This is a genomic window from Streptomyces graminofaciens (assembly GCF_030294945.1).
In the GTDB taxonomy this organism is placed as follows: Bacteria; Actinomycetota; Actinomycetes; order Streptomycetales; family Streptomycetaceae; genus Streptomyces; species Streptomyces graminofaciens.
In genome coordinates this window covers 7338823-7389968 of record NZ_AP018448.1, presented here as the reverse complement: position 1 = coordinate 7389968, position 51146 = coordinate 7338823, and the positions used below count along the sequence as shown (strand labels likewise).

74 protein-coding genes and 2 pseudogenes (1 of these 76 running past the window's edge) are annotated in these 51146 nt (G+C 69.1%); 16 read left to right on the top strand and 60 right to left on the bottom strand.

Features of this window, described 5'->3' with window-relative positions:
- Positions 1–325: 325 nt before the first annotated feature.
- Entirely contained in the window at positions 326–568 is a 243-nt protein-coding gene (locus tag SGFS_RS32375) for a hypothetical protein (RefSeq protein WP_286255551.1), read from the bottom strand.
- Positions 569–684: 116 nt separating this feature from the next.
- A complete protein-coding gene (locus SGFS_RS32370; RefSeq protein ID WP_286255549.1) occupies positions 685–978 on the bottom strand; it encodes a hypothetical protein in 294 nt (97 codons plus the stop codon).
- A gap of 448 nt (positions 979–1426) precedes the next feature.
- Between SGFS_RS32370 and SGFS_RS32365 the strand changes: the two genes are divergently transcribed.
- Together SGFS_RS32365 and SGFS_RS32360 are read left to right on the top strand one after the other, a co-directional pair.
- Positions 1427–2656, top strand: a complete 1230-nt coding sequence (locus SGFS_RS32365; protein ID WP_286255548.1) for a pyridoxal phosphate-dependent aminotransferase — start codon at positions 1427–1429, stop codon at positions 2654–2656.
- Positions 2657–2744: 88 nt separating this feature from the next.
- Positions 2745–3971, top strand: a complete 1227-nt coding sequence (locus tag SGFS_RS32360; RefSeq protein WP_434028095.1) for a mannosyltransferase family protein — start codon at positions 2745–2747, stop codon at positions 3969–3971.
- A gap of 10 nt (positions 3972–3981) precedes the next feature.
- Here SGFS_RS32360 and SGFS_RS32355 read toward each other — a convergent pair whose 3' ends face one another.
- Entirely contained in the window at positions 3982–4512 is a 531-nt protein-coding gene (locus SGFS_RS32355) for a YbjN domain-containing protein (protein ID WP_286255546.1), read from the bottom strand.
- 151 nt (positions 4513–4663) lie between these two features.
- Positions 4664–7285, bottom strand: coding sequence for an ATP-dependent chaperone ClpB (gene clpB, locus SGFS_RS32350; RefSeq protein WP_286255544.1), 2622 nt, complete (start codon positions 7283–7285; stop codon positions 4664–4666).
- Between the two features lie 142 nt (positions 7286–7427).
- Here clpB and SGFS_RS32345 point away from each other — a divergent pair, with 142 nt between their 5' ends.
- Complete coding sequence (locus tag SGFS_RS32345; protein WP_286255542.1) at positions 7428–7841, top strand: pyridoxamine 5'-phosphate oxidase family protein; 414 nt, start codon at positions 7428–7430, stop codon at positions 7839–7841.
- A gap of 123 nt (positions 7842–7964) precedes the next feature.
- Here the strand turns inward: SGFS_RS32345 and SGFS_RS32340 are convergent, their stop codons facing one another.
- Together SGFS_RS32340 and SGFS_RS32335 are read right to left on the bottom strand one after the other, a co-directional pair.
- A complete protein-coding gene (locus tag SGFS_RS32340; RefSeq protein ID WP_286255539.1) occupies positions 7965–8303 on the bottom strand; it encodes a Rieske (2Fe-2S) protein in 339 nt (112 codons plus the stop codon).
- Complete coding sequence (locus SGFS_RS32335) at positions 8300–8497, bottom strand: hypothetical protein (protein WP_286255537.1); 198 nt, start codon at positions 8495–8497, stop codon at positions 8300–8302. The genes SGFS_RS32340 and SGFS_RS32335 overlap by 4 nt, the downstream gene beginning before the upstream one ends.
- 187 nt (positions 8498–8684) lie before the next feature.
- Here SGFS_RS32335 and SGFS_RS32330 point away from each other — a divergent pair, with 187 nt between their 5' ends.
- On the top strand, positions 8685–9698 hold the full coding sequence (locus tag SGFS_RS32330; RefSeq protein ID WP_286255535.1) for a helix-turn-helix transcriptional regulator: 1014 nt from the start codon (positions 8685–8687) through the stop codon (positions 9696–9698).
- A gap of 211 nt (positions 9699–9909) precedes the next feature.
- Here the strand turns inward: SGFS_RS32330 and SGFS_RS32325 are convergent, their stop codons facing one another.
- Positions 9910–11166: a helix-turn-helix transcriptional regulator gene (locus SGFS_RS32325; protein WP_286255534.1), complete on the bottom strand. Its 1257-nt coding sequence runs from the start codon at positions 11164–11166 to the stop codon at positions 9910–9912.
- 336 nt (positions 11167–11502) lie between these two features.
- Between SGFS_RS32325 and SGFS_RS32320 the strand changes: the two are divergent.
- Positions 11503–12465, top strand: a pseudogene (locus tag SGFS_RS32320) (circularly permuted type 2 ATP-grasp protein); the annotation flags it as partial.
- A gap of 1 nt (position 12466) precedes the next feature.
- Here SGFS_RS32320 and SGFS_RS32315 read toward each other — a convergent pair.
- Positions 12467–12685 carry a hypothetical protein gene (locus SGFS_RS32315; protein WP_286255533.1) on the bottom strand — a complete coding sequence of 73 codons (219 nt, stop codon included), beginning with the start codon at positions 12683–12685 and terminating at the stop codon, positions 12467–12469.
- A gap of 235 nt (positions 12686–12920) precedes the next feature.
- Here SGFS_RS32315 and SGFS_RS32310 point away from each other — a divergent pair, with 235 nt between their 5' ends.
- Positions 12921–13154: a helix-turn-helix domain-containing protein gene (locus SGFS_RS32310; RefSeq protein ID WP_286255532.1), complete on the top strand. Its 234-nt coding sequence runs from the start codon at positions 12921–12923 to the stop codon at positions 13152–13154.
- Between the two features lie 103 nt (positions 13155–13257).
- Here the strand turns inward: SGFS_RS32310 and SGFS_RS32305 are convergent, their stop codons facing one another.
- Positions 13258–13461: a hypothetical protein gene (locus tag SGFS_RS32305; RefSeq protein ID WP_286255528.1), complete on the bottom strand. Its 204-nt coding sequence runs from the start codon at positions 13459–13461 to the stop codon at positions 13258–13260.
- Positions 13458–13664, bottom strand: coding sequence for a hypothetical protein (locus SGFS_RS32300; protein WP_286255526.1), 207 nt, complete (start codon positions 13662–13664; stop codon positions 13458–13460). The genes SGFS_RS32305 and SGFS_RS32300 overlap by 4 nt, the downstream gene beginning before the upstream one ends.
- A gap of 105 nt (positions 13665–13769) precedes the next feature.
- On the opposite strand from SGFS_RS32300, the pseudogene SGFS_RS32295 reads away from it, so the two are divergent.
- Positions 13770–14003, top strand: a pseudogene (locus SGFS_RS32295) (helix-turn-helix domain-containing protein); the annotation flags it as partial.
- A gap of 159 nt (positions 14004–14162) precedes the next feature.
- Positions 14163–14816 (top strand): XRE family transcriptional regulator, encoded by a 654-nt coding sequence (locus SGFS_RS32290; protein ID WP_286260466.1) that lies wholly within the window; start codon positions 14163–14165, stop codon positions 14814–14816.
- On the opposite strand, the gene SGFS_RS32285 is transcribed toward SGFS_RS32290, so the two are convergent.
- Positions 14813–15055, bottom strand: coding sequence for a hypothetical protein (locus SGFS_RS32285; RefSeq protein ID WP_286255525.1), 243 nt, complete (start codon positions 15053–15055; stop codon positions 14813–14815). The genes SGFS_RS32290 and SGFS_RS32285 overlap by 4 nt on opposite strands.
- Positions 15056–15167: 112 nt before the next feature.
- Between SGFS_RS32285 and SGFS_RS32280 the strand changes: the two genes are divergently transcribed.
- Positions 15168–15356 (top strand): hypothetical protein, encoded by a 189-nt coding sequence (locus SGFS_RS32280; protein WP_286255523.1) that lies wholly within the window; start codon positions 15168–15170, stop codon positions 15354–15356.
- 756 nt (positions 15357–16112) lie between these two features.
- Here SGFS_RS32280 and SGFS_RS32275 read toward each other — a convergent pair.
- The 29 genes from SGFS_RS32275 to SGFS_RS32135 all read right to left on the bottom strand — a co-directional run bounded on the left by SGFS_RS32275 (position 16113) and on the right by SGFS_RS32135 (position 39816).
- Positions 16113–16409 (bottom strand): hypothetical protein, encoded by a 297-nt coding sequence (locus SGFS_RS32275; RefSeq protein ID WP_286255521.1) that lies wholly within the window; start codon positions 16407–16409, stop codon positions 16113–16115.
- A gap of 12 nt (positions 16410–16421) precedes the next feature.
- On the bottom strand, positions 16422–16778 hold the full coding sequence (locus SGFS_RS32270) for a hypothetical protein (protein WP_286255519.1): 357 nt from the start codon (positions 16776–16778) through the stop codon (positions 16422–16424).
- Positions 16779–16794: 16 nt separating this feature from the next.
- Positions 16795–17706, bottom strand: coding sequence for an N-acetylmuramoyl-L-alanine amidase (locus tag SGFS_RS32265; protein ID WP_286255518.1), 912 nt, complete (start codon positions 17704–17706; stop codon positions 16795–16797).
- 2 nt (positions 17707–17708) lie between these two features.
- The gene (locus SGFS_RS32260) at positions 17709–18239 is read right to left on the bottom strand and encodes a hypothetical protein (RefSeq protein ID WP_286255516.1); all 531 of its coding nucleotides are present in this window, start codon (positions 18237–18239) and stop codon (positions 17709–17711) included.
- Positions 18185–18442, bottom strand: coding sequence for a hypothetical protein (locus tag SGFS_RS32255; RefSeq protein ID WP_286255515.1), 258 nt, complete (start codon positions 18440–18442; stop codon positions 18185–18187). Before SGFS_RS32255 ends, SGFS_RS32260 begins: the two co-directional genes overlap by 55 nt.
- Before the next feature lie 12 nt (positions 18443–18454).
- Entirely contained in the window at positions 18455–18976 is a 522-nt protein-coding gene (locus SGFS_RS32250) for a hypothetical protein (RefSeq protein WP_286255514.1), read from the bottom strand.
- A gap of 10 nt (positions 18977–18986) precedes the next feature.
- Complete coding sequence (locus SGFS_RS32245; protein WP_286255513.1) at positions 18987–21860, bottom strand: hypothetical protein; 2874 nt, start codon at positions 21858–21860, stop codon at positions 18987–18989.
- 3 nt (positions 21861–21863) lie between these two features.
- A complete protein-coding gene (locus tag SGFS_RS32240) occupies positions 21864–22376 on the bottom strand; it encodes a hypothetical protein (protein ID WP_286255512.1) in 513 nt (170 codons plus the stop codon).
- 13 nt (positions 22377–22389) lie between these two features.
- The gene (locus SGFS_RS32235; protein WP_286255511.1) at positions 22390–25641 is read right to left on the bottom strand and encodes a hypothetical protein; all 3252 of its coding nucleotides are present in this window, start codon (positions 25639–25641) and stop codon (positions 22390–22392) included.
- A 120-nt stretch (positions 25642–25761) separates the two neighbouring features.
- Positions 25762–26175, bottom strand: a complete 414-nt coding sequence (locus SGFS_RS32230; protein ID WP_286255509.1) for a hypothetical protein — start codon at positions 26173–26175, stop codon at positions 25762–25764.
- Positions 26176–26179: 4 nt separating this feature from the next.
- Positions 26180–26512, bottom strand: coding sequence for a hypothetical protein (locus SGFS_RS32225; protein ID WP_286255508.1), 333 nt, complete (start codon positions 26510–26512; stop codon positions 26180–26182).
- Between the two features lie 501 nt (positions 26513–27013).
- Entirely contained in the window at positions 27014–27421 is a 408-nt protein-coding gene (locus tag SGFS_RS32220; protein ID WP_286255507.1) for a hypothetical protein, read from the bottom strand.
- Positions 27422–27442: 21 nt separating this feature from the next.
- Positions 27443–27811 (bottom strand): hypothetical protein, encoded by a 369-nt coding sequence (locus SGFS_RS32215; RefSeq protein ID WP_286255506.1) that lies wholly within the window; start codon positions 27809–27811, stop codon positions 27443–27445.
- Between the two features lie 3 nt (positions 27812–27814).
- Complete coding sequence (locus SGFS_RS32210) at positions 27815–28264, bottom strand: hypothetical protein (RefSeq protein WP_286255504.1); 450 nt, start codon at positions 28262–28264, stop codon at positions 27815–27817.
- Positions 28264–29007, bottom strand: coding sequence for a hypothetical protein (locus SGFS_RS32205; protein ID WP_286255503.1), 744 nt, complete (start codon positions 29005–29007; stop codon positions 28264–28266). The genes SGFS_RS32210 and SGFS_RS32205 overlap by 1 nt, the downstream gene beginning before the upstream one ends.
- Positions 29008–29466, bottom strand: a complete 459-nt coding sequence (locus SGFS_RS32200; protein ID WP_286255501.1) for a hypothetical protein — start codon at positions 29464–29466, stop codon at positions 29008–29010.
- Positions 29467–29471: 5 nt separating this feature from the next.
- Entirely contained in the window at positions 29472–29858 is a 387-nt protein-coding gene (locus SGFS_RS32195) for a hypothetical protein (protein ID WP_286255499.1), read from the bottom strand.
- A complete protein-coding gene (locus SGFS_RS32190) occupies positions 29855–30919 on the bottom strand; it encodes a hypothetical protein (protein ID WP_286255498.1) in 1065 nt (354 codons plus the stop codon). Before SGFS_RS32190 ends, SGFS_RS32195 begins: the two co-directional genes overlap by 4 nt.
- Positions 30920–30957: 38 nt before the next feature.
- On the bottom strand, positions 30958–31365 hold the full coding sequence (locus tag SGFS_RS32185; RefSeq protein WP_286255496.1) for a hypothetical protein: 408 nt from the start codon (positions 31363–31365) through the stop codon (positions 30958–30960).
- Positions 31366–31471: 106 nt separating this feature from the next.
- Positions 31472–31930 carry a hypothetical protein gene (locus tag SGFS_RS32180; RefSeq protein ID WP_286255495.1) on the bottom strand — a complete coding sequence of 153 codons (459 nt, stop codon included), beginning with the start codon at positions 31928–31930 and terminating at the stop codon, positions 31472–31474.
- A gap of 17 nt (positions 31931–31947) precedes the next feature.
- Entirely contained in the window at positions 31948–32448 is a 501-nt protein-coding gene (locus SGFS_RS32175; protein ID WP_286255494.1) for a hypothetical protein, read from the bottom strand.
- An 81-nt stretch (positions 32449–32529) separates the two neighbouring features.
- Positions 32530–33885 (bottom strand): phage major capsid protein, encoded by a 1356-nt coding sequence (locus SGFS_RS32170; RefSeq protein WP_286255493.1) that lies wholly within the window; start codon positions 33883–33885, stop codon positions 32530–32532.
- A gap of 9 nt (positions 33886–33894) precedes the next feature.
- The gene (locus tag SGFS_RS32165; protein ID WP_286255492.1) at positions 33895–34977 is read right to left on the bottom strand and encodes a head maturation protease, ClpP-related; all 1083 of its coding nucleotides are present in this window, start codon (positions 34975–34977) and stop codon (positions 33895–33897) included.
- On the bottom strand, positions 34974–35243 hold the full coding sequence (locus SGFS_RS32160) for a hypothetical protein (RefSeq protein WP_286255491.1): 270 nt from the start codon (positions 35241–35243) through the stop codon (positions 34974–34976). The genes SGFS_RS32165 and SGFS_RS32160 overlap by 4 nt, the downstream gene beginning before the upstream one ends.
- Complete coding sequence (locus SGFS_RS32155) at positions 35240–36937, bottom strand: phage portal protein (RefSeq protein ID WP_286255490.1); 1698 nt, start codon at positions 36935–36937, stop codon at positions 35240–35242. The genes SGFS_RS32160 and SGFS_RS32155 overlap by 4 nt, the downstream gene beginning before the upstream one ends.
- Before the next feature lie 189 nt (positions 36938–37126).
- Positions 37127–37330 (bottom strand): hypothetical protein, encoded by a 204-nt coding sequence (locus SGFS_RS32150; RefSeq protein ID WP_286255488.1) that lies wholly within the window; start codon positions 37328–37330, stop codon positions 37127–37129.
- Positions 37330–38829: a hypothetical protein gene (locus tag SGFS_RS32145; protein WP_286255487.1), complete on the bottom strand. Its 1500-nt coding sequence runs from the start codon at positions 38827–38829 to the stop codon at positions 37330–37332. The genes SGFS_RS32150 and SGFS_RS32145 overlap by 1 nt, the downstream gene beginning before the upstream one ends.
- Complete coding sequence (locus tag SGFS_RS32140) at positions 38810–39340, bottom strand: hypothetical protein (protein ID WP_286255486.1); 531 nt, start codon at positions 39338–39340, stop codon at positions 38810–38812. Before SGFS_RS32140 ends, SGFS_RS32145 begins: the two co-directional genes overlap by 20 nt.
- Before the next feature lie 131 nt (positions 39341–39471).
- Positions 39472–39816 (bottom strand): DUF6011 domain-containing protein, encoded by a 345-nt coding sequence (locus SGFS_RS32135; RefSeq protein ID WP_286255484.1) that lies wholly within the window; start codon positions 39814–39816, stop codon positions 39472–39474.
- 106 nt (positions 39817–39922) lie between these two features.
- Here SGFS_RS32135 and SGFS_RS32130 point away from each other — a divergent pair, with 106 nt between their 5' ends.
- Genes SGFS_RS32130 through SGFS_RS32120 form a run of 3 tightly spaced genes read left to right on the top strand, consistent with a single transcriptional unit; the run spans position 39923 to position 40595 of the window.
- Positions 39923–40111, top strand: coding sequence for a hypothetical protein (locus tag SGFS_RS32130; RefSeq protein ID WP_286255483.1), 189 nt, complete (start codon positions 39923–39925; stop codon positions 40109–40111).
- The gene (locus tag SGFS_RS32125; RefSeq protein WP_286255482.1) at positions 40108–40404 is read left to right on the top strand and encodes a hypothetical protein; all 297 of its coding nucleotides are present in this window, start codon (positions 40108–40110) and stop codon (positions 40402–40404) included. The genes SGFS_RS32130 and SGFS_RS32125 overlap by 4 nt, the downstream gene beginning before the upstream one ends.
- Positions 40401–40595 (top strand): hypothetical protein, encoded by a 195-nt coding sequence (locus SGFS_RS32120; RefSeq protein WP_286255481.1) that lies wholly within the window; start codon positions 40401–40403, stop codon positions 40593–40595. Before SGFS_RS32125 ends, SGFS_RS32120 begins: the two co-directional genes overlap by 4 nt.
- Positions 40596–40647: 52 nt before the next feature.
- Here the strand turns inward: SGFS_RS32120 and SGFS_RS32115 are convergent, their stop codons facing one another.
- The 11 genes from SGFS_RS32115 to SGFS_RS32065 form a co-directional block, all read right to left on the bottom strand.
- Entirely contained in the window at positions 40648–41211 is a 564-nt protein-coding gene (locus SGFS_RS32115) for a DUF4352 domain-containing protein (protein ID WP_286255479.1), read from the bottom strand.
- Between the two features lie 355 nt (positions 41212–41566).
- Entirely contained in the window at positions 41567–41713 is a 147-nt protein-coding gene (locus tag SGFS_RS32110) for a hypothetical protein (protein WP_286255477.1), read from the bottom strand.
- A gap of 90 nt (positions 41714–41803) precedes the next feature.
- Positions 41804–42052, bottom strand: a complete 249-nt coding sequence (locus SGFS_RS32105; RefSeq protein ID WP_286255476.1) for a hypothetical protein — start codon at positions 42050–42052, stop codon at positions 41804–41806.
- Between the two features lie 7 nt (positions 42053–42059).
- On the bottom strand, positions 42060–42707 hold the full coding sequence (locus tag SGFS_RS32100; RefSeq protein ID WP_286255474.1) for a hypothetical protein: 648 nt from the start codon (positions 42705–42707) through the stop codon (positions 42060–42062).
- A complete protein-coding gene (locus SGFS_RS32095; protein WP_286255472.1) occupies positions 42707–43111 on the bottom strand; it encodes a hypothetical protein in 405 nt (134 codons plus the stop codon). Before SGFS_RS32095 ends, SGFS_RS32100 begins: the two co-directional genes overlap by 1 nt.
- Before the next feature lie 11 nt (positions 43112–43122).
- Complete coding sequence (locus SGFS_RS32090; RefSeq protein WP_286255470.1) at positions 43123–43737, bottom strand: hypothetical protein; 615 nt, start codon at positions 43735–43737, stop codon at positions 43123–43125.
- Between the two features lie 41 nt (positions 43738–43778).
- The gene (locus SGFS_RS32085; protein ID WP_286255468.1) at positions 43779–44738 is read right to left on the bottom strand and encodes a hypothetical protein; all 960 of its coding nucleotides are present in this window, start codon (positions 44736–44738) and stop codon (positions 43779–43781) included.
- On the bottom strand, positions 44735–45127 hold the full coding sequence (locus SGFS_RS32080; protein WP_286255467.1) for a GIY-YIG nuclease family protein: 393 nt from the start codon (positions 45125–45127) through the stop codon (positions 44735–44737). Before SGFS_RS32080 ends, SGFS_RS32085 begins: the two co-directional genes overlap by 4 nt.
- A gap of 76 nt (positions 45128–45203) precedes the next feature.
- A complete protein-coding gene (locus SGFS_RS32075) occupies positions 45204–45380 on the bottom strand; it encodes a hypothetical protein (protein ID WP_286255465.1) in 177 nt (58 codons plus the stop codon).
- Between the two features lie 132 nt (positions 45381–45512).
- Positions 45513–45647 (bottom strand): hypothetical protein, encoded by a 135-nt coding sequence (locus tag SGFS_RS32070; protein ID WP_286255464.1) that lies wholly within the window; start codon positions 45645–45647, stop codon positions 45513–45515.
- Entirely contained in the window at positions 45644–45922 is a 279-nt protein-coding gene (locus SGFS_RS32065) for a hypothetical protein (RefSeq protein WP_286255462.1), read from the bottom strand. The genes SGFS_RS32070 and SGFS_RS32065 overlap by 4 nt, the downstream gene beginning before the upstream one ends.
- 188 nt (positions 45923–46110) lie before the next feature.
- Between SGFS_RS32065 and SGFS_RS32060 the strand changes: the two genes are divergently transcribed.
- From SGFS_RS32060 to SGFS_RS32045, 4 genes are read left to right on the top strand one after another with little or no spacing between them, the layout of a single operon-like run.
- On the top strand, positions 46111–46392 hold the full coding sequence (locus SGFS_RS32060) for a hypothetical protein (protein WP_286255461.1): 282 nt from the start codon (positions 46111–46113) through the stop codon (positions 46390–46392).
- Positions 46389–46640, top strand: a complete 252-nt coding sequence (locus SGFS_RS32055) for a hypothetical protein (protein WP_286255459.1) — start codon at positions 46389–46391, stop codon at positions 46638–46640. The genes SGFS_RS32060 and SGFS_RS32055 overlap by 4 nt, the downstream gene beginning before the upstream one ends.
- Positions 46640–46861, top strand: a complete 222-nt coding sequence (locus SGFS_RS32050; protein WP_286255457.1) for a hypothetical protein — start codon at positions 46640–46642, stop codon at positions 46859–46861. Before SGFS_RS32055 ends, SGFS_RS32050 begins: the two co-directional genes overlap by 1 nt.
- Positions 46854–47264 (top strand): DUF6221 family protein, encoded by a 411-nt coding sequence (locus tag SGFS_RS32045; RefSeq protein ID WP_286255456.1) that lies wholly within the window; start codon positions 46854–46856, stop codon positions 47262–47264. Before SGFS_RS32050 ends, SGFS_RS32045 begins: the two co-directional genes overlap by 8 nt.
- A 737-nt stretch (positions 47265–48001) precedes the next feature.
- Here the strand turns inward: SGFS_RS32045 and SGFS_RS32040 are convergent.
- The 9 genes from SGFS_RS32040 to SGFS_RS32000 all read right to left on the bottom strand — a co-directional run.
- Positions 48002–48616, bottom strand: a complete 615-nt coding sequence (locus SGFS_RS32040) for a hypothetical protein (protein ID WP_286255454.1) — start codon at positions 48614–48616, stop codon at positions 48002–48004.
- Positions 48613–48981: a hypothetical protein gene (locus tag SGFS_RS32035; protein WP_286255452.1), complete on the bottom strand. Its 369-nt coding sequence runs from the start codon at positions 48979–48981 to the stop codon at positions 48613–48615. Before SGFS_RS32035 ends, SGFS_RS32040 begins: the two co-directional genes overlap by 4 nt.
- Positions 48978–49139, bottom strand: coding sequence for a hypothetical protein (locus SGFS_RS32030; RefSeq protein WP_286255450.1), 162 nt, complete (start codon positions 49137–49139; stop codon positions 48978–48980). Before SGFS_RS32030 ends, SGFS_RS32035 begins: the two co-directional genes overlap by 4 nt.
- Positions 49136–49378 carry a hypothetical protein gene (locus tag SGFS_RS32025; protein WP_286255448.1) on the bottom strand — a complete coding sequence of 81 codons (243 nt, stop codon included), beginning with the start codon at positions 49376–49378 and terminating at the stop codon, positions 49136–49138. The genes SGFS_RS32030 and SGFS_RS32025 overlap by 4 nt, the downstream gene beginning before the upstream one ends.
- Before the next feature lie 37 nt (positions 49379–49415).
- Positions 49416–49751 carry a helix-turn-helix domain-containing protein gene (locus SGFS_RS32020; RefSeq protein WP_286255446.1) on the bottom strand — a complete coding sequence of 112 codons (336 nt, stop codon included), beginning with the start codon at positions 49749–49751 and terminating at the stop codon, positions 49416–49418.
- A 35-nt stretch (positions 49752–49786) separates the two neighbouring features.
- A complete protein-coding gene (locus tag SGFS_RS32015) occupies positions 49787–50047 on the bottom strand; it encodes a hypothetical protein (RefSeq protein WP_286255444.1) in 261 nt (86 codons plus the stop codon).
- Positions 50048–50137: 90 nt separating this feature from the next.
- Positions 50138–50389 (bottom strand): FDXHR family putative zinc-binding protein, encoded by a 252-nt coding sequence (locus SGFS_RS32010; protein ID WP_286255443.1) that lies wholly within the window; start codon positions 50387–50389, stop codon positions 50138–50140.
- Between the two features lie 258 nt (positions 50390–50647).
- A complete protein-coding gene (locus tag SGFS_RS32005) occupies positions 50648–50938 on the bottom strand; it encodes a hypothetical protein (protein WP_286255441.1) in 291 nt (96 codons plus the stop codon).
- A protein-coding gene (locus SGFS_RS32000; protein WP_286255440.1) for a hypothetical protein crosses the window boundary here: on the bottom strand, positions 50935–51146 show its end. It continues 481 nt past the right edge of the window; only the last 212 of its 693 coding nucleotides appear in the window; its start codon lies off the right edge, out of view; it ends in the stop codon at positions 50935–50937. The genes SGFS_RS32005 and SGFS_RS32000 overlap by 4 nt, the downstream gene beginning before the upstream one ends.

Sequence of the window (51146 nt, the reverse complement as noted above, 5' to 3'; positions counted from 1 at the left end):
GCCGCCGAGCACCCACCAACTGTCCGTGGTGACGTTGCCCGCCGCATCGACTCTGCTGACACGACGAACATGGCCGCTGCCGAAGCTGTGTCCGCTCGACACTCGACGGCCCCCCGCCATCCGCAGGGCGTTCGCGCGGGTCCGCCGGACGTCCCAGACGGCCACCGCCACTACGACGCAGACGATCGCCAGGATGATGCCGATCACCACGAATGCGTTCATGGCGTCGCCCCCCTTTCCTTCTGAATCTCTTTCCGATCTTTGGGAAGTCCCCCCGAAGCGACCCCTTATTGGGTGCCTCGTTCCACGAAACGCCAGGTCGGCGTCAGTCGCCGCCCCCGCCGCCCCCGCAGGACGACCCGCCGCCACAGCCCCAGCCGCTGTCGGACGAGGACCCGCCGTCGTCCGACGCCCACCAGCTGCTGCTCCGGCTCCGCCCGGAGCTGCGACGCGAACTCGGCGCGCCGTTCCAGCCCTGGCGGAAGTTGTGGACGAACGCCGCGACGGCGCTGCCGAACACGACGACCACCAAGACGACCACCAACATGCCGATGACGATGCTCTCCATGGCGTCACCACCTCTTTCCGAGTTACCTGGGTTTCCCCCGAAGCGGCCACCACGGACGCGCCTCACTCAATCGATCACGTACTCATGTGCCGCGCGGCCGGGCGGAGCAGCGCGGATCAGCTGCTTCCGCCGCCGCCTCCGCCGCTGTCGCCCGAGCCTCCGCCCGAGCTGTCGTACGACGAGGCGGCCCGCGACAGGTGGTCGAAGACGTCCGACCACCGGAGGCGCCCGGACCGGCGTCGGCCGGGCCTCCCCAGCCCCGGCGCCGGGCCGTTCGCCCTGGCCTCCCTGGCCTCCCTGGCCTCCCTGGCCTCCCTGGCCTGACGGACGCTCCAGACCGCCACCGCCACCACGGCCAGGACGCCCGCCAGGATGATCACGCACCCGATGATCATGCCGATCGTGCGCATGACATCGCCCCCTTCTCGTGGCCGAGGGGCCCGTGCTCAGCTGCCCCCGCCGCCGCATCCTCCGCCGCCGCCCCCGCAACCCGAGCTGCCGCCGCAACCCGAGCTGCCCGCGCAACCCGAACCGCCGCCGCCGCACGAGGAGGAGGAACCGGCCGATCCCGAGGATCCCGACGAGGACCCGCCCCCGTCGGCCCACCAGCTGCGCCTCCGGCGCCGCCGGTTGCCCGCCCCGTTCACGAGGACGGCGAACACCACGATCAGTGCGATACAGACGACTGCCAGGATGATGCCGAGCTCGAACATGGCGTCATCCTCCTTTCGGACGATCCCCCCGAGACGACCCCCCGTGGGCGCCTCGTCGTCTAGGACTCGCCTAGCGTGACGTGGGGATGCCCGGCTGTCCCACCACTCAAAGCAGAGTTGAGGAACTCCAGAGGTTCGGCGCAGGATGGCGGCCATGACCTCCACCGCAAGCGCCCCGGACAGCGGCCGCCCCCTGCTCAACCGCCGGCTCGCCGAGTTCGGGACGACGATCTTCGCCGAGATGTCGGCGCTCGCCGTGCGGACCGGCTCGATCAACCTCGGCCAGGGCTTCCCGGACACCGACGGCCCCGAGGAGATCCGCGAGGCCGCCGTACGGGCGCTGCGCGACGGGCGCGGCAACCAGTACCCGCCGGGCCCGGGCGTCCCCGAGCTGCGCACCGCGATCACCGCGCATCAGCAGCGGCGATACGGGCTGTCGTACGACCCGGACACAGAGGTTCTGGTGACGGCCGGGGCCACGGAGGCCATCGCCGCCGCCCTGCTCGCCCTCCTGGAGCCCGGCGACGAGGTCGTCGCGCTGGAGCCGTACTACGACTCGTACGCGGCCTGCATCGCCATGGCGGGCGGGACGCGCGTGCCCGTCACGCTACGGCCGTCCGAAGGACCCCGCGACGGAGTCGCGGGTCGACGTTTCCGGCTCGACCTCGACGAACTGCGGGCCGCCGTCACCGACCGCACCCGGCTGCTGCTGATCAACACCCCGCACAACCCGACCGGGACGGTCCTCACCCGTGCGGAGCTGACCGCGATCGCCGAGCTGGCCGTCGAGCGCGACCTGCTGGTGGTGACCGACGAGGTCTACGAACACCTCGTCTTCGACGACGCCGAGCATCTGCCGCTGGCCGGCTTCCCCGGGATGCGCGAGCGGACGCTCACCATCGGCTCGGCGGGCAAGACCTTCTCGTTCACCGGGTGGAAGGTCGGCTGGGTGACCGGCACACCGGGGCTGGTCTCGGCCGTACGGTCGGCGAAGCAGTTCCTGACGTACGTCAACTCGGGGCCGTTCCAGTACGCCGTCGCCGAGGCGCTCTCCCTGCCCGACAGCTACTTCGACGCCTTCCGCGCGGACATGCTGGTCAAGCGGGACGTGCTGGCGGCGGGGCTGCGGGACGCCGGGTTCGATGTGTTCACGACCGCCGGCACGTACTTCATCACCACCGACATCCGCCCCCTCGGCGAGAGCGACGGCTTCGCCTTCTGCCGTGCGCTGCCGGAGCGGGCCGGAGTCGTCGCCATCCCGAACGCCGTCTTCTACGACCACCGCGAGGCGGGCGCGCCCTTCGTCCGGTTCGCCTTCTGCAAGAAGGTCGAGGTGCTGGAGGAGGCCGCGAAGCGGCTGAAGGGGGCCTTCTAGGGCGTGGGGCACGTCCCAACGGCGGAATCCACGCCACCGGTGGCGTGTAAAGCTGGCAAATCGGATTAGTGGGTCAGATGGTTCGGGTGTGACCCAGCCCAGCACCACCGTCGCCCCCACCACCGCCGGCTCCGGCGCAGCCGGGGGCGTCCCCCACCAGAGCCCCCGGCGGCGGCCGACCCCCGCCGCCGTGGCCGCCCGGCTGCCCGCCGCCGTGTGGGCCCTCGCTCTGTTCCTCACCGCGCGGCTCACCGGCACCCTCGTGCTGGTCCTCACCGCCCGGGCCATGGGCAAGCGTCCGCTGGCTGTCCTCGGGCGCTCCTGGGACTCGAACTGGTACCTGCGGATCGCGGCGGAGGGATACGGGCACTCCAAGCAGTACCCGCACATCCTCGCCAGCGACCTGGCCTTCTTCCCCCTGTACCCGGGGCTGGTGCGGGCCGTCACCGAGATCGTGCCGCTGAGCGGGGGCGCGGCGGGGCTGCTGGTGTCCTGGACCGCCGCCGCGGTGGCCGCCTGCGGCATCTACGCCGTCGGGGCCCGGCTGCACGACCGCGCCACCGCCACCGCGCTGGTCCTGCTGTGGGGCCTGCTGCCGCACTCGGTGATCCTGTCCCTCGCCTACACCGAACCGGTGCTGACCGCCTGCGCGGCCTGGGCGCTGTACGCCGTGCTCACCGGGCGCTGGCTGTGGGCGGGCACCCTGGCGGCGCTCGCGGGCCTCGCCCGGCCGAACGGGATCGCGGTGGCGGCGGCGGTCCTCGCGGCGGCCGCGTACGAGGTGTGGCGGCGGCGCGGGCGCAAAGTTCCCCACAGCCTGTGGACGGGCGTCGCGCTCGCGCCGCTGGGCTGGGGCGGCTTCGTGCTGTGGGTCGGCGTCCGCCAGGGCGATCCCCTGCACGGCTACTTCACCGTGCAGCGGCGCTGGGGCTCACGCTTCGACTTCGGCGTGGGCGCCCTGGGCTTCGTACGGCATCTGCTGCTGCACCACGCCCGGTTCGCGTACGCCATGACGACGGTGATCGCGGCCGTGGCGCTGGTCCTCCTCGCCCTTCTGCTGCTGGACCGGGCCCCGCTGCCGCTGCTGGTCTACAGCGCCGTGCTGCTGCTGATCGCGCTCGGCGGCGACGGGTTCTTCGCGTCCAAGCCGCGCTTCCTGCTGCCCGCCTTCCCGCTGCTGCTGCCGCCGGCCGCCGCGCTGGCCGGAACGGCGAGAGCCCGGCCGTGGCACGCCGCCGTGGTGGTCGGCGCCCTGGCCGGGCTCTCGTACGTCTATGGGGCGTTTCTGGTCGTCGTCAACCGAACCCCCCTGTGACCTGCGAGGACTACTCGTCGTCTTCCTCAGGCTTCTCCTCCGAGTCGTCGACGTCCTCGGCCAGGCCGAGCTGCTCGACGAGCCACTTGTCGAACTCGATCGCGGCCCGCACCCAGCTGACCGTCGAGGAGACGAAGTGCTCCAGGCTGACGCCCGTGCCGATCAGCAGCTGGGCCTCGCCGATGAGGCGGACCGTGCCGTCGTCATGCGTGTGGGTGTAGACCTTCGGCCACAGCGTGCGGCGGTTCCAGTCGTCGATCGTCTCCAGCAGGGCCGGCTTCTCGTCGATCTGGTGCGGCCGGTCGAAGAACGTGCGCACCGAGAAGACCTGCTGGTCTCCTTCGCCGCGGAACATGAAGTACGTACGGAATTCCTCCCACGGCGCCGCGAGGTCACCCTCGTCGTCGACGACGTACTTCAGCTCCATCTGGTCCAGGAGCTGCTTCACGAGGTCCTGATCCGGGACGACGGGGCCGGCCGGCTGCTGCGGCTGCGGCTGCTGGCCCCCGAAGTTCGGAATCGAGGACGGGTCGATGCTCACCGTGATTTTCCCTTCGTACGGATTCCGCCATCCTCCCCCATGCGGGGCGGGGGGTGGCAACCCCTGCCCCGCGCGGTTCGTCGCCCTTGGCCGGATCCGCCGGGGGATTCAGCTCAGAGCGTGGCGGGGAACCATTCGGGTACCCCCTGCCTCAGAGTTCCTTCGCCAATGCGGGACCCGATTCCGGTTCCGTCGCGGGGCCCACGATCAGGCCCTCCCCGAAGGCGTCCACCCGTACGGTGTCGCCGTCCTTGACCTCTCCGGCCAGGATCTCCTTGGCCAGCCGGTCCCCGATCGCGGTCTGGACCAGTCGGCGGAGCGGCCGGGCGCCGTACGCCGGGTCGTTGCCCTCCTCCGCGAGCCACGCCAGGGCCGCCGGGGTGACCTCCAGGCTGAGCCGGCGCTCGGCGAGGCGCTTGGCGAGGCGGTCGATCTGGAGACCGGCGATCCGCTCCAGCTCTGCCTTGTTCAGGGCCGAGAAGACCACCAGGTCGTCGAGGCGGTTGAGGAACTCCGGCTTGAAGGAGGTCCTGACCACCTCCAGCACCTGCCGCCGCTTCTCCTCCTCGCCGGTCAGCGGGTCGACCAGGTACTGGCTGCCCAGGTTCGAGGTGAGGACCAGGATCGTGTTGCGGAAGTCGACCGTACGGCCCTGCCCGTCGGTGAGCCGGCCGTCGTCGAGGACCTGGAGGAGGATGTCGAAGACCTCGGGGTGCGCCTTCTCGACCTCGTCGAGCAGCACGACGCTGTACGGGCGGCGGCGGACGGCCTCGGTGAGCTGGCCGCCCTCCTCGTAGCCGACATAGCCGGGCGGGGCGCCGACGAGCCGGGCCACGCTGTGCTTCTCGCCGTACTCCGACATGTCGATGCGGACCATCGCCCGCTCGTCGTCGAAGAGGAAGTCGGCGAGCGCCTTGGCCAGCTCGGTCTTGCCGACGCCGGTCGGGCCGAGGAAGAGGAAGGAGCCGGTCGGGCGGTCCGGGTCGGCGATACCCGCGCGGGAGCGTCGTACGGCGTCGGAGACGGCCTGTACGGCCTCGCTCTGGCCGATGAGACGGCGGCCCAGCTCGTCCTCCATCCGGAGCAGCTTCCGCGTCTCGCCCTCCAGCAGGCGGCCGGCGGGGATGCCGGTCCAGGCGGCGACGACGTCCGCGATCTCGTCGGAGCCGACCTCCTCCTTGACCATGGTGCCCTTGGCGGCCTCGACCTCCGCCTCGGAGGCCTCCTCCAGGGCGCGCTCCAGGGTCGGGATCTCGCCGTAGAGCAGCTTGGAGGCGGTGTCGAAGTCGCCGTCGCGCTGGGCCCGTTCGGCCTGGCCGCGCAACTCGTCGAGCTTCTCCTTCAGTTCACCGACGCGGTTGAGGGACTGCTTCTCCTTCTCCCAGCGGGCGGTGAGGCCCCGCAGCTCCTCCTCCTTGTCGGCGAGGTCGCGGCGCAGCTTCTCCAGGCGCTCGCGGGAGGCGGCGTCGGTCTCCTTGTCGAGGGCCAGCTCCTCCATCTTCAACCGGTCGACGGAACGCTGGAGCTCGTCGATCTCCACCGGGGAGGAGTCGATCTCCATGCGCAGCCGGGAGGCCGACTCGTCGACGAGGTCGATGGCCTTGTCGGGCAGGAAGCGGGAGGTGATGTACCGGTCGGAGAGGGTGGCGGCGGCGACCAGCGCCGCGTCCGCGATCTGCACCTTGTGGTGGGCCTCGTAGCGTCCCTTGAGTCCGCGCAGGATCGCGATGGTGTCCTCGACGGTGGGCTCGGCGACCAGCACCTGCTGGAAGCGCCGCTCCAGCGCCGGGTCCTTCTCGATCCGCTCCCGGTACTCGTCGAGGGTCGTCGCGCCGACCATGCGCAGCTCACCGCGGGCGAGCATCGGCTTCAGCATGTTCCCGGCGTCCATGGCGGAGTCCCCGCCGGCGCCCGCGCCCACCACCGTGTGCAGCTCGTCGATGAAGGTGATGATCTGCCCGTCGGATTCCTTGATCTCCGCGAGCACGGTCTTCAGCCGCTCCTCGAACTCACCGCGGTACTTGGCCCCGGCGACCATCGCGCCGAGGTCGAGGGCGACGAGCCGCTTGTTCTTGAGCGACTCGGGCACATCGCCCTTCACGATCCGCTGGGCGAGCCCCTCGACGACGGCGGTCTTGCCGACGCCGGGCTCACCGATGAGCACGGGATTGTTCTTCGTACGGCGGCTGAGCACCTGCACGACCCGCCGGATCTCCTGGTCCCGCCCGATCACCGGGTCGAGCTTGCCTTCCCGCGCGGCGGCGGTGAAGTCGGTGCCGAACTTCTCCAGGGCCTTGTACGACCCCTCCGGATCGGGTGTGGTCACCCGGCGCCCTCCCCTGGCCTTCTGGAACGCCTCCTGCAACTTCCTGGCGTTCGCACCCTGCCGGGAGAGTACGTCCCCGACCTGGCCGCCCTTCTCCGCGATCCCGAGCAGGAGGTGCTCGGTGGAGACGTACTCGTCGCCCAGCTCCTTGGCCTTGGCCTGAGCCTCGGCGACCACGGCGAGCAGCTCGCGGCTGGGCTGGGGCGGCGACACGGTGGACCCGGTCACGCTGGGCAGACCCGAGAGGATGCGCTCCGCGCCGGAACGTACGGCCGCCTGGTCGGCGTCGACCGCGGCGAGCAGGTCCGTGATGTTCTCGTTGTCCTGACCCTGCAGCAGAGCCAGCAGCAAGTGGGCAGGTGTGAAGTCGGGATGCCCCTCGGACACGGCACGGCTACTGGCCGCGTTGATCGCGTCCCGGCTCCTGTTGGTCAGCTCGGCGTCCACGTTCGCGTTCTCCTCCTCGCATCAGTCAGTCGGCGGTCGGCCCGGCGTCGGCCTTCCTTCACACTGACTTGAGCAACGTGCATAAAGTTGAGTCTATTCCACTCAAGGCGGTGGATGGGGAGAACCGGTTAGGTTGCGAGTCATGGTGAAGCACTCTGTAGACCCCGGTGCCCCCGGCGAGTCGTTTCTCGGCTTCTGGCGGGAGCGGCACCTGTGCACCCTGACGACCCTCCGCCCGGACGGCACGCCCCATGTGGTGCCCGTCGGGGTGACGTACGACCCGGAGGCGGGTCTGGCGCGGATCATCACCAGGAAGACCAGCCGGAAGGTGCGGCACATCCTGGCGGCGGGCCCTGGCGGGGCCCCGGTAGCGGTGTGCCAGGTGGACGGCGGGCGCTGGGCCACGCTGGAGGGGCGCGCGCGTGTCCGTACGGAACCGGAGCGGATCGAGGACGCGGTGCTGCGGTACGCGGAGCGGTACGGCAGGATGCCCGGCCCGAACCCGGCCCGGGTCGTGATCGAGATCGAGCTGACGGCGGCGCTGGGGCACGGCTGACCGCCAGGAACGCCGGGCGGCGGAACAGGCCCGGAAATGGCAGCGGCGTCACCGTGTTCAGGTCACGGTGACGCCGCTGCTGGGGGGAAGCGCCTGAGCGATTAAAACGACGGGGGAATCGCGTCAGGCACTGCGGGGGGTGGCTGTGATGGCGCTCGCGGCGGCCGGGGCCTCCGGCTCGGCGAGCTGGTTGTCGCGCTGATCGAGGTTGACGAAGACCATTCCGTACCGGACGGCGCACCGCACGGGCTGCGGCGCGCCGCGCGGGCGCCGCAGACATCGGTAGGCCCGGATGTCCTCGTCCTCGTCACGGGTCACCACCACCGGCTCGCCGAACACCGTCACCATCAGGGAGTCACCGCTGTGGGGGATGGCGGTGGCCAGATCGATGAAGTGCCAGCCGGAACGGTAGGCGGTGGCCATTTCCCGGCGGAACGAGCGATCGTCAGGGGGCGTGCTCATGCCGTCGAGTCCTTCTGTGCGGCTGTGCCCCAGCCGCTGTCGGCGAGGGTGAGGGTGTCCGCCGGTGCGCTCAAGCCCCAACCGCTGTCGGCCAGGATGTCCGCCGGCGCACTGTGACCCCAGCCACTGTCGGCCACGACGGCCGGGGGCGTAACCGTGCCCCAGCCGCTGTCCGGGGGCGCGGTCTCCGTCACCAGTCCCACAGCACCGAGGGCCCCGAGAGCCACACCCGCGGAGAAGGCGGCGGCAAGTACCGAGCGAAGCAATCTCCTGTACATAGTCGGCTTCGTCCTCACTTGATCGGATCCTCTCCCCCGGTAAGGAAGACGATGTCTTATTCAGGCACGTCAACACCACCGCCACGGTGCATCATGTTCCTGCATGTTCAGGACCCTGGGGGGTGGAGATTTGCCTAATACCAGCACGAAACCGACACATCCCCATCCACTTACCGCGCTCTGTGACGAGGGAGCCCGGTTGTACACCAGCGCCCTGAGCAAAGGCCGGATCACCCGGGGTGAGGCGGCGACCGCTCCCTGCCTGTTGGAATTCGCTCTTCTCCAGCCGGACCCAGACGATTCGAACTGCCTGCGGCCGGTTCCGCCGTCCGTCGCGCTCGCACAGCGACTGCATCCTCTGGAGCGGGAGATCCAGGAGCGTAGGCGGCGCACGATCGAACTGACCGAATCTTTTGAGCCTTTCCTGATGGTCAGCGCGCAGAACCCTGCCCCTACTCACGCCATCACGGTCCTCGAGGGCATCGACCGCATCAACGCCGCGCTCGACATCGCGACCAACGAGTGCCACACGGAGATGCTGACGATCCAGCCCGGGGGGCGGCGCAGTGAGTACATCCTGAACGAGGCGGTGCAGCGGGACCGGCCCCTCACCGACCGCGGGGTCCGCATCCGGACGCTCTACCAGCACACGGTCCGCTACAGCCAGGGCACGGCCGCCTATCTGGACCGGATCGCCAGCGGGAAGATGGAGATACGGACGCTGGAGGAGCTGACCGAGCGGCTCATCATCTGCGACAACGCGGTGGCGTTCATCCCGGCCGGCACCGCCGAGGACGTGGTCGCGCTGGAGCTGCGCCATCCAGGGCTGGTCCAGTACCTCGTCAGGGTCTTCGAGCAGCTGTGGCGCAGTGCGACACCGCTGGTGGAGAACGTGCCGTACGAGTCGACCCCCGAGGGCATCACGGGTGTCCAGCGGGCCATCGCGAAGCTGCTGGTCGAGGGACACGTCGACGAGGCCATCGCGCGCCGCCTCGGCATGAACGTCCGCACCTGCCGGGCCCACATCGCCAAACTGGCGGCGGCACTCGGCAGCGGCAGCAGGGCCCAGCTGGGGTATTTGATCGCCCAGTCGGGGGTGCTTGAGCAGGACCACTGAGGGCTCCGCCTTTCGGCGTGGTTGCTCGCACCCCCGCGGCGGAGCCCCGCATCTCGACAGCGGGCCCGCGCTCTTGAGGGGCGCGGGGAACTGCGCGACAAGCCCCCGCTCACCCGCAGCCGACACCCACGCCAGGGGTCTGGGGGCGCAGTCCCCGCTTGTGGATGGGACGGGTAGGGGCGGCGGGGGCGAACAAGTCCCCCGGACCGGATCACGCGCCCGGCAGCAGATCCTGCGCCCCCCGCGGCGGCCCGTCGAGCCCCGCCTGGGCTATCCGGACACCGAGCTGCGTACGACTGGCCGCCCCGAGCGTCTCCGACAGCCGGGCGATGTGCGCACGACACGTACGCACACTGATCCCCAGCCGCTCCGCGACCACCGCGTCCTGATGCCCCTCCGCCAGCAACGCCGCGATCGACCGCTCCCGATGCGTGATCCCCTCGAACCCGGTCGACGGCAGCGGCGCGCTCAGCGGAATCGCCAGCCGCCACAACCGCTCGAAGACCGTGATCAGATACGCGATCAGCGCGGGATGCCGGATCTCCAGAGCGATCGTGCGGTCGGCGTTGGCCGGGATGAACGCCACCGTACGGTCGAAGACGAGCAGCCGCTCGGTGACCTCGTCCAGCGTGCGCGCCTCCGCCGCCTCGCCCATCAGCTCCATGTAGGTGAGCAGCCCCTGCCCGTGCCGGGCCACATGCGTGTACAGGTCCCGCATCCGGATGCCCCGCCGGCGCATCTCCATCGCCCGCGGCAGCCCCTCGTTCAGCTCGTCCTCGCGCCGGATGCCGCCCGGCTGCACGGTGAGCACCTCGGTGGTGCACCGCCCCGTCGCCTCGTCGATCGCCGCCCGGATCCGCGGCAGCCCGTCCAGGACCCGGATCGCCGCGCTCTCCCCGGCCGGCCGCTCCTGCCCGCCGCCGAGCCCCGCGTACCACTCCACGGCCGCCACCGCGGACCCCACCCGGGCCCGGCTCGCGCTGACCTCCTCGTGGACTCCGCGCAGCAGGCGGGTCATGACCTCCTGGGGGGAGGTGGGCACCAGCCGGCCCATGTCGTCGGGATCGGGGTGCAGCAGCGCCAGCTCGACCAGGCAGGGCACGGCCTCCGCCTCCTCGCGCGAGACGCGCCCCCGGCGCACGGCTCGGGAGTACAGCCGGTCCCCGGCTTCGCAGAGCTGATCGGCGCCGTGCGGATGCGTGCTCCACGCGGCGACCTCACCGGCCCCGAGCCCCTCGAAGCCGCACTCCGCCACCACGCCAAGCCCACCCGTCACATCACGCTCGCCCGCTCCGCCAAGCCCACCGGTCACATCACGCTCGCCCGCCATGCCAAGCCCACCGGTCACATCGCGCCCGCTGGCCGCACCACTCTTGCCCGCCGCACCACGCTCATCCGCCGCGCCCCGCTCACCGGCGACACCCCGCTCACCGCCCCGCGGATCCGCGTTCGTCCCGTGCCCGGCCATGTCCCACCTCTGGCTCCAGCGTCTTTCCGCTGCGCAACTATGCGCGGCCCGCTCCGCCTCCGCAACACGCCTTCCCCGCCCCAGCAGCCCGATTCCGACCGCAAGTTCCGCACATTTCCCCACCTCCACCCGGCCTCTGTGCAAGAAGCTGATGGTGTGACAAACAGCGCATGACTTGCAAAGCGCACATATCAGCCAGCGGCGCGCCCACCCGCCCCCGCTGCCCCGTCCATCGCCTCCCGAAACCCCCCAACACCCCCACTCACGATCATTCCCGTCAACTCCCGGAAATCGAACAGTGATGAGCTTGTTACGAGCCGCACTTAACGTCGGGCCATGGCGGACATATTTGACGCGTACGCGTTGGCCGACGCGTGGGACGAGATGTTTGAGCGGCCGGGTGAGGTCAGGACCGCCTACGAGCCGGTGCTGGCCGCCCTGCAGCCGATCGAGCCGAGCGAACTGCGCTTCCGGGCCGACCAGATGGCCCGGGCGTTCACCGACCGGGGCGTGACCTACGCCTTCGCCGGCGAGGAACGGCCCTGGCCGCTGGACCTGGTGCCCCGCATCCTGGACGCGCTGGAGTGGGACCTCATCCAGCGCGGGGTCGCCCAGCGGGTCAAGGCCCTGGAGGCGTACCTCGCCGACGCCTACGGGCCCTGCCGAGCCTTCGAGGACGGGGTCGTGCCCTGGCGGCTGCTCCTCAACTCCCCCCACTTCCACCGAGCCGCGCACGGCGTCGAGCCACCGGGCGGCGTACGCATCCACGTCGCCGGCATCGACCTCGTACGGGACGAGGCGGGCGACTTCCGGGTGCTGGAGGACAACGTCCGGGTGCCCTCCGGCGTGTCGTACGTGATCGAGAACCGGCGCGCGATGACCCGGGTGTTCCCGTCGCTCTTCGCCGAGCAGCATGTGCTGCCGGTGGACGGGTACGCGCAGAAGCTGCTGGCCGCGCTGCGGGCCGCCGCGCCCGGTGGGATCGGCGATCCGCGTGTCGTCGTCCTCACCCCCGGGCCCAACAACGCCGCCTACTTCGAGCACGCCCTGCTGGCCCGGCTGATGGGTGTGCAGCTGGTCGAGGGGCACGATCTCGTGTGCCGGGGAAACCGGGTGTGGATGCGGACGACACGCGGGGAGATGCCCGTCCATGTCGTATACCGAAGGCTCGACGACGACTTCCTCGATCCGCTGCACTTCCGGCCCGACTCGGTGATCGGCTGCCCGGGCATCATGAGCGCCGCGACGGCGGGGAACGTCACCCTCGCCAACGCCGTCGGCAACGGCATAGCCGACGACATTATTGGTTTGGCACGACGTAGCCGAGTTCGCTGATCAGGGCGAGTGTGTCGTCGAGGCGTCCGCGGAGCCGCTCGATGACGAGGATGAGTTCGGCGGGGTCGAGGTCGGCAAGCTCGGCGGCGCGCGCTGCTTCGAGGTCGCGTTGGGCGAAGTCCACTCGCGAGATTTGCAGTGGCGTGAGGGGTCGGCCCTGAGTGGGGTTGGCCGGCTCGGTCATGTAGAGGTCACCTGTGCTGTGTGTGACGCGGGGTGGCGCGTGGTGCGGGCGGGTTGACGCGTGGGGGATGCACGTAATGATCGTGTAAACCGTTGGCCTGAACAACGGTCAGTGCCCGGAGTCACTCGAACGGGCGTTTTATTCGGCGGGTGGTTGCGGATGCTCATCCCGTCTGGTCCATGAATGTCCCAACGATGGTACAGACATCGATCATCGCGTTGACCAGCGTGTACGCGTGCCAACCGACCCCATGCCCGACTGGGTACTCCAGCAACGTCGAGCCATCGGGGACCACATCCGGGCCGAACGCACACGCCAGAAAGTCACACAAGAACGACTCGCCGAAAGTGCCGGCCTCGACCGGAAGACGGTGAACCGGATCGAGCAGGGCACGCATGCGACGTTGATCGACCACCTGGCGCTGATCGCCCGCGCTCTCGGTGTGCCGCTCGCCGAGCTGGTGCGGTGACCCGCCGCCGCGACGGGGGACATCGACGGCGGGTCACCTAGCCGCCCCTACGGCACGGGGCGGCCGTCCTGCGGCCGGGGAAGGTCCACGCCGGCGGCAGGGGTCATATGCGCTTAGGGCGGGCCGCCTTGTACGCCTGCCACAGTCCGGTGGCTGTCTCGCACTGGACTTGCCCGTACCCGCAGTCGGCGCAGCCGAGCAGGTGGGTCATGAATTCCCCGTACTCGGCCTCACCGGGGAGGTGGTCGGGGAACCGTAGCGGGCCGCTGTGTGCGCGGGCCATGGCGATCCGCTCAGTGCTTGTCATGCTGTGGCCTCGTCGCGGTGGCGGGGGTGGCGGCGGATCTCCATCTCGCACGTGGTGGCGAAGCGGATGTCTCCACGCTTCTCGGCGTCAGCGCGCTGCCCGTCGAGGGCGGCACACACGTCGCAGCCCGGCGCGGGGCGCGGCGGACGTGTGGGGTCCGTCAGGGTGATCGGTTCTTCCTGCGCGGTGTTCTGTATGGGCATGGTGCTCCCTGTCCCGACCCGACTCGGTGTGATTGAGACACATGCTGAAGGTTCGGTCAGTCCGTTCTGATACAGCCCTTCACGTAGCGGCAGTATCTTTTCGCTATGAGTAGTCGGGGACTCTGGGCAGACGTCGCATTGCGTGCCGCGTGGGCGCGCGCTGACTGGGCTGCCATCCTCTACGAATACCGGCGCGCCGCTGGGCTCACCCAGCGACAGCTGGAACCTCTGATCGGACTGCCGCAGCCCCACATCTCTGCTATCGAGTCACGCCGTCGGGTGGTGAAGACCGCCGACGTGAAGGCTCGCATCACAGAAGGGCTGCAGGTGCCACCAGAGTTGAGGGCGGCCGGGCAATCGCAGGGGTATGCCGAGTGGGATCCGAGTGGGGAGCTGCGGGACCGGATCGCTCACGCGCATGTCTCCGGGCGTATGGACTTGCGTACGGCGGATTGGATTGGGCGGGTCCTGGCTGAGCATCGGCGTGCCGAGGACGAGTTGAGCGGGCCGGATCTGTGGCCGGTGGTGCGGGCGCAGTTGGATGCGGTGACCCGTCTCATCCCTGGCACGACCGGGGCGACGGCTGACCGGCTGATGCTCCTGGCGGCCGAGCATGCGCACTGGCTGTCCTGGGTGGCCTGGCAGGAGGAGAAACGCGGCCCCGCCCTCGCATGGATTGATCTCGCCCACGGCTGGGCGGTAGACGGCGGCCACCCGGACATGGCGTCGTGGGCGCAGCGCGTGCGGGCCCACTACTCCCTGGAACACGGCGACCCCATCCGAGCCCTGCGTACGGCGGAAGGCGCCCGGTTCGCCGGCCCGCGCCCGCTGTCCCCCGCCGCCGAGGCAGCCGCGGTGCACCAGGAGGCGATGGCGGCCGCCCAGCTCGGGGAGCGGGACCGGGCCGTACGGCTCGCTGAGCAGGCCCACGGGCTGGCGTTGCGGGCGCCGGACGAGGGGGAGCGGCCGGGCTGGCTGTACTGGCTGGATGCGACGCGGGCGCGGTTGCAGGCGGCGGATGCGGCGTACGCGTGCCAGCGTTGGGCGGATGCGGCGGCTGGCTTCCGTGAGGGGTTGTCTGCGCTGGCTGGGTTTCCGCGTGATCACGCCTACTACCGGGCCCGGCTCGAGGACGCGGAGCGGCGGGCCTAGGCCGACTCGAGTGTGAGGATGATGGGCTCGTCGTCTTCCTCGAGCCCGACGGCAGCCCGTACCGCGCGCTTCACCTCGGGGATCGGCGGCCCGTACTCGAGCATCTGCTCGCCGAGCATGCCGACCGGCTCCGGGTCGGACAGCTCGAGGACGGTCTCCACGCGCTCGAGCTCGTGGGGTTCGTAGTCGTCTGGGCCGACTCCGGCGGGGACGATCTGGTACACGACGCGGTATTGCATGGGTGGCTCCCTACTCCCGACAGTAGAGCGCCTCCGAGGGGTCGGGCCCTCGGAGGCGATAGTGGGGAGCATAGCGGGCGGTGCTGTCGGTGGGGAGACGTAGTCTGGTCGCATGCCCCCCAACCTTCCGGCCCTTGGCCGTGTGCGCTCGTCTGCGGCCGTGAACGCCGAGATCAGGGCGCTCGCGCTGGCCGCGTGGGGGCGTCCGTTCACGGACGAGGAGCGGGTTGAGTATCAGGCGTTGGTGGTGGAGTGGGCGGCTGCTGAGCGGCTGACGGGGGACGTCGTCGAAGCGGCCTGATCACTTTGTCGGTGCCGACAAAGTGATGCCTGACCAGCGGACTTGAGAATCGCCGCGCGAAACCCGCTACCGTCGACACGCTGACGTTGAGCTTTGGCCGGTCCGCCAGCAGCCCCCGGGGTGGTGCCCGGGGGCACAAACCTCACGCGTACACCCGGCGCTGCGGATCCAGCCCCGCAGCCTGCGGAGACGGCGACTCCTCCTCCGACGGCGCCGAATCCTTCCGGCACACCAACGCATCCTCGTCGTACGGCGGCGCCTGCAACGAATACCCGCCCGGGCAGGCCTGCCCATCACGGCCATCGGCCCCGTCCGAACCCGGCTCGCCCTGAGGACCAGCCGGACCAGGCTCACCCTGCGGACCCGGAGGACCAGCCGGACCCGTCACGCCCACACCCGGCGCACCCGACTCCCCTGCGTTGCCGTCACTCCCGTCCTCGCCATCCACGCCCGGCGAACCAGACGGCCCAGGAGGACCCGAAGGCCCCACCTCACCCCGCGGACCAGGCGGCCCAGTCACCGAGGTACCCGGCTCCCCACGACTCCCCGGCGGCCCCGCCACCGGAGTCGCCCCCAAGTCCTGCACCTGCCGCGCCAAAGCATCCCGCGCACCCCGCTCCTCATGCAGATCCCGGCCCATCGTCTGGATAGCCACCACAATCCACGCCAACACCACCCCCAGCAGGATCGCCCCCACCACAGTCAGCACATCCCCGCGCCGCCACCGCCGTTCCTCCGCCCGAATCTGTGCCCGGCTCATGTCCCAGCCCCCTGCCACAGCAGGATGACCACCGGCAAAAGGATCCCGACCAGTGGCACAATCACCGCGCCGATCAGCCACCTACGGGTAGCGACCAGCTTCTCAGCGTCCTTCTCCCTCAGCGTCTCCAACGTCGTCACCCGCGACGCGAGAGCCTCGTGCCGCAAGTCGTAGATCCGCTGGTCGACTTTCTCGTCGAGGCGGCGTCCGAGCTGGGCGATGTCGTCACGGACGTCGGCGAACCGCTCGTCGAACCGCCGAACAACCTCACCCAACGTCGGATCGTCTGCCACGTACTACTCCGATCAGACGCTCTGCGGGCCGGTCGGCGCGGACGGCGGGGCTGGGGACACCTGCACGCGGGTCAGCAGCGTCAGCACCGCCAGCACCAGCGTGTTCACCGCACCCACCGTGCCCTGACTCACCTCGTACCCGAACGCCGCCACAGCGGTAGCCCCCGCCGCGACGATCGCCGTGAACGCCTGCGGAGCCACCGGCCGCGTCAGCGCCGCGGCGATACCGCCGAGGATCGCGGACACCACGGCAACGGTCGCGCCAGCCTGCTCGGCGGTCAGGGAAGTAACGCCGAGGGAGACGATGAGACCGAGGACGGCGGACAGGGTGTTGAGGACGACGACGGGTTCTCTACCGAGGATCTTCATGAGGTTTCCTTCCAGTTCAGGCGACGACGGTGAACCCGTACTTGTCGCCGAGTCTCTTGAGTGAGGTCATGCCCGGTACCCCGTCCGCCGCGGTCCCGGAGTAGCCGAGAAGCCGCTGCCAGCGCGCGTACGCGTCCACCGTCGCCGACCCGAAATGCCCATCCAAGTACGGCTTCTCCAGCAGCCCAGCGTCCACGAGCGCGGCCTCCACTGTCTTCACGCCCGCGTACGACACTGGCGTCCCCGCACGGCTCGGATCGCTCTGCGCGGCCGCTACCAGCCGCGACAGATCCACCGTCGGCTTCACCGGCTCGGGCAGCACCACCGGCGGCGCCGTCCCCACCAGTCGGTCTGCGACCCGCTCCCGCATCGACGCCATCGTGAACCCGCGAGGATCCGACTTCCCCGGCTGCCAGTCCAGATGACCGATCACCGACAGCGGACCCCAGCCGTGATGCCGGCAGATCGCTGCCGACACTCGCTCGATCGCTTCCAGCTGTGCCTCGGGCCAGGGGTCCTCGCCGTCGCCGAGGTTCTCGCACTCGAAGCCGTAGAAGTGCCGGTTGCCGTCTACCGTGGCCTCGTCATCGGCCGGCGCCGCCCGCTCGGCGCGCACAGCCGCGAGCACGTCCGGGTCGCCGAGGCCGGCGTGGTTGGCGCGGCCGTAGCCGACGAGGTGGACGCGGCCGTCCTTGGTGATGACGCCGTGACAGAGGGGGCCGGGGAGTCCGGAGTAGCCGTCGCGGCAGATCCGTACGGTGGCCGCGCTGCCGGAGGTGACGGTGTGGTGGATCATCACGCCGTAGACGGGGCCCCAGGGGCCCTTGTGGTTGCGGTTGTGGTCTTCCCAGTTGCCGACCTCGACGACAGTGACGCCTTCGTCGCGGAGGAGTTGCGCGAATGTGGACGCGCTCGGTGGTGTGGCCATGGTCAGGCCTCCTCTACAGGGTGAATGGCCAGCTTGAACTCGGCCAACGTCAACTTCCGCGCCGTGCCCGCGTCCTGCGCGACCAGCAGCGCGATCGGCACATCAGGGCGCACGAACATCTCGTGCGACTTGTGGAAGCACTGGATCCCCGGCGACGGCGGCCTGTGCTCCGTCGCCGTCGAGTCGTACACGCCCAGCGGGTCACGGACGTACCGGTCGCGGAGCTCGTCGTAGTCGCCCGGCTCCCAGTAGATGAGCGACGTCAACGTCCCCCACCCAGCAACAGACGGCCAGATCAGCCCGGACCGGTCGTCGGTCTTCCAGCTCGTCACCGTGTTGCCGTCCGGCTGGACGGGCTCGTGCATGCCCCACGGGTCGTGAGACTCGCTGGTGTAGGGGAAGCAGACGATGTGGTAGCCGCCGTCCGCAGGGATCGTCTGCGGGCCGTCGACCTTCAGTGAGACGACGCGGACGCCGGTCACGACGGCACCACCGCCCACTGCGCGAGGTAGGCGGCATCCGAGCCCTGCCATGCCAGTTCGTGCGCCCAGCCGTACCGAACCACCCACCCACCTGCCGGAATCGTCTTGCGAGTGCCCTCCGAGTCGGTCAGCACAAGTCGTTCCACGGACGCTTCCACGACCGTGTAGGAAGCCCCGTCGAGGAACGCGAGGATCACGGCGCTGTTGGTGCCGTCGTACTGGGCGGACTCATACCGGTGAGTCACTGTGGCCATGAAGGTCTCTCCTTAGGCGATGCGTCTGAATTCGAGGTACGAGTCCGTGTACAGGACCGTCGCGGTCGCGTTCGACGTGTTCTGCGCCCACTGCATCGTGATCGACCCGGCGGTCGAGCCGACCCGCCACAGGCCGCCGATCGGGGTGAACATGGTCGAGTCGCTGGTGCCGTATCCCGTGCGGGACCCAGTCACGTCGTTCGTCTCGGTACGGATCGAGTAGCCCGTGGTGCCGGTTGCCGCAGTCGTCGAACCGGGCATGAGCCACCACCACTCGCCGAGCGTCCCGGTCGGTGTTGTGAACTGGACCTTGATGTCGGGGGTGGGGTCGGCGAAGTACTTGATGGCCCCGTTCATGCGATACACGGCGTTCGCCTCGACAGCGAAGGTGAGGTGGGTGTCGTCCGCAAACGTCGTCGTCGCCGACCTCGGCTCGTCAGCCATCTTCCGTACGGTCTGCGGCAGCATCGCCCGGAGCAGGCTTGCGGTGGCCCGCTGGCCCGCTTGGGGCGTTGGGTACGACTCGGCGGCCATGCATGCCTCCTTACAGGGGGAGAATCCAGGGGTTCGCGACGCGCACGTCGGTGCCGGCGGCGTGCGCTTTGACGCAGCCGTTGACGGAGCGTGTGACCGTCCACGTCTGCGGGTTGATGACTTCGAATCCGTCGTAGCGGATCTCGACCGAGGCGGCGTTGGTGTTGCCCGTGACCCGGATCGAGCGCGTCCCGATGGTGTTGGTGGCGCTGATCGAGGAGTCCGTGACCTCGATGTTCCAGTTGGGCGGCTCGATCTCCGACGCCAGCCACGCCTTCACCTTCAGCGCCGACCCCTTGAGCTGGAACCGCACCCGAATGAACGTCCCCGCGACGTGAGTGACGGGCACCGTGTACGTGCCGAGGTCCGTGCCCACGTTCGCGACCAACTTGCGCAAGACGAGCAGCACAGCGTTCGACGTCGTGAACTCCAGCCGCGCCATGTACATGTTCTCGGAATCCAGCATCCGCGCCGTCAACGCCCCGAACAGGCCCGACCCGGTCGCCAGCGCGCTGCTCGTGATGCTGCCGTAGAAATCACAGTCGGCACTCACCGGAGTGACCGACGTCCGCCGCGTCGTGTCCACCGTCGACAGGACGTGCACCCCGTACCCGGAGCCCACCGAGTAGTCCGACGCGGCACCGCCACCCACCGTGGCCCACGCCTGCCCTGTATCCGCCGTGCCCCAGCTGCTCGAACTGGAGCGGCCGAACGCGTCCACCAGCCAGCCCGTGCACGACGTCACCGTCATGACCTCGCCGCCCGCACGCACATCCCACGGCACCTCAGCCGTGTCCGTCGTCCACAGCCCGGTCTGGCCGGCCGACGGCACCACGTACACCGTCGTGTCCGAGGAGGAGATCGCGGTGAGTGTCTCTGAGCCGTCGGTGTCGACGCGGGAGTCGACGCTGTCGAGGTAGCCGACGGTGTACGGGGAGGCGGGGGCGCAGATCATCGTGATGCGGTGCTCGAAATGGGTGATGGACTCGTCGAAGCCGAGGACGAGTTGGTCGATCGCGTCGGGCGGCAGCCAGGCTGGAGGGTTCTGCACTTGGATGCGGTCGCCCTGCCGGAGCGCGAGCACTGCCCGCTTCAACGCAGGGTTGTCGACGAACGACGAGTGGGCGAGGTTCACCGCAATCTGTGGGTGCCGGGCCTCATCCACCGTGCCCAAATGCACCCTCCACGCCGCCTGGTCCAGCAGCGTCGCCGCATCCGTCGTGGCGAGGTTCAGTGTTGCGTCCGACGGCCCGTACACGCCCACACCGGCCGGAGGCAGAGCAGTCGACAGACGGCCCTCAGTCTCCTCATACGTCTGCGAGACGCCGTTGACGGTGACCGTGACCCGGTTCGCGATCCGCTGGTCGTCCTCCACCGGGACGGGAACCTCGGCGAGGTTGTAGCCCGCATAGTCGAGGACCAGCTGCGGGTCCTGGCTGTACAGCGACGCCCGTGTCCGGTAGCCAAGCCCGTGGACGGCGAGGTTCTCGAACAGCATGCCGCCGTCCGCCTCGACACACTCCCGTATCAGCGCCAGCGGGTTCTGCTTGCTCTGGCCGCCCATCGCCACGGTGTCGTCGAGATCGCCCACCCAGTCGAAGGGGATCGCGTTCTCCGCGCACAGCCGCTGAATGCGGCGGCCCGCGGGCTCACCGACAGGGTTCAGGCGGCGGCCGAGAGCATCGATCGCGGTGATCGCGTTCTCCACCGTGATGTGCCCAACCACCCCACCCGCCAGCCCCGTCGACGAGTTCGGGCCGACGGCGGAGATCGACGGCACGAACACCGCCACGGCCGTGCAACGGGTCAAGCCCTCCGTGTTCCGTGTCAGCGACGTGGCCACTTCGACGTCGTTGACGATGTCCAGGGTGCGGACCGTGTAGATGGTGCTGCTGCCGGACTCTTGGAACTCCAGCGACACGTACAGGAGTCGGTCGCGGACGTCCTGGGTGTGGTCCAGGTCCACGCCGAAGTTCGTGCCAGACGAGTCCATGAACACGACGCTGAGCGAGTGCGTGGTCGAGTTGTACACCAGTTCGTAGTCCGTGAGCGGCGTCGTGGCGATCTCGCTCGCCTGACTCACCCGCACGATCACTTTCCGGTTCGTGAGCTCCGCCGACGGCAGATACACCAGGAACCGCACTTGCGTCGCCGTCGGGGTGTCGTACTTCGCGACGCCGCCCGTCATCGACGCGCCCGCGAACGTCGGCAGCGGATCAGAGGCGGTGAACAGGCTCGACGCCGCGAGATTCGGGGTGCCGGTCGAGAACACCATCGGCGAGCCGTTCGTCACCGCCGACGCGATCGACGCCGACCCCGACACGTCCTCACACGGCCAGTACGCCACCACCGACGAGGCGAGCGGACTCGTGACCGCCTCATAGATCACCGAGCGTTCCGGCGGCGGGGCCTGCGCATACCGGCGGATCACACCCGACAGCTCGGCCGTGGTCCACACGTCGTTCCCTGAGCGCTCCCATTCCTGCGCCCAGTCCGACACCTCGGCCAGCAGCCGGTACGACTTGCCGCCGTTCCCGTCCGGCACGCTGATCCGAATCGGCTGGTTCCGGTTGAGCAGCCCGTAGTACGGGCCCGTCGGGTTCCGGGGGGAGAAGCGGCCGTCTGTGTTCCTCAGCTCCAGTTCCGACGAGGCCGCATCCGTCTGCGCGCCCTCGCTCCTGATGCCCTTCTTGAGGTTGATCCGCCCGTTGTCGTCGCGGACCATGACGTAGCCGCCCGCGGTGATGTCGACCCACTCGCCGTTGACCCACAGCTCCACCTGCACCGGCTCGCCATTCGACGCCTCCCCAGACGCCCGCGCCGGGCCGGGGAGGTTGACGAGACGGCGCTTGAACGCCGAGACGAACGGAGCGATGGACGGCACGAGTCAGCCCACCTGCCGATAGGTGATCCAGCACCGCATGTCGGCGGCTGTCGTCGGCGTCGTTGCCCGTACCCGCAGGAACTTGGACACGGCAACGATGGGCCTGTCGTCGGGCATGAACGTTCGCACGTAGCACAGGCCTGACTCACCCGACACCGAGCTGAGGGACACCGTGTCGAAGACCCGCGTCGCGGTGATCGAGCCCTCGGCGGTCGCGGTGTAGCCAGTCGCCGACGTGCCCATGGTGAGCAGCGTCGTCGGGCCGTTCGGGTCCAGGTTGATCACACCCGTCGCCGCTACGTGCGCGGTCACCGTCGCAGCCACGTCGGTCTGAAGGAGTTCGACCACACCGTCCGCGCCCGGCGGGTCGTCGAGGCTGAAGCCGTACTCCAGTACCTCTATCTGCGTGGTGCTGGGCGTGGCCAGCTGAAGCATCGTCTTGATGGCCGTGCCCGTCGTCACGCTCGCCTGCGCGGCAGTCGTGGGTGCGGGGCCATTCCACACGGTGAACGGCAACGTCGTCTCCTATCTACCTGGTCGTCTTGAATGCGGGTTCGAGGCCGCCCCGGTTACGGACCTCACGCTTCAGCGGCTCGAAGATCTGCTGCGCAACAATCCGCCCATCCAGGGTGATCGTCTGATGCACGATGATCGGCTGGCCCGATCCGGCAGCAGCGGCAGCAATCCGCCGAGAGTCCGGACCCGAACGCACCCGCGAACCCACCGGCAAATCCACCAACTCCGGCTCGTGCTCACCCACCCACGTCAACCCACCACGCAAGCCGCCCGACGCCGCAGCCCCGACAATCCCGCCCGCAGCCTTCCTGCCCGCCGACTTCTTCGACTTCGACGCCTTCTTCAACTCGTCCGCCAGATCATCCAAAGCCCGGACCAGCCGCTCCTGCACCTTGACCTGCTGCCCGTACAAGGCGTCCGACGTCGTCTTCCCCGCCCTCGACGCAGCACCCGAGATCTGCGACTGAAGCGAATTCACCGACCGCAACTCACTACCCGACGCCGTCAGCAGCGCGCCGGCCGCCTCCAGGCCGCCGCCGTCGATGCCCGACTCGGCGATCTGCCGCAGGAGGCCCTTGTTGAGGCCCCTCTTGCGTAGTCGCTTCAACGCGTCCGCGAACGCTGTCGACTTGTCGCGGGACTGGACGAGGCCGCCCATGATGGACCGCACCGTCACCGCGCCGCCGCCGGAGCCGTCGCGTGTGATGGAGGCCGCAGACAGGATCCCCGACCTGACGCTTTCCCGTAGTTGGGAGGCCGCGGAGCGGAGGTCGCCGAGTTTGTCCTTGGCCTTGTCGAGTGCCGAGTTGACCTTTGACAGGGCGGTGGCCATCTTCATGTGGCCCTTGACGATCGTGTCCATCAGCCGCAACAGCGAGCGTTCGGTGTCCCCGGATGTGGCCGCCCGGATCGGACCGCGCGCCTGCCGTGCCTCCCTGCGGACACCGCCGGACGCGAACTTTTCCAGCCGATAGCCGAACTGCTCGGCGACCTCGGCCAGGATCGATGTCGAGCGGCCCCGCTTCGAATCGGCGAGCGGAATATAGGCTTCGCCTCCGGTCTCCGGCTCTGCCCACACGCGCATCGTCCCGGCGGGGGCGATCTGCGCGACGTGGTTCTCTGTGCCGCCGTCGGCGAAGAACTTGAAGATGTTGCCGTTGGCGCTGCGCTTCATGTCCCGGTCGAGGGCCTTGCCCAGGCCTGCGCCCGTGTATTTCACGTTGATGTAGGAGGTGCCCAGCACCTTGTTCCTGAGCGCGTTGACGGACGCCCAGAAGCCTCCGGTGTTCGCGCCGATCTGCCCGGTCTTCTTCGGGATCTTCTGCTTCTTCACCCAGTCCAAAGCGGACGCGAACGGCCCCGAGTCGGCGTCCAGCTTCGCCTGCGCCTGCTTCTTGTCGAACGCCGCCAACTCGCGCTTCGCCGCAGCCAGCTTCTCCTCGGCGTCCTTCTTTTCAACCTTCAGCTTCGCCTTGCGCTCCCGGGTGAGCTCCGGGTCCTTCAACTGCTCCTTGATGTACTCCAGACTCGCTTCCGCCTGATCCACATTCATCTTGATCTGGGCACGGTTCAGACGCGGCACGGCCTTGTCCACGAACTCGTTGAGTGAACTCCCGGCGTCATCCATGCCCGACCGGAAGCCCTGCGAGAAGTCGTCGAACTTGGTGTTCCACTCCTCGAACTTGTCGCCGATCACCGGAAGGTCACCGAACGCGGTGGCCAGCCCGGACACCAGGCCATCGATCGCAAGGAGGACACCCTCAGTCATGCCCTGGAAAGCGGCGAACAGCAGGGGCAGTGCCTCGATGCCGGCGGTCACCATCGTCGTGATGGCCTCTGCGACGCTGAGGAACGCCCCGCGGATCTGCCCTTGGTTTTCCTTCACCCAGTTGGACAGTCCGTAGAAGCCGTCGTCGAGCTTTGAGGTGTCGATGCCCGCAAGTTCGGCGAGGGTTTCGAAGAGTGCGCCGCCGACTTCTTTCGCGAAGTCCCCGGCTACTGAGGCGCCGATCGCGAAGATTTCGTTCCAGGAGCGGAACACGTCGGCGACGACGGCGCCCAAGGGGCGGAGGAAGACCATCAGCCCTTCGAACACGCTGGCCAGCACCTTGATCTGATTACCGGCGGTAACAAGCATTTCGCCGATCAGTGGGCCGAAGGCGTCGGCGAAGGATCCGGCGATCTTCCCGAGGGACGGCAGCAGTGAATCGTTGATCAGGTAGGCGAGGCCGTCGATGACGTCCGCCGACCCGCCGATGCCCTGCTCCATCTCCTTGAACATGGATGGCAGGCCGCGGTCGAGGAGCCCACCGAACAGGTTCTGGAAGGCGTCCAGGGACGGCTGGGACTTGGTGCCGAAGTCGAGGAACGCCTGCGTGAAGTCGAACAGGCTGTTCGTGAAGTCCTTGAAGAACCCGGAGCCCATCTCCACGTTCTTCAACAGACTCGACTTGAACGCCGGGGAGTTCGCGAAGTCGGCGGCCCGCTTCACGAAGTCCCCGAAAGCCTTACCGCCCTCCCGTACGACGGGATTCAGGCCCTTCATGGCGCCGCGCCAGTCGTCCATCGACTTCTTCACGCCGGGCATCACAGCCTTCGACGCGACCTTCTGAAGATCCTCAAACTCAGGCTTGAGCTTCTTGAACTCCTTCTTCAGATCGTCCATCGCCAACGCCGCCGCACCACCCACACCGGCCAGGCCGAACAGCATCGGCGACAGCGCGCCGATCGACGGCAGCACGGATGCGCCGATCGCAGCACCGATACCGATCAGCGAGCCCGTCAAGCCGCCGCCACCCGAAGCCGCCCCGCCGCCACCCCCACCGCCGCCGAGCGAACTGGAGGCACTGTTGCTGGACCCGGTCAGCCGGCCGAGGCCGCCCCGCAGGTCCACCAGGCCGTCGTTGACGCCGTCGATGCTGCCGCCGAGGTCGTCCATGTCGCGGCGCAGGGTTCGCATGGGGTCGTCGAGGTCGGCGAGTCGTGTGGCGGTGGATCCGGCGCGGGTGTTGAAGGTGCGCAGGCCGTTGCTGGCTGCGGTGACGCTGGTGGAGAGGCCGCTCATGGCGTGGGCGGTGTCGTCGGCTTGGCGGGCGAGACGCCGGAGTGCGCGGGTGGCGTCTTCTGCCTGCTGTTCGAGCCGGTTGAGGGCGGCGGCTGCTGCGGTGGCGCGGGTGGTGAGGGTGCGGAGGGCGGTGTTGATCTGGTTGAGCCCGGCTTGGGTCTGGTTGGTGACCCGTACGCGGATCTCGATGTCGTTACCCACCGCCCCCCTCCTCTCCGGGTGTGCCGCGTTGTTCTATGTCGAGCAGGCGGAGAAGCTCGGGGTCTTCCGCCAGCAGGGTGGTGTAGGTGTAGCCCGGGAACCGTTGCAGCAGGCTGAGGATCAGGCGGGCACGGCGGTACTCTCCGGGGGCAGTGACAGGGTTTCCGTGGGAATCGATGCCACCAGGGATGGTTCGCCAGAGGTCGAGCCGCTCTCCAAAGGGGCGGGGACTCCTGCGGCGGCGTTCTGCCAGGCGTCGATGACCGCCCAGTTGAAGTCGATGTCGAGGGAGCGGACGCCTTCGAACGTGGTCGGTACGGGCTGGCCTTCGTCGTCCTCGACGTTCCACTCGACGAGCTGCTCGGCCATCAGCTGGAGCATGGCGACGATCGCCGAGTCGCCTCCGTCGGCGCGGGCGGCGTCGATGTCCATGACCTGCCCGGTGTTGAGGCCCCGGATTTTGACCTCAAGGCCCTCGTACTCTTCACCCTCGAACGCCAGGGTGTAGATCTTCCGCCTCGGCTTGTATCCCATGCGGTCACTCCTCCTTGTGCGGACAGGTGCCGCCGTTGATCTGTCGGCCGAAGTTGCAGTTGTGGCAGAGCACCTGAAACCCGGCCGGGTAGCTGTGGCGGCGCAGCCAGTTGTAGAACCCGCCGCCGCCTGTCTCTTTACGCTGCGCGTGACCGCCGCCGTTGATGTGGTCGAGGGCGAGGAACTGGAACATCGCTTCGCCGCAGCAGACACAGGCGGGCGCCTCGCCGCCGTACGCCTGGAGTGCGGCCAAGCGCACCTTCCGGTGCGCCTCGCGCCGCTGCTCGGTGAGGGTGGCTTCGCGGCATTCGGACGAGCAGTAGCGGCGCTGCTCCATAGATCCGATGAAGTGTTTGCCACACCGAGCACAGGGTTTCGTGACTGTGGGACGGCAGGCGGCGCAGTGAGTGCGATCGGCAGAGTGTCGGACGAAGGACTTGCCGCAACCTTCGCACCCAGCCGCCGACATGCCCTTGTTTCGGCACTGCATGCACTGGTTGCGGTATCCGCCTGTGTCGTTCCTGCGGGCGAACGCCTTCAGTGACTTGGTCTCCCGGCAGTCCCGGCAGACCTTCATTCCTTCCGGCGCCGCGAGGCCGAGGCACGTGTCGCATCGTCCACAGTTCCGGCATGGCTTGTCGTGCTCCTTCCTCGGCGGCTTCGGCTTCCGCTGTGCGGCTGCCTGTGCGGGGCGGCATTCGGCGCACCAAGCGTGCGCTTTGCCACATGACTTGACGGTGAACTTTCCATCTATTGCTCCGGGCATGACCAGGCCTCCAAGTCGCTTTGACTTGGATAGTCTATCGGTCAACTCCCGGACGGTCGCCATGACTTGGAGTCAAGACCAGGTCGGGACAACGCCGTCGGCGAGGACGCCGGGGATCGCGGCGGTGAGTTCGCCGCCGTCCGCGCGGTTCACCGGGAAGTCGGTGTAGAGGACCTCATTGGCGAGGGTCTGGCCGGACACGGTGAGCGTCGTCGTGCGGGGCACCGACGTGGACGGGACGGTCTTGAAGACGTCGAACATCTGGTCCGTGGCGTCGTTGAACACGCAGTTCAGGGTGATGGAGAAGTCGGCGAGCAGCAGGATCCGCTCGTACGCGCTCTTGTCGATGCCGGTCACGTCCTGGACGCCGCGCGGGGTGGCGAACTGGAGGCTGGTGACGTCGTTCTTGATGGCCTTGGCGGTGCCTGCCGAGTTGTCTACCGAGCAGGTCGTCCAGCCGAGGCCGCTTTCCTTCGCCATGGTCGTTCCCTTCTGTTGGAGCTACGCCTCAGCGAGCTGCGGTTCGTCGACCCACTTGGCGTCTCGGCCGGTGTCCCAGGCGAGGCGCCCGAAGACCTTCCGAATGCCGTCCGTCGTGGTCCATTCCTCGATGAAGTGCGTGGGGTGAATGATCGAGTTGCCAGCGGCGGCGATCTTCACAGTGCGAGTGGCTCTGCCTCCATCGACCAGGGCTCGGGCTCGGTCGGTCGGGTTGATCAGGGTGATCTGGAACCCGGCTGGCCCGAGGAAGCGGCGCATGCTGCTGCCGTTGTCCTCGTCGTAAACCACGCGCGGCACACCGAACGTGAACTCCTCGCACTCGGCGGTGAAGTCCTCGCCGTCGATCTCCAGGCGGATGCCCTCAGTCATGGCTCAGCCCTTCCCGTGCGCGTCCGCGAGGCGCCCCTGGTGCTCGGCGAAGTCCTCCACCCAGTGCTCCGGCCGCTCATGCCGCCGCGCCTCGGTACGACGCGGGTTACCGCGCCAGTCACCGTCCCGGACCACATACAGCTCCGGCCGGTCGATCCGCTTCCGATGCTCGGACACCTGAAAGCAGGGCTGGCCGGCCTCGAAGACGAGGTACGTCTGGCCCTCCGCGACACGGAGTTCGTGCCAGCGGCGCCCGGACGTCTTCGCGTCGTGCGTCAGCTCGGGCCCGATCTGCTCGACGTGCACGCGCCAGCCGTTGAGATAGCGGGGGCAGTCGATCTCCGCGCACGTCGCCTTCCTCCAGTGCGTGGCAACGGGCGCCGCAAGCTCGTACGTCTTGTACGCGGAAGCAGGAAGCTTCGGCTCGACGCGGTTCACCGGTCGTTGAATCATCAGAACACCTGCCCTGCGATCTCGTTCTTGACGATCACGACGGCGAACGCGAGCGACGAGAACCCGCCCGTCGTGACGGTGACCGCGCGCAGGTAGCGACGGATCGTGGCGTTGTTGGCTGTAGCAAGTCGCTCGGCGGTACGCCCCGCGGTGAGCTGGGTGAACGAAAGCCCGGTGACGTCGGCGAAGCTGCTGTTGTCCGCGCTGTCTTGGATCTTCACCGTGACGTCCGTGCCGGACATCGCGAACGCCTGCAAGTACGCCTGCGCCCCAAACGACGCAGCCGCCGTTGTGTCGATCGACGAACCGTTCGTCGCCCCCGTGTCCGTCCGCACCCCAGCTGTCAGCGACCGCCCCCACTCGACACCGAAGCCGTTGCACTGGGCCTCCACCTGGAAGGTGAACTCGCCGGAGTCGCCACGGTTGCCGTCGTAGTTGATCTGCTTCGACACCTGGCAGGCTGCCGGATTCCCGAGCGTGGTACCGCGGAAGTAGGCGCAGTGCACGTCGGTGTACGGCAGGTTCTCCAGCCGGTCGTGGGCCCGGTCGTCGGTGGGGTTGAAGAACGCGGACCAGTTCATGCCGCCGGTACGGAGACCGCCGATCCGCTCGTACGCCGACTTGTCGATGCCGGTGACTTCGAGCGCGGCCGGCCCGCCGGAGACGCTGACGCTGCCGAGGTCGCCGGAGACGTCGTAGCCATGCAGGTAGAAGTTGTCTCCCAATCCGGACTGCTTGGCCACCTATGCCACCTCTTCCCAAAGGTCGTTGACGATGACGGGCACGGAGATCGTCATCACGCGGTAGAGCACCCCGTCCTGCGACAGGTAGCCTGCGCGCACCCCCAGCGCTGTGCCGTTCGCCCCGAGGAGGTCGACCGAGCGGACGAGGCCGCCGAGGGTGAAGTCGCTGCTGTAGGCCGCGCACAGGGCGTCTACGGCGGCGAGCATGTTCGGGTCGATCGCGTCCGCGGGCTCCGACTGGGCGGAGCCGTAGATACGCACGTTGAAGACGAGGAGCACGCTGACGCTGTTCAGGCCGGACGATCGCAGCGGAGTGACGCGGTCGGCCCACACGGCGGCGGTCAGGCCGCCCGTGGCCGGAGCGTTCTTTGGTTCGGCGCCGTTGACGGTCTCGAAGTAGCCGCTGGCACTGGCGTGCGAGATCACGGCGTCGGTGAGGCCGAGGATGTTGAGAGCCATCGCCGTCACCCGCCCATCTCAGGCAGGCGCCGGCGTACTGCGGCGTCGGCGACCTGCGGGCCACGTACTGCGACGGCCTGCTTCGCGGCCCGCCAGTGCCCGTAGCCCTTGAACCGGGTCGCCGGATAGTTCCGGCTTCCGACGCCTTCCAGCCACGGGCCGTATATGACGCCTTGGTCGTGGACGAGGGCTTCCTCGTCGGAGACGCGGTCGGTGGTGATGCGGGTCTCGTAGTACGGGGTGCGGGTCTTGAAGTGCGCCGAGGTGCCCATGAGGACGCGCTCTTCGGCGTACGCGCCGAGGTCGTCGAGGGCGTCGTCACAGGCCTGTTCCATGGCGCGCTCGGCGCGCCCGTCGAACAGGGGTCCGGTCATGCGGATGTCGATGCTCATACCGCTCTCACCCGCCCCTTGCGGCCGTGGGAGGCGTACACGCGGTCCCGTAGCCCCTTCAGGGCGGTGGCGTCCGTGGCGCGTTCGCTGGTGCCGCCGTCACCGGACTTGCGGACGCGCGCGTAGCCTGCGAGTTCGTTGGTGACCTGCGCGACCGCCTCCGCGATCGTCAGGTCCCGGACCGGGCCGGGCGGGTCCCATCGCAGGATGGGCGCGCTCGAGGAGTGCGTGGCCGCCGTCGTGCCCAGCGCCCCGCGGGTGACGGTGAGGGTGCGCAGGGCGTAGATGTCCACGCCAGCCGCGTGGGCGGCCAGCACACTGCCGTCCCACGCGCGTTTCACGGTCAGGTTGTTGCCTGCGATGTCGACGATGAGCATGCGCTCGGACTCGATGAGGATGACCTCGTCGACCGCGAACGCCGTGCCGTCGCTGACTGCCACGGTGACGCTCGCGTTCGAGGCCGTCAGCCCGGCGCCGCCAAGGTTCTGTCCGGTGTCCGCCATCGTCCGGCCGGTGACGAGCATCCGCTCCGAGTCGACCCGGATCACCGACCCGACCCCGAGGAGTGCGGCCGCCGTACCGTCGACGTCCACCCCGGTCTCCGACGAGTCCAGGGCCTCGGTGATGGTGCCGGTCGTGGTCTCGTCGTTGCGGTAGCCGAACAAGCCGACCACGGTGATGTCCCGCTGGTGGGTGTCGCCACCCCCGAACGCCGCGCTGGAGGCCAGGTCGACCTCCAGCCGGTTGTACGGGGGACCGGAGCGGTTGGGCTCCAGGAAGTAATCCGTGGACGCGATCGTCACGCCACCGCTGGTGAGAGTGGTGACGGAGATGACCTCGTGGTCGTCCAGCCACAGCCGCCAGGACGTGCCGGACTGCGAGTCGGGCCAGTCCCACGACCGCGTGTCCAACTCCGGGTAGAACCGGCGGTGGCACAGCTGCTCCACGTCCCGGCTGGCGGACTCCAACGCGCGGTCGATCTGCCCGGCGTTGCGGGCGGTCAGCTTGGAGTCGAGGGCGTGCATCACGCTCTCACGGGTCGCGTACCACGGTGTGGTCATCTCTCGTCACCTCCTCTCAGGTCTCGTCTGCGGGTGGGCTACGCGTCGCCGTCAGCAGCCGACGTACCGTCCTCCGGGGCGCCAGCCGTCCCATCGGCAGAAGAGCTCTCCATCGGGGCCTTCTTCGAGCGGCTGGCCGTCGTTCGGGCAGGCTTGCGGCGGCTGCTCTGCTTCCGCTCGGGCTCGATCGACGGCTTCTCGTCGGAGGTCGATGAGCTGGTCCCAGCCGATGGCTCCTCACCACCCTTCTCGTCTACCGGGGGCAGAGCGCGGCCAGAGCCGTCCCCTTCGAGCTCGTCGCCCTCAACGGCCTGCATCGGCTCGCCCGTACCGGCGCTCTCGCGCATCTCGGGCCACACGTCCGCATCGCCCTCGTCAGACCACGAACCACCCACCACGGACGCACCCGCAATCGAGGGGCCGCCGTGCGCGGTGATCTTCGCCATCAGTTCCTGTCCTTCCTCGGCATGCTTGGTACTGCCGCAGTGCGGGCAGCACGGCGCGCCCACCGAGAAAACGGTGGAACACACCGTGCACAGCCACGCCGCCACGTCAGGCCGCCACCACAGTCGCGCCGACGTCGTACGGCACCCACGTCAGGTACCAGGTGATCTCGCCATCCGTGCCCGCACTGACGGACTCGATCTGCCCGACCGGCAGGATCAGATCGGACGGGATGTTGAAGCCGCCCCGCAGCAGCGGAGGTGCCGCCGTGGTGCCCTGGCCGAAGCCGAGGATGGTGCCGGCCGCGGTGTCGGTCGTGCCGATGTCGGTGGCGGCGTTGATGTCGGTGGTGTCCCCGGTGGTGGGGTTGTTCTGGAGCTTGTAGCTGTTGGCGACGGTGATCGCGGTGCCGACCAGGCCGAACAGGCTGGTGATCGCGACGCGTCCCCCGGCGATGGTGAACAGCGGCACGGTGGTCGCGGCCAGCGTGCCGGTGCTCTTGGAGATGGGGCCCTTGCCGTACCGCAGGTCCCGGTAGGCCCTGCCCGATGTGGGTGATGCAGCCATGAGGTAGTGCCTCCCTTCTAGGACAGCGGGGCGATGAGGTTGGCGGGCTTGCGCGGGGCGCGAAGCTCGTGGAGCAGGTACAGCACGGCGCAGTGGCGGGTGCCGTTGGTGCCGAGGTCGGGGATGTCCAGCGAGATGTAGGAGTAGCCGTCGGACAGCTGCGTGGCGTTGACCTCGATGGCGAGGAGGAGTTCCTCGGAGGCCGCGCCCACGTTGGTGATCTCCGATGCTGCGGTTTGCGTGGCGCGGGTCCACGTCTCGTCGCCGTCGAGGGTGGTCTCGGACTTGTAGTAGTAGTGGTCGATGATGTCGAGGTCAGCGGTGGTGCCGCCCGTTGAGGCGGTGTGCTGCTGAAGGTCGACGTCCGTGATGTCCGTGGACGCGCCGGTCGTGACGACGAGGATCGTGCAGGCGTCCGCGTTCTTCAGCGACACCCGCTTCCCCGTGATCGCTCCGGCGACGGCGTCCGTCGGCACGCTGCCGATCGAGACGTCGAAGAGCCTTCCGAGGCCTTCCATGGTTGCCCTCCTGGTGGGGGTTGATTGCCACGTGGGAACTGGCCAGGGCGGGGGCGTTACTGCCCGCCCTGGCTGGAACCGTTACGCCCGGGTCGCGACCTTCACGAACGGGGACAGCGTGTTGGTGCCCTGGTTGGGGGTGATCGCGGACTGGAGCCACGGCTGGCCGTCGACACGCTCGATCACCCGCATCGCGGTCTTGTCGTTGCCGAACTTGAAGTGCGTCGACGTCTCCGACTGCATGGCCTGCCGGTCACCGATCAGGTAGTAGCCCAGGTCGACGAAGTTGATGTCGCCGACGGTGCCGACGGTGGAGACCTTCTCCGTCCACACGACCGGGCGGCCGAGGATCGTGACCGGGGGTGCGCCCGCGCCGTCGCCGTTGCCGATCCACACCGCGCTGCCGCCGGTGCCGACGGACTGGGCCATGGTGGCGAGCTGCGGGAACGTGTCGATGTGGGCGATCCACACCGCGCGGCCGATCGACGCGGGGAGCATCCGGCTGTAGGCCTTGATGATGTTCTCCCAGAGGATCGTCCCGGCTTCCTGGTCGGTCTCCTTGCCCACGGTCACGGCGGCCGGGGCGTTGAGGAAGCCGAGGGGCTGGCCGGCGCCGTTGCCGGAGATGAACGCGACGTCCTCGAACCAGGCGAGGGCCTCGGGGTAGGACTCGTTCATGAACTGTTCGAGGCTGATCAGGGAGTCCTTGAACAGCTCGTTCGGGATCTCCGAGTACAGGGTCAGCTTCTTCGCGAGCAGGTTGATCCGGCCGAACGACGGCGCCGAGTCGTTGAGGCTGCCGCCCTCTTCGGTCCAGTAGCCGACGATGCCGCCGTACACAGACGAGGCGTTCGACGTGGAGTCGATGGTCGGATAGGGGACGCTGAGCGTCTCCATCGGTACGACGCGGGCCCGGGAGCGGACAACGGCCATCTCCAGCGCCACGCGCAGGAGTTCGCTGCGCAGGTACTCGGGGATGAGGAACCCGCCGTCGGACGGCACGGTGGACCCGAACGCGTTCTGGATCTGCGCGATCTCGTCCTGCGCGGCCATCGCCGCCTGCCCCTTGGACCCGGCCCAGGTGGCGACGAGGAAGTCCGTCCAGTTCCCGAACTGCTTGTCCAGTTTGGCGCCGGGGGCCTTCGGGTTGTAGTGGCGGGAGCGCGCCTTGGGGCCTCCCGCGTCCCAACCGGGGGTGAGGTTGAGGCGGTTGATGCCGTCGATCTGGTTGTTCTTGAGGATCTCGGCGAACTGCCGCTGCGTCTCGACCTTGATCTGGGCGTCGATGTCAGGGTTGTGCTTCTGCTGGCCCTTGGCGAAGTCGAGGATGAAGGACTCCAGGGTGTCCTTGTCCTTGACGATGTTCTTCAGCGTCGCGGTGTCGCCGAGCGCTTCGGCGAGCTCGTCGGCGTCGCGCGGGATGGTGGGTGTAGCCACAGTGCCTCCTCAGGCTGCTTCCGTCGCCGCGCTGGACGACGCCGTGGTGGTCAGGTGGGCGACGGATGCCGCCCACGGGTCGGGGGACGGCCGGATGAGGCTGGCGACCGCGGCGGCCCACTCGTCTACGGGTTCGGGTTCGACGGTCGGGTCTTCGACGTCCGCAGGATCGGCGGGATCCGCCGTGGCGACAGGCTCGGAGAGTTCCGGCTCCGTGGCGGGCTCGGGCTCGACCGGTTCGCCGATGGCCGCGGGCTCCGGCTCGGAGGTCCGGCCATTCACCTCGGCGCGAAGTGCAGCGAGGAGCTGCTCGCCCACCGCAGCACCGATGTTGAACGTCAGAGTGACCGGCTCTTCCGTCGGCTGCTCAGGCTTGGGCCCGGTGTAGCCGTAGGCGGCGAGGTCGAAGGCGCGCGCCATGTCCGGCTGCTCCTCGTCCTCGTCCGGCTCCACCGGCTCGGCGGCCTTCGGGGCGCTGATGGCCTCGTCGGCGAGCCCGTTCTCGACCGCGTCCTCGGGGAGGTACCAGGTCTCGGCGCGCATCCGGGCCCGCCACTCGTCACGGGTGCCGCCCGCCCTCGCCGCATACGCGTCGGCGATGTTGTCCGAGATCAGGTCGAGGAGTTCGGCCATCTCTTCCATGTCGGAGGCGTTGCCGAGGCAGACCCCGGAGGCGTCGTGGATCATGAGCATGGTGTTGGGGGCCATCTCGATCCGGTCCCCGGCCATCGCGATGACGGAGGCGATGGAGGCGGCGATCCCGTCGACCTGGATCGTCACGTTCGCGGGGTGGGAGCGCAGCGCGTTGGCGATGGCGATGCCCTCGAAGACGCTGCCGCCAGGGCTGTTGACGCGGACGCGGAGGTTCGGTGCGGTCACGCCGCGCAGGTCGGCGATGAACTGGTCTGCGGTCGCCCCGTACCAGCCGCCGACCTCGTCGTACAGCATCACTTCCGCCTCATCCTGTGAGGCAGCGTTGGTGATGCGGTACCAGGGCTGCGGGGCGATGCCGTGCTGGGCGCGCAGCTTGTCGGCCTTCTCCCGCTGAGTCGCGGCGAAGGCAGCCGCCTTGCCGGGCATCACGATGTTCACGGCGTGGCCTCCTCGGCGGGCGGGGTCCAGCCGAGCCGGACCAGCAACTCGTGGGTCGCGTCGGGCAGGTAGGCGAGCACCTCGTCCGTGTCCGTCGGGATCTCCTCGGCAACCACGTGCAGCGTGGCCCTCGGCATCTCACCCGCCTTGATCTCCAGCGTCATACCGAGCAGGGCGCTGGAAACGTCGTAACCGTCGATCTCGACGCGGTGGCCCCACTTGTCTCGCCTCGTGATCCGCAGCGTGCGCGGCTGACTGGCGCTCACTCGTCGCCCTCCTGCTTCCGCCTCTTGACCACGCGGCACCGGCACTCGTTGCCGTACTCCGCGCCGACGCAGTGGATGTAGCCCGAGCCACCCGGGTAGTCCGCGTAGGCGGCGGCCCGGTTGCGGTACGTCTGGCCGTCGTTGTCCGCGCACGGCTGGCAGGTGTTGTCGTCGATGTGCGCGACGGCCTCCCAGCGCATCGCGTTCTCAACATCCACCCCGCCGCCGTCGCCCGTCAGACCGGACACGAGCGCCTGCCAGGAGTCCGCAGGCTCTTCCTCCGGGCCACTCTCCGGCTTCGGAGCAACAGGCGGAGGCGCGATCGCGGGCGCGGGCTTGCTCGGCGGCGGCGTCGCGAGATTCAGCCCGGCGCCGGCCCGGTTGAGGATCTCCCGCGCCTCTTCCCACGTGATGCACACGTCCACGCCGAGGTAGATCGACTGGATCATGTCGCCCAACTCGCGCGGGCTGATCGCCCCGTCGCCGCCCGCGGCCGCAGCAGCGTCCATCTCCGGCAGGCCGACGGCGGAGAGGATGCCGTCCGGCGCCCACATGCCCGTCTCGGCGAGCGCTTTCGCCGCGTTCGCGCGCGCGGTCAGTGTCTGCGCCTCGATCTCCGGGTCCGGCGGGGTCGGCGGCTCGTAGTCGAACTCCAGGCCCTCAGCGGTCTTGCCGAACATCGGCAGGAGTTCGTAGTTCAGCGCGGCCTTGATGCGCTCCAGGCGGGGCACAGTCTGCTGCTCGGCGAACCAGCTCTTAGCCGCCAGGGCGGAGGCGCGGTTGATGTCCTCGAAGTCGCCGATCGCGGTCTTGCTGATGCCGTATGCCTCACGCACTCGGTCAGCGGTTGCGCCGCGCAGCTCCACGAACTGCATGTCCCGCTGGGAGATGGTGCGGTCGGCCCACTTCGCCCCGTACTCGACGATCGCCACCTTGTGCGCGTTCGCGACACCCTTGTGCTGCTCCGCCCACCGCGTCCGCATCTCGTCGAACTCGTGGTCCTGCAGGTGCACCGGGACTTCGATGATGCCGCCGGGCTGGGCGCTGTTCTGGAAGAACGCACGCGACCACTCGGCGGCGTACCGGCTGGTGTCGAGGTCGGGGAGGATCGACAGCACCGGCGACAGGCCGCGGTACGGATCCAACGGGTTCGGCCGGCGGAGCTGGATGACCTCGTTGCGTTCGAGGGGGATCTGCTCGCCGTCTGGGGACGTGTACACCCAGCCGCGCAGGAACTTCTCCCGGTCGGGGACGGGGGTCATGCGGTCGGGGCGGACTGGCCACAGTTCGAGGGGGATGTCGACACCGGGGTGGCGGGCGATGACCCATTCGGTTTCGCCGGTGAGGTCGTAGTGCTGGGTGGAGGACTCGACGAACTCCTGCCGCGGCATGAAGGGGTTGGGCCGGTTCCACAGGTCGAGGGCCGCGTGGGAGGTGACTTCGACGCGGTCTTCCTTCCGGCCGGACTTGGCTTTGCGCCAGAGCTTCCAGTCGACGAGTGCGGTGGCGTTGCTGGTGCGGTCGACGATCGCGAAGAGGGTGCCGACGGCGCTCATGGCGCGCATCTGGCCTTCGGCGTCGCGGCGGGAGGCGAAGGTGCCGTAGCTCTGGTGGCGGCTGGTGAAGGGGACGGGCGGGTTTGCGGTGGCGGTAGACCGGTTGATGAGGGTGTCGACCAGGCTTCGTCTGCCCACCGCCGCCCTCCTGTCAGTCGCGGACGATCGGCGCTCCCATGAGGACCATGGCGGCCCCGGCAGTGATCATCCCAGCCCCGATGCCGAAAATATTGCCGACACCGACTGAGATGAGTGTAAATCCTCCTGTCAAGAGAGTTGGAGACAGGAAGATTTTCAGTTCTGAGAGTCGGATCTTCCGCATCGCCTTCACTCGCTCTCTGCTTCGCTCGTCGCCGCGTCCGGCCTGAACACCGCTAGCCCTGAGACGCCCTCCAAGAACGCCACCCGCACGCCCGGCAACACGTCGCTCGCCATGTCGACGAACCGCTGCGTGTCCATCTCGGTCAGATGCCTCTCGACGCAGACGACCAACACGTCTCCCGCGCGAACCATCGGCACATTGCTCAACATCACAACCACCTCACTCGGGGACGGCCGGCACTGTAGAACGCCAACAGCAGCGCGTCCGCATTGTCCGGGGACCGCCCCAACCGCTTCTTGATCTCGTCCTTCGGCTCCACCCGGATCCGGCCCTTCGGATCCACGTCCCACTGCGGCGACAACAACTGCGCCACCGTCGTATCCCCGTTCGCCATCGCCGACAGATCCCAGCCGCCCGACTCCGACAGCCCCCGGCCGATCTCCCACCACAACTCGGCGCGCAAGTTCATGAACTTGTCCGGCTTCGACGCGGCCTCGGCCACGTTCACCGCGAGGATGTGCGCCTGGTGCTCGCCACGGCCGGCAGCGTTGCGGAGTTCGCCGATCACGCCGAAGCCGACGCCGATGGAGTCGACCTTCACCGCGGTGGCGCCGGACTCCTTGATGGCCTGCAACACCATCGGCGCGATCTTCTCCGGCCGGTCCGTGTGCGCCCGCCACTCCCTGCCCGCGCGCCGGCCGCGGCGTTCCCGGATGACGGTCTCGTCTCCGCCGCCGCCGACGTCCACACCGAGCTCTACAGGCTGGAGTTCCTCGGCGGTGAGCTTCTTCTCCGGGTCGATGCGGCAGCGGGCCACGTCGCTCGCGCGGACGACCTTGTTCGGGGCGTCCTCGGAAAACTCGCCGAGGACCTTGCTCTTGTAGAGCGGGTTGTCCTCGCCCCACTCGGTGGCTTTCTCCTCCACCCACTCACGGCCGACCAGGGCCTGCGCCACGTCGTCGGGGACCTCCTCGCCGGTGAGATTCGGGGACTCGAAAGCCGAGATGCCGATAACGTGCCAGCCGCTCCCGGGCTGGCACACCTTCCGAAAGTGCGAGGACGGGTTGTCCGGGTTGCCGATCGCGAGGATCCGGCAGTCGGCGTTCGTCGTCAGCGCGTCCGCCGCCACCCACAGCTGCTCCGGAATGCCGCACGCCTCGTCCAGGATGACGAGGACGTAGCGGGCGTGGATGCCCTGGAACGCGGACTCGTCGTGGTCGGCGGGCTTCCGGCCGAACGCCACCATCTCGTCGTCGATGTGCCACTCGGTCTGATTCACGCGGCCGGCGAGTTTGCCACGGCGGTGGACGCGGCGGATGTACCGCCAGAGGATGGCGCGGACCTGGGCGAAGGTCGGTGCGGAGGTGACGACGAACGCTTCGCCTGGCGGGTGCGTGTCCAGCCACCAGGCGGCCACCAGGGACGCGGTGTGGGACTTGCCGACGCCGTGACAGGAGCGGACGGCGGTGCGCCGGTTGTCGCGGATCGACAGCATGATCTCCCGCTGCTTCGACCACACGACCTGCCGGAGGCGTTCGGTGACCCAGCCGACGGGGTTGTGGGCGTAGAGCCGGGCCCGTTCCTTCAGGTTCCGGCGGTCGGCCTTGCTGCGGAGCTGGTCACGGATCTGCTTCAGCGCTTTGGTGTCGCCGGCGCGCACCAGTTGCTCAACCTGGGCGCGGACGCTCTCACGCGTCGGTGTCGTCACCGGCGTCGTCGCTGTCTGGGCCGAGGGCGGTGTCGAGGAGTCGGCTGATCTCGCGGCCGAGCTGTTCGGCTTCGACGCTGACGCGGTTGGGGGCGTCGAGGCCGAGGAGGCGGCGGAAGCTTTCGCGGCCGCGGAGGAGGCGGTCGAAGGCTTTGAGTTTCATCTCGTCGTCGATGATCGGCTGGCCGCTGTCGTCGTGGACGACGTGGCCGTGGGAGACGAGGACGTGGTCGCGTTGGAAGATGTCGAGGACGTTGTCGTAGAGGGTTTCGAGGCGGGCGACTTCGAGTTCCATGAGCGCTTTGCCGGGGGTTGCGACGGCGTCTTGGATGGCGCGGCGGCAGGCTTTTTGCGCGCCGGATTTGTCACCGAAGCCGAGTTCGTCGGCGATCTTCTGATAGGTCCAGCCCTGAGCGCGGAGCTCGGCGGCCTCAGCGTCGCGGGCGGCGGCTTCGGCGGTACGGACGTACTGGCCGCGGCCGCTGCGGGCGTTTTGGTTGGGGTTGGCCACGTCCCGCCCCCTCCTCGCTGGTTACCGTCTGTCGTGTTTTGATGGTAACGAGGTGTGCAACCGGTGGGCGTCGGTGCATGCGGGTGAGGGCCCTCTCCGGCGGCGGAGAGGGCCCTCTGGCGTGCGGCGGTTCAGGCGGCGAGCAGCAGGCGGGCGGCGAGCTGGTGGTAGCAGCGGCTGCCCTTGAGTCCGGCGGGGCAGTTGCAGGTGGTGGGGGCGGTCTTGTAGGTCTCGGTGCCGTCCGAGCTGACGGCGATGAAGATGACGGAGCGGAGGGGGATGATCGCGCCGTCCTCGATGAGCTCGCGGGCCGAGGCCACCTGGTGCGCCTTGTAGTCGCTCAGGTCGACGGGGGCGTTGCGGACCTTGGCGGCGCACTTCGGGCCGTAGCCGGTGGCGATGCTCTTGGCGGAGCGGAGGGTGCGGCCGCAGCGGAGGCAGTTGGTGTGCTGGTGGGTGGTGGCTGCGGCGTTCATGTGGTCCCCCTCGCTCCTGGTGTACGTACACCGTAGCGCGAGGTGTACGTACACCGCAAGGGGTTCGGGCCTACCGGTGTCCGTACACCCGCGATACCGTGGACCCATGCCGAACGCCCCCAAGACCAAGCACCGATCAGTCCGCATCGACGACGACGACTGGGCAGACCTCGCCGAGCAAGCACCCAGCGGCGACCGCTCCGCCGTCATCAAAGACCTGGTGCGCTGGTACCTGCGGCGGCCAGACGCCGACCTGCCGGAGCGCCCGGTGAGCAGCGAGGAGCAGACCGCATGAGCGAGACCGTGCAACAGCTCACCCGCCAGCAGATGGCCAACGTGCGCGGCCAGCTCGAAGACCGGCTCATGCAGCTCATCGGCCTGGAACCGGGAGCCCCACAGCCGCCGCGCCCTGCCTGCCCTGCGTGCGGGGCGGACGCTGAGCGCATCGACCAGCGGTTGGAGGATTCGGAGTTCGGGGTCGACGAGACGGTGGTACGTATGCGGTGGCTGCCGTGCGGCCACCGGTTCCGGGGCGTCGTGGACCCGGACGTACAGCCAGAGCGTCCGGGCGAGGAGACCACCCCATGAGCAAGACCCTCACCGGCTTCAACGTCAGCTTCACCGTCCACTCCTCCGAGCACCTGCCCGAGAAGAACGGCGAGCAGATGTACGCCGACGACGTCGCCGATGAGGTACGCGACGTCGTCCAGGCCGCCGTCAACGAGTGGTACGAGCAGCGCGGGCGGGAACTGCTGGCCTGTGAACCGGACGTGGGCTGAACCCACGCATGACGAAGGCCCCGCCCAACCCGGCGGGGCCTCACCCGTACCGCTACTTGCCGATCTGCCACTCCACCGGCTCATCCAACGCATCCGGCGAGTACAACACCCGCTCCGGACGCCCCGACTCCGGCACCGTGAACGCGATATTCCCCTTCACGCAATCACCCGACGACACCTTCGCCTCCATCGGATACAACGGCTGCGGCAACTCACCCGCATTCATCCCCGCAGCCTCCACCCGCACCCCATCCGCATACGCCAACGACCACACCAGCGGCGTCGTCGCAATCGGCTCGCCGCCTTTGTTGCACACCTTCACCATCACCACCGACCACTTCTGACCGGCCGACAGCAGCTCCGGCACCCCCGTGATGCCCTTGTCCGTGTAGCCGAGGGCGGCGGCGGTGAACTCGCTGTCGGCGCTGATGTTCGCCGTGTCGCCGAGCTTCAACGTCTCCGCCTTGCTGGGCGACGGACTCGGCGAAGGACTCGCCACCGTGGGCGTGGGCGACGCCTTCGTAACCGTCGGCTTCCCCGAGCCTTCATCGTCGGACGAGCAGCCCGACACAGCCAGCAGCAGGACAACAGAGAGCAGGGTGGTGGTGTGGCGCATAGTCCCCCCAGAGTTCAAGGTGCAGGACGGAATCATGCGGGCGAGTGCGCAGCGCGTGAAGACGATGTGTCCGAGTTGTGACATGAGGCGGCGCCCCTGACACCTTGGGAGAGCAGGAGCGCCGCCATCGGATCGACTGCTGGCGGGGAGGCCGTCGCAGCTCGGCCAACCCACCGCGCGCTGCGAACACGCGGAAGCCCCCCGCAGCCGATCCGGACCACCGACCGTAGACCCATGAGGGCTTGGCGTCAGTCACCCGAACGAGTGAAGCCCCGCTGCCGGCCGGGGGGACGGACCGGAGCGGGGCCTGGGTGCCGGGCGCTACCCGGCGTGAGACTCCAGTGTGGCAGGCGCGCTACTCCTGCGTCTCCTCCTGCGGACTACCGGGGATGGGCTTGTCCGGGGCGGGGAACCAGCCGCCGCGGGAGGCCTGATACGTCGTCTCGTGGCCTTGCAGGCGCGGGTCGTCGGGCTCGGGAGTCTTGGTCCAGCCGAGTGCCATGATGGCGGTCTCCTGTCTCGTGTGTTCGGGATGGGGACCGGGGCGGCCGGCTAGCTGGCAGGCGGGCGGCCGCCCCGGGGTCTGTGTGGGTCAGCGGCCCCAGCAGTTCGCCAGGACCAGCGCGAGCATGAACGCGATGAACAGACAGCTACGGTCCGGGAGAACCCCGTCGCCACGCGCCGCCGAATGCACTCGCCGCACGCCGTCCCCCGCGGCCGGCGCGAGGCCTCCGTGCGCGGCCGTGCGGTGCTCGTCGAGGTCGGTCTCGGCGGCCTCACGGTGGTCGCGTCTGGCCGGTGAAACAGCCTCACAGTGGGCGCACCAGTACTCGTACGGCATGGGGTCCTCAGGGCTTCTTCAGGCTGTGCGTGCGGTGCCGGTCGGCCGGGTCGTTGATGATCGTCATCCCCGCTTGGGACGTGACCCGCAATGTGTTGTTGGCGTTGGTGTTGGCTGCGTTGGTGCAGGTCAACGAGCCAACAGGGGCGCCCCCTTCGATCGGGGGGAGGGGCGGCAGATCGTCCCGGTGTACGCCCGGCCCGTTCCCGGTTGCGGTGCGGACCCCTTCCCGCACCCGTATGCCGGCCCTGGCGAGGGCCTCCCGGACGGCCCGCGTGTCGGCCGCTTGGAGGGGGCCGGGGAGGGCGGTGAGGAGGACCCCGCGGTCGTCGCCGATGAGGTCCCGGACGAGGTCGCAAACGTCCTCCGAATCGGGCTCCGTGGGCTCCTCCCCTGCGGTCTCTTCGTCGGCTTCGTCGTCCGGTTCGTCGGCCTGCTTGGGCGCGTGCATCCACGCTGCTGCGCAGGCGATGGCGAGGCCGTACGGGATCCATGTCCGGTACCGGTTCGCGGCGTACAGCAGGACCCCTATGCCGATGAGGACGGTCTTCCAGCCGAAGCGGGCGACGAGGCGCAGCAGGAGGATGCGGAAGCCCGCGCCGAGCGGCCCGGTGAGGGCGAGCAGGGCGCGGACACGGTCGGCGAGGTATCGCATCAGGACACCTGCGTTCCGAGGTTGGCGATCGCGTTGGCGACCTGGCCCCAGATGCCGCCGCCTGCGGATGCGGCGTACCAGAAGACGATGCCGAGGATGGCGACCTGCTTGGTGGTCAGCTTCTTGAAGAAGATGATGATGGCGAGGGTGAGGGCGACGGCGGCCATGGTCAGGCCGGGTACGAGGCCCTGAGCTGCGCCTAGTCCCCCGTTGACGAGATCCGGAACGATCTTGAAGACGCCGCCCGCCGCATAGTACGAGGACCCGGCGAGCATCCCGAGAATCAGACACGGCCACCAGCCGAGCGGCTTCACCTTGCCACCCCCCTTCACCCCGACCAGGAGGAGAACGGTCAGGGCCACGGCGAGGCCGACGATGCCGAGATTGCCGAACACGCTGTTCACGACAGGTTTCCTTAGGGCTGGTAGCCGGTGCCGTACAGCAGGACACCGACGACGACGGACGAAACAGGGACGGCGGCCAGCCACGCGAAGGGCCACGCCCACCAGCGGGACCGCCGATACAGGGCGAGCGCGCAGCCACCGAGGCCGTACAGGACCCAGGCCGAGCTGCTGGTCCAGTGGCCGGCGGCGTACCAGGCGGCGGTGTCGGTGGCCCAGTCGACCCAGCCGATCACCCACCCGGGCGCGGCGGCGGTGGCGTGGAAGATGAGCCACTTGAGGCGTCGGGGGGTGCGGTCCCAGGCGTCGAGGAGGGACTGGCGGGGGTCGTCGGGGTCGGGTTTCGGGATGGTGGGGCGGCGTCGGGGCTTGGCTGGGGCGGGCTCGGGCCGCGGTTTGTCGACTGATTCCGGTTCGGAATCCTTGCTGGCCGGCGCCGGTTCGGGTGTGGGCTCGGGGCCGAAGTCGAGGTCGGCGATGTCGTCCAGCCAGTCCCGTTCTCGTGTGGCCTGGTAGCCGTCTGGGGGCGGGCCGGGCGGCATGGGCGGGCGTTCCGGCTGGTCGAGGATGCGGCGCAGCTGGTAGCGGATACGGAGTTCGTCGGCGCCGGGCGCAGTCGGGTTCGTCATGACGGGGTCCTAGGGGAGGTAGAGGGCGGCGAGGAGACGGCTCACAGGTACTGGCCCGTGCCGTCGCCGATGCGCTTGGCGGTGCGGCGGATGCTGTCCGCGACCATGTCCGGACGCAGCCGGACGGCCTCGGACACGAGCGCGTCCTGGGGGACGCCGTGGGCGGCGAGCGAGCGGACGAGGTCGGACGGTCCGGACGCCGCCTCGGCAATCTTGGACAGGGGGTCTCCGCCGTCCGGACGCCTGTCCGGCCTGGTCAGGGCGCCGGGGCCGGACGCCTCCGCTTCGTGTCCAGACGCCGTGTCCGCCTCACTGTCCGGCTGTCCGGACATGTCCGGGCGCCCGGACAAGTCGCTGTCCGGAACAGCGGACAGTCCGAGCGCCTCTCCGGCAGCCGGGCCGCTCGCAGTGATGGCGAGGGGGGTGCGGCGGGACAGTTCGTCGCGTTTCCGGATGCGCTCCAACTGGACCCGGAAGGTGACGTCATCCCGCTCGATGGTGACCTTGCCTTGGGCGCGGATGAGGGCGATTTCCTCGGCTGCCTCGCGTTCGATCTCTGCGGCGCGCCGCCGGGCGATGTACTCGCTGTCCCGGATGACGCTGTTGATCTCCGCTTCCTGCTCGACGGTGAGGGCGGTCGGGTCTCGACGGAGCCTGACGTCACCTGTCCAGGCGATCTTCGCGACGATCGGGGGGAGCGCGCCGGCGAAGGCTGCGGCGTGGGTGATGTTCCAGCCGTGCCATGCGAGGAGTCCACATGCGACGCCAAGGGTGATCCACTCGACGATGGCGGTGAACCGGCCGCCGATGCCCTTGTAGGACAGATACTGGACCACTCCCCACAGGCCGTCGACGCTTACCGCGGCGAGGATTCCCCACCGGCCGGACTGCACGAGGTCGGTGATGCTCCACCCGGTCCAGCAGAGGGAGACGAGGGTGAAGGCGATGGCAACCGGTGTGAGGGTCGTCAGCCGCGGCCTGGTCGTGGTGCCGGTCTTCACTTCTGGGCTCCGGTCGGCATGGGGGCGGTGAACACGTTGAAACGGGCATGCCTGCGGGCGAGCATGGCTTGGGCATGCCAGTGGTTGATCAGGTCAGCTACGGAGGGGTCGAACGCGAACCATTCGGTTCTGCCGACCCTGAGGTGGGAGAGGGCGGCGTGCAGCTCCGCTTCCCTGCTGCGCCCTCCGGGGACGACTGCGATGACGTTGCTGGAGGGCAGGGAGAGGGCCCGGACACGGTTCCGCAGGTTGGCTGTCGTCCCGATCTTCACGCGGTTGCCGTTCAGGACGAAGTAGACGACGTCGGCGTGCGGGCCGTCCGGGATGTTCAGCGGCCGGTATCCGGTCTCGCGGTCGAACTCTCCGATGCTGAATGCCAGGTCGTTCACGGTGCTCCTCCGGGAGCGGGTGGAGCCGCCCCGCGCGGGGGGATGGTCGCGCGGGGCGGCGGCTGGTGGGTGGCTGTCAGGTGAGGGCCACGCCGAGGATTGCGGCGACGGCGAGGATGCAGAGGAGGAACATCGCGCCGCAGCCGGTTTGGGGTTGGTTGTCGAACGATGCGCGGTCTTGGAGTTCGCGCATGGTGTGGCCGTTGCCGGATTGGTCGGGGCGGTTCCACTTGCCGCTGAAGGTGTCGCCCATCAGCGGTTGCCTCCTTGGATGGCGGTGAGGCCTTGGGGGTGGGGGCGTGGGGGTCGGATGGGGAGGGGTTCTTTGGCGCGTTCGTGTTCGGCCATCAGTGGTTGCCTCCGCTGGTTCCGGGGTCGGTCCAGGTCACTGGTGGCCTCTTCCGCCGCAGGTGGTGCAGGTGCGGAAGACGGTGGTGTGGCCGCCGTCGGGGTGGGGGGTGGTGTCGGGGTAGCCGCCTTGGCCGCCGCAGCCGGTGCAGGTGGGGCCCTGGTAGCTCACTGGGCCACCGCCGGGCGGGGCAGGGCGCGGCACTTCTCGGCGTGGCCTTGGGCCTGCTCGTGGATGGCGTCGAGGGTGAACGGGGTCCCGAAGGGCCCGGTGTACTCGCCGACGCTCGTGCCGGTGCAGGCGGTGCACCGCCAGTGCGGGGCCCGGTCGTCCGTAATGTCGACGGTGGCGCCGCCGACGGTGAGGTAGCGGGCTTCGACGCCCTCGGGCCACGGCTCGGTGCGCGGGCTGGGCGGCGTGGGTGCTTGGTCGGTAGCGTGTCCCATCAGGGCCTGCTCCTTCGTCGAGGTTGTGGGTGGGCCCGCCCCTGGTCCATATGGCGTTCGCAGCGCCGGGCCAGGGGCTTACTTCATTGGGCAGCGTGGGCCGCCTTGCTTCACCGTAGGGGGACCCCCTACCGTTGCGCAAGTGGCCCGCCGACGAGAGGGGCCGTGTGAGCGAGGAGGCGCAGCGAGTGTTCGACGCGATCGATGCACTCGGGCAGATCGCTGACCCGACCGAGCGGGCAAAGCAGATCGGCGCGGTGTTGAAGAACCTGCCGGACCGGAACAAGGCGTTGAAGGGGCTACGGCAGTCGGCCGTGCTGGAGATGCTGGGCCGCGAGGGCGCCACGTACCGGTCGGTCGCCGACGAACTGGGCGTCCACTTCACGACGGTGCAGGCCATCGTGAAGGGGCATTCGAGTTCGGGGACCGTGCGTCCGAAGAAGAAGCAAGAGCCGAAGGAGCCCCAGTGACCACCACCGTTGATCCGCGTATCGCGATCCTGTCCCGTCTGTCCGACCCGCCGTACAACGAGGTCACGGAAACCCGCTGCGTGCCGTGGGATGAGGCGGCGCAGCTCCTCGACGCCTACCGGGCGGCCGAACTCCGCAACTTTCTGTGGCGTCTGGAACAGTCCTCCGGGGATGCCGTGGCCGCGAAGTTGGTGGAGGACAACCCGGATCTGGCCGAGCTGCTGAACGCGACGGAGACGGAGGCGTGATGGTGGCGGCATTCAACGTGACGGCCTACCGGGGCAACCGAAACTGGCATCTACGCATCGGCGACTACAGCAAGACGGTGCGCGACGGGGAGGGTCTGCCTCCGGCGCGGGAGCAGGCTGAGGCGCTGCGCCGGGAGTTGGCGGAGCGGTCGCATCGGAACCGGCTCGGCTGGACCCACATCGGCATCCAGCCCGTGGCCGAGGAGGCACAGGATGGTTGATCTTGCGCGTTGGCTCGGCCAGCAACTCGACGTCGACGCCGAGCGCGCCACGGCAGCGGCCGACAACGACAGCGGCGAGTGGTTCATGGGCGACAAGTGGAACGTCTACCGCGCCGAGGACGAGGCTCCTGACGAGGACGTGGAGACGAACGCGTTGGTCGTCTACGGCAACGTGAAGTCGCAGTCGGAGCACATCGCGGAGTGGGATCCGGCTCGGGTGCTCCGCGAGATCGACGCCAAGAGGCGGCTGCTCGACGAGCACGAGGCCACTGGCTTGAAGGGCTGCGCAGCGTGCGGCTTCACTCTGGAATACATGGGGCACGGGCCGTGGTGCACCACGCTGCGCCTGCTCGCCCTGCCCTACGCTGACCGCGATGGTTACCGGGAGGAGTGGTCTCCGTGAGTGACACCGCTTGGGGCTGACTGCCCGCACGAACCGCTGCGCCCCCTCGTCGTGGAGACCGAGGGGGCGCTGTGACGCGGGGGTTCCGTTCTGCCCTACGTGGGGCGTACGGTTTTTGGCGAGGGGGGGCGCCCACTCGTAGCGCGGCCCGCCATCCCAGTGATTGGGGTGGCGGGCCGCGTCGTGTCTCCGGGGGCCGCTTGCCGCGCGGTGTGACTCCCGCTGATTCGGGCACCGCTGCGGGAGGATCCAGTCACCTGGTTCCGGCCTTGTCCCGGCAGACGTGGCCCGCTCGGCCTTAAGCCGACGACTTCTCGGGTGCCAAGGTTTCCCAGGGCAGACGAGCGTTGCCACGACCAGGATGCCAGACCCGCCCGCCGGGTACCGTCCGTCCAGCACCCGTACAACGAGACGAGGCCACCATGACGACGCTGTATCTCCCCGGCGAGCAGCCGACCACCGACGACGGCCCGGCACGCGTGTCCCTCGTGACGTTGGCCGCTGGGCGTGGGGCCAGTTCGCCGGCGCTTACGCGGGTCGTGTCGCACGGGCCCGCCCGTCGTGGCCCTGCTCGGGTGGCGGTGGCGGCGTTCCAGTCGTCCGTCTGAACGTGGGCGAGCCCCGTTCTCGGGGTGGGGACGGGGCTCTCGCGGAGTCTGTGACCCTTGGCCGTCGGCGTCCAGTGGATGCCGGGCTCAGGCGTTCGCGTCATGCCTGAGGCCAGGATGGCACGGGCGTCAAGCCGGGCCGGGCTGGTGGCACCCACACGCACAAAGTTGACCAGTGAACTTCTGATTGGTGCGGCAGCGGGCGTGCATACGCTCGGCCCACTGCCCGAGTTCGGCGCGCCGAGGGTGGCTCCAGTGGACGGCCACGGCAAGCGTGTAGGCCGTCACGCATGCGGTGGAGGTGTAGTCGGGGATGCTGCCGCGGATGAGGTCGAGTAGGTGATCGGGGAGCTGCTCGCGGGTGTCGCCGGGCGGGGGTGGCGTCCAGGCGGGTTCGGTTGTGTCCGTGCCGTCCGGTACGGCGGGCTGTTCCCCGTTGAGGGCGGCCCGGAGTTGCGTGGTGGCGGGATGGGCTGCCCATTCGTCGCCTTCGTGGTCGGCGATCAGGCCAGCGACGGCGGTGAGTTTGGCTTCGGCGCGGTCGCCGCGTTCCTGCCACGCGTACCGCTCCTCGGCCATCTCCTGGCGTTGCGCGAGGGCGCGGCGGGCGGCCTCGTCGGCGGTCTCGGCGCGCTCGTGCAGTTGGTCGATGCCGTCGCGGAGCCGCTGCTGTTCGCCGGGGGTGAGGCCAGCCCCGGCCCGGTTGGTGAGGTTGCGGAGTTGGGCGATGGTCGGCTGGGTCACTGGCCGTTCCTGTCGTGGAGGCCGAGGGCTTGGCGTACCCCTGGGTAGCGGTCGTTGGCGTAGCTCTGCCGCTGGATCTGGAAATCGACGGGCAGGCCGGTGCGCTGCCGGGCGAGTTCACTGATGGCGGCGCAGATCAAGCCCCACCTGCCGTCGGCCTGGTCGAACGGGACGGGCGGGAACAGCTGGTCGAACTCGTCGTCGGGGAGGATGAGCCGGACGTCGACGTCGCGCCACGTCTTGCCCACTGCGGCGGTGCCGACGAGGTACGGGAGGTGTCCGAACGCGTCGTTGATTTCGCGGCCGAAGGCGTCGAGGTGGAGGGCGGCGGGCATTCCGACGCCGACCATGGGGCGGTCGTTCACAGGTATTCCTCCGGCGGGTTGAGCGTGGTCATCCGGTACAGGTCGACGGTGCTGGCGCCTTGGTATTTGAGGTCGCGGAGATGCGCGTCGGGGTCGGGGTCGTCGTAGTCGCCGGCGTTGGTGCAGACGTCGTGCCAGTCGATCGGCGGCGCCGTCACGGCTGGGCCTTCGGGTCGATGAGGTCGGCGGCGCGCCCTAGGCCGGGGCCAAGCTCGTAGTCGTAGTTGGGGCTGCCGTAGCTGCCGGACGCGGTGCGTAGCTGCTCGGCGAGGTGGTGGGCGTAGTCGTCGACGAGTTGTTCGGGTGTGGCGTCGAACGTGCCGCGCGCCCAGGTGCGGTCGATGGCGGCGAGGAGGCGTTCGCGGGGGTCGGTACGCCACGCTTCGGGATCGGTCACGTCGGTCTCCGTGTGTTGGTGTGGCACGGGCAGGGGCTCAGGCGGGGGTGCCGCAGGTGCGGCAGGTGAACCCGGCGGGCGGATGGTCCATGCAGGCGGAGCATGTCGGCGGGGTGATCAGGCGTTGGACGGTGACGCCGAAGGTGGTGGCGAGGGAGACCACGTCGTCGATGTAGACCGCGACGGGTTCGGCGTCAGGCTGGGCGGCGCGTTCCATCCGGCAGATGGTGCTGAACCCGACGGGTTTGCCTCCTGCGGTTTCGGTCTGGCGTGCGAGGGCTCGTTGGGACCAGCCGTGCATGGCGCGGAGGGTGGCGACGTTCGCGCCGACGGTTCGGGACACGGTGAGGTTGTCGGTGCGGGGGCCTCGCATTGGGGTCTCCTCGGGGCTGTACGGGCGTCAGGCGGTCAGTTGGTGGGCCAGAGGAAGACCGCGTGCACGGCGTCGTCCGGGGCCTGGAACCAGTCGTCCGGTTCTTCCTTGGCGAGGCGCTGCTGCTCGGTGAGGTAGCGGTCGCCGGACCAGGTGGTGTCGGCGGCGTACATGCAGGCCTCGGTTGCGTCGAGCGGGGAGAAGCCGTTGCCTTCGGCGTCCTTGGCGAGGATCACGATCGTGTCGTCGGGGAGGTTGAGGGCGGCGAGTTGGGCGCGGAGTTCAGCGAGGGTCATTGCTGGCCTTCTCTCGGGGCTGTGTGGCCGTCTGGCGGCCGTTGGGAGGGCGGGAGGGCCAGCGGGGCAGCTGGCCCTCCCCGGAGGCCGTCAGGCGGCCTCTGCGTCCGCGTTGGTGGTGAATCGGAGGTCGCTGCCGGGTGCCTGCCAGCACGGGCCCCACGGCTGTTCGACGGCGATGAGCCCGACGGTTGCCGGGTCGACGCAGCGGCGGTCTATGCCGGGGCGGCCGACGCGGTGCTTCTCGGCGGCGCTGTCGGAGTTGAACGTTTCGTGACAAGACGGGCAGTGGGCGCGGCGGAGGCCGGTCCAGGTCTTGCCGCATTCTCCGTGCGTGATCATGGTTTCTCCTTCGGTTCCGGGTTCGGGGCTACGGCTGGCGCTCTTGGGGTTCGGGGTCGGGCGGGAGCGCCGGGAGGGGGTTAGGCCGTCTACGGCTCGCTATGAGTGCGGGAAACGGCAAGTTCTCGGGGGACCCTCGGGCGGTCCTGCGCTCAAGCCAGTCGCTGACCGCCGCCACGCCCGCCATCCCCGCACACCCGGCCGCCACCACCCACAGCGAGACCACCCACGCGCAGGCCAGCCAATGCGGCGGGCCACTCACTCCGAGGCTCCGGTATGGCGCTTGGCCGCCCACTCGGGGTCGTACCGGGGCGCCGGATGCAGCCGCTCCCCGGCACGCCACGCGCGGACGTTCGCCAGAGTCCGGCGCGGATGCACCAGCCACACCAGAGCGAGCGCGGCCACGGCGACGGGCATGGCGGGCCAGAACCGCCAGGTTCGCCAGCCGGGGGTGGTCCAGTCCTCGGCCCAGTCGACGACGCGATCCCACCGGGCCCGGCCGAGGAGGAAGCCCACGGCCAGAGCGGCGGCGACGATGAGGGCGGTCACGGCTGCACCCCGTCCTGCCACGCCCCGATATCGGGCTGCTTGCCCTTGATGGCGTCCCGGATCTCGGCGAAGTGGTCCGCGCCGCACATCACGCAGTCCTGCCGTTCGCTGGGGTCGGTCTGCTCGCGGTGCTCCCGCGCTTCGCGGAGGACCAGGGCCACGCGGACGATGGCGGCCTGGTAGGCGGCGAAGTTACGGCCGGGCACGG

What these genes read in the sequence shown, in the direction of transcription:
- SGFS_RS32375 (WP_286255551.1), bottom strand. Translation starts at nt 568, where the DNA reads ATGGAGAGCATCGTCATCGGCATGTTGGTGGTCGTCTTGGTGGTCGTC.
- SGFS_RS32370 (WP_286255549.1), bottom strand. Translation starts at nt 978, where the DNA reads ATGCGCACGATCGGCATGATCATCGGGTGCGTGATCATCCTGGCGGGC.
- SGFS_RS32365 (WP_286255548.1), top strand. Translation starts at nt 1,427, where the DNA reads ATGGCGGCCATGACCTCCACCGCAAGCGCCCCGGACAGCGGCCGCCCC.
- SGFS_RS32345 (WP_286255542.1), top strand. Translation starts at nt 7,428, where the DNA reads ATGGTGAAGCACTCTGTAGACCCCGGTGCCCCCGGCGAGTCGTTTCTC.
- SGFS_RS32340 (WP_286255539.1), bottom strand. Translation starts at nt 8,303, where the DNA reads ATGAGCACGCCCCCTGACGATCGCTCGTTCCGCCGGGAAATGGCCACC.
- SGFS_RS32330 (WP_286255535.1), top strand. Translation starts at nt 8,685, where the DNA reads ATGTTCAGGACCCTGGGGGGTGGAGATTTGCCTAATACCAGCACGAAA.
- SGFS_RS32325 (WP_286255534.1), bottom strand. Translation starts at nt 11,166, where the DNA reads ATGGCCGGGCACGGGACGAACGCGGATCCGCGGGGCGGTGAGCGGGGT.
- SGFS_RS32315 (WP_286255533.1), bottom strand. Translation starts at nt 12,685, where the DNA reads ATGACCGAGCCGGCCAACCCCACTCAGGGCCGACCCCTCACGCCACTG.
- SGFS_RS32305 (WP_286255528.1), bottom strand. Translation starts at nt 13,461, where the DNA reads ATGACAAGCACTGAGCGGATCGCCATGGCCCGCGCACACAGCGGCCCG.
- SGFS_RS32300 (WP_286255526.1), bottom strand. Translation starts at nt 13,664, where the DNA reads ATGCCCATACAGAACACCGCGCAGGAAGAACCGATCACCCTGACGGAC.
- SGFS_RS32285 (WP_286255525.1), bottom strand. Translation starts at nt 15,055, where the DNA reads ATGCAATACCGCGTCGTGTACCAGATCGTCCCCGCCGGAGTCGGCCCA.
- SGFS_RS32280 (WP_286255523.1), top strand. Translation starts at nt 15,168, where the DNA reads ATGCCCCCCAACCTTCCGGCCCTTGGCCGTGTGCGCTCGTCTGCGGCC.
- SGFS_RS32270 (WP_286255519.1), bottom strand. Translation starts at nt 16,778, where the DNA reads ATGAAGATCCTCGGTAGAGAACCCGTCGTCGTCCTCAACACCCTGTCC.
- SGFS_RS32265 (WP_286255518.1), bottom strand. Translation starts at nt 17,706, where the DNA reads ATGGCCACACCACCGAGCGCGTCCACATTCGCGCAACTCCTCCGCGAC.
- SGFS_RS32260 (WP_286255516.1), bottom strand. Translation starts at nt 18,239, where the DNA reads ATGGCAGGGCTCGGATGCCGCCTACCTCGCGCAGTGGGCGGTGGTGCC.
- SGFS_RS32255 (WP_286255515.1), bottom strand. Translation starts at nt 18,442, where the DNA reads ATGGCCACAGTGACTCACCGGTATGAGTCCGCCCAGTACGACGGCACC.
- SGFS_RS32250 (WP_286255514.1), bottom strand. Translation starts at nt 18,976, where the DNA reads ATGGCCGCCGAGTCGTACCCAACGCCCCAAGCGGGCCAGCGGGCCACC.
- SGFS_RS32230 (WP_286255509.1), bottom strand. Translation starts at nt 26,175, where the DNA reads ATGGGATACAAGCCGAGGCGGAAGATCTACACCCTGGCGTTCGAGGGT.
- SGFS_RS32225 (WP_286255508.1), bottom strand. Translation starts at nt 26,512, where the DNA reads ATGGAGCAGCGCCGCTACTGCTCGTCCGAATGCCGCGAAGCCACCCTC.
- SGFS_RS32220 (WP_286255507.1), bottom strand. Translation starts at nt 27,421, where the DNA reads ATGGCGAAGGAAAGCGGCCTCGGCTGGACGACCTGCTCGGTAGACAAC.
- SGFS_RS32215 (WP_286255506.1), bottom strand. Translation starts at nt 27,811, where the DNA reads ATGACTGAGGGCATCCGCCTGGAGATCGACGGCGAGGACTTCACCGCC.
- SGFS_RS32210 (WP_286255504.1), bottom strand. Translation starts at nt 28,264, where the DNA reads ATGATTCAACGACCGGTGAACCGCGTCGAGCCGAAGCTTCCTGCTTCC.
- SGFS_RS32200 (WP_286255501.1), bottom strand. Translation starts at nt 29,466, where the DNA reads ATGGCTCTCAACATCCTCGGCCTCACCGACGCCGTGATCTCGCACGCC.
- SGFS_RS32195 (WP_286255499.1), bottom strand. Translation starts at nt 29,858, where the DNA reads ATGAGCATCGACATCCGCATGACCGGACCCCTGTTCGACGGGCGCGCC.
- SGFS_RS32190 (WP_286255498.1), bottom strand. Translation starts at nt 30,919, where the DNA reads ATGACCACACCGTGGTACGCGACCCGTGAGAGCGTGATGCACGCCCTC.
- SGFS_RS32185 (WP_286255496.1), bottom strand. Translation starts at nt 31,365, where the DNA reads ATGGCGAAGATCACCGCGCACGGCGGCCCCTCGATTGCGGGTGCGTCC.
- SGFS_RS32180 (WP_286255495.1), bottom strand. Translation starts at nt 31,930, where the DNA reads ATGGCTGCATCACCCACATCGGGCAGGGCCTACCGGGACCTGCGGTAC.
- SGFS_RS32175 (WP_286255494.1), bottom strand. Translation starts at nt 32,448, where the DNA reads ATGGAAGGCCTCGGAAGGCTCTTCGACGTCTCGATCGGCAGCGTGCCG.
- SGFS_RS32150 (WP_286255488.1), bottom strand. Translation starts at nt 37,330, where the DNA reads ATGTTGAGCAATGTGCCGATGGTTCGCGCGGGAGACGTGTTGGTCGTC.
- SGFS_RS32135 (WP_286255484.1), bottom strand. Translation starts at nt 39,816, where the DNA reads ATGAACGCCGCAGCCACCACCCACCAGCACACCAACTGCCTCCGCTGC.
- SGFS_RS32130 (WP_286255483.1), top strand. Translation starts at nt 39,923, where the DNA reads ATGCCGAACGCCCCCAAGACCAAGCACCGATCAGTCCGCATCGACGAC.
- SGFS_RS32125 (WP_286255482.1), top strand. Translation starts at nt 40,108, where the DNA reads ATGAGCGAGACCGTGCAACAGCTCACCCGCCAGCAGATGGCCAACGTG.
- SGFS_RS32120 (WP_286255481.1), top strand. Translation starts at nt 40,401, where the DNA reads ATGAGCAAGACCCTCACCGGCTTCAACGTCAGCTTCACCGTCCACTCC.
- SGFS_RS32115 (WP_286255479.1), bottom strand. Translation starts at nt 41,211, where the DNA reads ATGCGCCACACCACCACCCTGCTCTCTGTTGTCCTGCTGCTGGCTGTG.
- SGFS_RS32110 (WP_286255477.1), bottom strand. Translation starts at nt 41,713, where the DNA reads ATGGCACTCGGCTGGACCAAGACTCCCGAGCCCGACGACCCGCGCCTG.
- SGFS_RS32105 (WP_286255476.1), bottom strand. Translation starts at nt 42,052, where the DNA reads ATGCCGTACGAGTACTGGTGCGCCCACTGTGAGGCTGTTTCACCGGCC.
- SGFS_RS32100 (WP_286255474.1), bottom strand. Translation starts at nt 42,707, where the DNA reads ATGCGATACCTCGCCGACCGTGTCCGCGCCCTGCTCGCCCTCACCGGG.
- SGFS_RS32090 (WP_286255470.1), bottom strand. Translation starts at nt 43,737, where the DNA reads ATGACGAACCCGACTGCGCCCGGCGCCGACGAACTCCGTATCCGCTAC.
- SGFS_RS32075 (WP_286255465.1), bottom strand. Translation starts at nt 45,380, where the DNA reads ATGGGCGACACCTTCAGCGGCAAGTGGAACCGCCCCGACCAATCCGGC.
- SGFS_RS32065 (WP_286255462.1), bottom strand. Translation starts at nt 45,922, where the DNA reads ATGGGACACGCTACCGACCAAGCACCCACGCCGCCCAGCCCGCGCACC.
- SGFS_RS32050 (WP_286255457.1), top strand. Translation starts at nt 46,640, where the DNA reads ATGGTGGCGGCATTCAACGTGACGGCCTACCGGGGCAACCGAAACTGG.
- SGFS_RS32045 (WP_286255456.1), top strand. Translation starts at nt 46,854, where the DNA reads ATGGTTGATCTTGCGCGTTGGCTCGGCCAGCAACTCGACGTCGACGCC.
- SGFS_RS32020 (WP_286255446.1), bottom strand. Translation starts at nt 49,751, where the DNA reads ATGCGAGGCCCCCGCACCGACAACCTCACCGTGTCCCGAACCGTCGGC.
- SGFS_RS32015 (WP_286255444.1), bottom strand. Translation starts at nt 50,047, where the DNA reads ATGACCCTCGCTGAACTCCGCGCCCAACTCGCCGCCCTCAACCTCCCC.
- SGFS_RS32010 (WP_286255443.1), bottom strand. Translation starts at nt 50,389, where the DNA reads ATGATCACGCACGGAGAATGCGGCAAGACCTGGACCGGCCTCCGCCGC.